Genomic DNA, 56,833 nt, shown 5'->3' on the forward strand with positions numbered 1-56,833 from the left:
CTAAGACCGAATTATGTGGCCGGGGTTCGACGGTTCAATGTCTTTGCATGGATTTAATGTTTGTCATCGGCAAAGAACGTCGCCTGCACAACCTGGCTGATACGTCCGGAATGACCGGTTTTTAGGGCCTTGCGAATCAGGTGAATGTGGGTCGAAAGATCTTCCTGCACCGACGGAGGAAGATGGTCACCGGCGTGCGCCTGGTCCTGGTTAAGGCGCCGGTTGAGCTCAACCGGCGCCGGAGCGCTCAGGCGAACGAACGCCGCATGGCTCAGAACTGCCTGGTCCAGCGCTTCCTGACGAATGGTATCGACATAGCGAAGCAGGCCTTCCTCTTCCAGCCAGAGGAGGGCGCCAAAGCAGGCCATATGACGCTTGCTGTGAAGCCCGAATTCATCGGGCTCGTCCGGGCCGGCGATATCCTCCACGAACAGATTGACGCGGCGAGGGAAGGCGCCATAGAGCTGGACAAGGGCGATCGCAACGTCCTTGTAGAATTCCTCTACATGAATGTCAGCCATGGATGCTCCGTTACTGCTGATAGTTACCAAGGAAGCGGCCGAGCCGCGACATGGCGTCTTCAAGGGCGTCTTCCCTGGGCAGGAAAACCACGCGCAAGTGCTGTTTGTCGTCAATGTTGAAGGCTGAGCCCTGCACCAGAAGAATTCTTTCCTGGAGCAGCAGGTCGAGCACCAGCTTTTCATCATTGACGATGGGAAAATGCTTCGGGTCCAGCTTCGGAAACAGGTAGAGAGCCCCCTGTGGTTTGACGCAGCTGACGCCGGGAATATCGTTCAGCATTCGCCAGGCGGTTTCCCTTTGCTCATACAAACGTCCGTCCGGAACGACCAGGTCATTGATGGACTGGTAGCCGCCCAGGGCAGTCTGGATAGCCAACTGCGCGGGCACGTTAGCGCACAGGCGCATATTTGAGAGCATCTCAATGCCTTCAATAAGATCCATTGCCCGGTGTTTGGCTCCGCTGATGATCATCCAGCCGGAGCGGTAGCCCGCGGCCCGGTAATTCTTGGAAAGCCCGTTGTAGGTGAAGAAGAGCACATCGTCAGCAAGCGCGGCGGTCGAGACGTGCTCTGTGCCGTCGTAGAGAATTTTGTCGTAGATTTCATCCGAGAGCACGATCAGGTTGTGCTTGCGAGCCAGTTCGATGACCTGTTCCAGGAGTTCTCTGGAGTAGACGGCGCCGGTCGGGTTGTTGGGGTTGATCAGAACGATCGCCCGGGTACGACGGGTGATTTTCTTCCGGATGTCGTCGATGTCGGGGAACCAGTTCTGCTGTTCATCACAACGGTAATGCACGGGTTTGCCACTCGAAAGGGTGACAGCCGCGGTCCAGAGCGGGTAATCCGGCGCGGGGATCAGTACCTCGTCACCGGTGTTCAACATGGCCTGCATCGACATGACGATCAGTTCACTGACGCCGTTGCCGAGAAAAATGTCGTCGATATCGACCTTGTCGATGCCCCGTTGCTGACAGTAATGCATGACCGCCTTGCGGGCCGAAAAGAGTCCCTTGGACTCGACGTACCCCTGGGCCAGATGCATGTTGTAGATGACGTCCTGCTGGATCTCCTCGGGTACGTCCAGTTCAAAGGCGGCCGGATTCCCGATGTTGAGTTTAAGTACCCGGTGACCTTCCTCTTCCAGTCGACGCGCTTCCCGCAGAACTACGCCACGTATTTCATAGCACACGTTATCCAGCTTGGCGGATTTGTAGTAGTTCTGCATAAGGCCGAGGCTTCCTTGGTCTGAATTCGGAAAATAAAACTGATGTGAGACAGCCCTTTATTCTAGCGGAGCGAGGGGCGGCGGCAACAGGGGAATTATGATGAATTGTGGCGTGGTGAGACAGATTTAGCGCCCAAAGCTGAAGCCTTTTTTAAGATGAGGTTTATGCCGACCCTGAAAGCCTTGGTTTTCCATTAAACATTGTGCACAATTCAATTTCGAAAAATATAAGCAAGTCCAAGGAGAGTAGTGTGTCCGAATCCAGCGTTTATGACTTTACTGTCAACGATATCAAGGGCAATGAGAAAAGCCTGGCCGACTATCGGGGCAAAGTTCTGCTGATCGTAAATACGGCCAGCAAGTGCGGCTTCACCCCGCAATTCGAGGGCCTTCAGACCCTGTACAAGGATCTGGGCGAGCGCGGCCTGGAGGTACTGGGATTCCCCTGCAATCAGTTCATGAACCAGGATCCGGGCAATGACGACGCCATCAGTGAGTTCTGCAGTCTCAATTACGGGGTGGATTTCCCCATGTTTTCAAAGATTGAGGTGAACGGCTCGGGCGCCCATCCGCTTTATCAGTTCCTGAAGCGTGAAGCCAAGGGTCTGATGGGGTCGGAAAAGGTCAAATGGAACTTCACCAAGTTCCTGGTGGGAAGGGACGGGCAGGTGGTCCGGCGCTATCCGCCGACCGCTAAGCCTCAGGATATTCGAAAAGATATCGAGAAACTGCTGTAGCCATGGCAACACCTGAAGAGGCCTTGTCTCTGGATAATCAGGTCTGTTTTGCCCTCTATGCGGCCAATCGGGCGGTCACGGCCCGCTACCGGCCGCTGCTGGCAGACCTGGAGCTGACCTACCCGCAATACCTCACCATGCTGGTGCTGTGGGAGCAGGAGCAGGCGGGGGGTGTCACCCGGGTGTCTGATCTGGGCCGTCGGTTGCGACTGGATTCCGGTACCCTGACGCCCTTGCTTAAACGGCTGGCCGACCGGGGGCTGCTGGAACGTCGCCGAAGTGCTCTGGATGAGCGGGTGGTCACACTGACTCTGACCGAAGCCGGTTGGGCGTTGCGGGAGAAAGCGGGCTCGATACCGGAACGCCTGCTTTGCGGCATTGGTGTTGAACCAGAGCGTTTGAAGGCGTTGCGCCGTGAGCTAAAAGCAGTGCTCACGGCTCTTGAGGGGGAGGCGGTGCCCAGCGACTGATCGCGGCCCGCAATTCGTCCCGGTTGTAGGGTTTGGTGACGTAGTCGTTCATTCCCGCCGCGATACAGTCCTCTCGGTCGCCCTGCATGACATTGGCCGTCACCGCGATAATTGACAGGTCTTTCCATTCCGGGTTCTTCCGGATGCGCCGGGTCGCCTCATAGCCGTCCATGACCGGCATCTGGCAATCCATCAACACCAGGTCGTAATTCCGCGCGTACAGGGAATCGAGGGCCTGTTGCCCGTTCTCGGCATGATCCACATGGTGCCCGAGCTTCTTGAGCAAACTGCTGGCCACCATCTGGTTGACCTGATTGTCCTCGACCAGAAGAATTTTCAGTGGCGGCGTGTCGGCTTCCTTTCCGGCTGGCTGAGCCGGTTTGAGCGTAACCTCGTTACGGAGGATCCCGGCGGCGCGGCACAGGCAGCGGTATAATTCATCGCGGCGTACCGGCAGGGACAGAATCTGATGCTCTGGTTTGTCTCGTACTGCAGAACCGGATCTGTCGGCCAGAATGACTCCTTCACCCTGCCAGTTCGGGGCAACGCTGCCGGAATCTTCGGCCAGAGCGATCAGGATTCCCTGTTGGGAATGACCGATTTCCCGGGTCGGAATCTGCCAGGCACTGAGCTGGCGCTCGATTGGCCGGCGATGCGGGTTTTCGGCGGGTATGGCCAGCGTGATGCCAATGTCCTGGAGTTTGGCGGCAACCTGCGGCAGCCCGTTGGGGCTGCTGTCTTCATGCATTGGCAACGGCAGGGTCACCGTGAAATGGGTTCCTCGGCCCTCCCTCGAATCCACCAGAATCTGTCCGTGCATTCGCTCGACCAGCTGTCGGCAGAGGGTCAGTCCCAAACCTGTGCCGCCATACAGCCGGGTGGTGTCCGCATCGGCCTGGGAAAACGGTGAGAATATCCGATGCAATCCCTCCGTAGACATACCAATGCCGGTGTCGATGACATCCAGTCTCAGGCTTCCGGACGAGTAAGCTGCCTTCACATAAACCGAGCCCTCGTCGGTGAACTTGATGGCGTTGCTGAGCAGGTTGTTCAGTATCTGGCGAGCCCGGGTCGGATCGCCGAGGAAGCTTTCCGGGAGGGCGGGGTCAACCTCGCTCACCAGATCAATGCGTTTGCGCCGCGCTTGTTGTGCATGCAGGGTGGCTGATTCCTCGATCAGATTGCGCATGCTGAAAGGAATGTTCTCCAGGCTGAGCTTGCCGGCTTCGACCTTCGAAATATCGAGAATATCGTTAAGCAGGCCAAGCAGGCTTTCCCCCGCATTAAAGGCTATTTCCAGACGATTACGCTGGGTCGAATCCAGCTCACCCTCGAGAGCCAGGCCGAGCATGCCCAGAACCCCGTTGAGTGGCGTGCGGATCTCATGGCTCATGCTGGCGAGAAAGTTGGCGCGGGCCCTGGCCCGGCGGACCGCGTCTTCCTTCGCCTTGATCAGCGCACGGTTTCCTCGCTGGAGGGCGTCGTTTTTCTCCGAAATTTCGCGGGTCCGGTCTTCAACTTCGCGCTCGAGTTGGAACGAATAGTTCTTCATCGCGCTTTCGGCGATCCGGAGCTGGGCAAGACTGGAATCAATCGTCTCAAGGTGCTGATTGATGATGCCGACCATGGTGCCAATTTCGTCATCCTGATGATTGGTCGGCACCGGGAGTCGGACCTTTTCGGGCGAGCTCGCCTTGACCTGCGAAAGGGCACTGATCACGTTGAGCATTGGCCGGGTCAGCACCAGATAGAAGATCCCGAGCAGGGCTGCGGTCAGGGTCAGGCTTTTCAGAAGACCGCTAATCAACGTATACGTGGCACGCTCAAGAAACTGGAGTCCGTAGTGATAGGTGTCGATGGTGACGATCAATTGGCCCAGCGGCAGCTCCTCAAGCTGTGGTACGCGCAATTCCTGACTGAAAACCCGGCTGGAATCGAACAGCAGGTCACTTGCCCAGCGGTAAGGGGACACCGGGCTGCTCTGGCTCGCGGCAGCCATGGTTTGGCCATCGTTGTCGATGATCCTGGCATCGATGGTGGCCGGGTGGCGAAGCAGCCCGTCCAGCAGTTCTTCGGCAAGTCGGACATCGATGTTATAGGCAATCTGGGAGGCCGGGCTCACGCTGATGTCGATCAGGGCGTGAATTTCCTCCTCCATCGATTCCCGGGCATTAAAATAGTCCAGGGTGATCTGAATGAGGTTGAGAGCGAGCCCCAGCGCCATGGCGACCAGAACCGTGTCGCGGGTCAACCGAAAGGAGAGTCGCTTTCTGAAACCATTGATCACGAGAATTTACTGTCCCTGTTAACGGGGCCGTGTCAGCCGCCCGGTTTAACGCCGTCAATCGTCGTAGTCGGCCTTCTTCTTCCACTCGTCATCGTGCAGGAACGTATCCCATTCACGATCCAGTTTGGATTGCGACTCGGCGCTTGCGGTGTCCTGGCCTTCGTTACTCAATGCCTCCAGCTCCTTGATCCGGGTCCGGAAGCTCTTTACGGCCTTCATCGCCAGCGGATTATCGCGGGATTTCCCCATTTCGGTACTGGCCAGATGGTAGGCATGAATGGCCTTGCGTATCTGGTTCTGGCGAACGTAGTCTCGGGCCTGAAACACGTGCAGGTCGGCATGAGTCTTGTGAACAAGAAAGAGGACGTACTTCAGGTTTTTCTTGGCGGTGCCCGCATCAATCCGACCGCTCTTGTGCATGCCCTCAATCATCTTGAATAAATTCTGAAGCAACTCTTTGACGTAAGACGACTTTTCCGGAGAGTCAATCTTGACGGGGGGCCGGGAATCCTGCTTTTCAAGAATCTGGTTCTTGATCTGCAGCGTGGACTCCTGCCACTTCTTGACCGGAAGGTTCGCTTTCAGTGCGGCCAGTTTAGAGCATGCCTCTTCCATTCGTTTGATGAGAAGCAGCTTGAGGTCGGCAGTCAGGTACTGGCCGGGGATCTCGGAGAGCAGTCGTTGGGCCCGGTTGTAGGCGTCTTCCTGCGCCGTAACTTTGCGGGCGCGCTCTATCCGGGCTTTTTCGCGCATCTGGCTCAGAACAATAACCACGATTGAGATCGTTACAATGGCAGCCAGTACAATTACGATTGTTGTTGTATCCATTTTGTCAGTAATGACTCCGGCTTCGGGATCAATTGTTGGCAGGTGCGAATGCCGACCTCAAGGTGCCGATATTATTCACTAAGCCTGGCAAAGACTAGCAGAAATACCGGGTTGAAACCGTTGCAAAATGTGAAAGTCTCCGGCGTCTATTGATTTCGTGAATTTTTAATCTGATGTATATTGCTTTGATGAATGAGGGCAGGGAGGTCTCCTTTTCTGTCCACACATCTGCTTTGCCTTCCGGAGTTGTTCATGGATATTTCCCGCGTTGATCTGAATTTGCTCGTTTACCTTGATGTCCTGTTGCGGGAGCGAAATGTCACCAAGGCGGCCAACCACCTGGGGATTACCCAGCCGGCCATGAGCAACGGCCTCAGGCGGCTGCGGGACTTGTTTTGCGATCCGTTGCTGGTCCGGACCAGTGAGGGTATGACGGCCACCGAGCGGGGCCGGGAACTGCAGCCGCTAGTGCGCAGCATCCTGTCCAATATCGAGCAGGCAGTTCAGGAGAAAACCCCGTTTTCCGCGCTCGAAAGTCAGCGAGTGTTCCGGATCATGGCCAGTGACTACGCTGAATCCTGTCTTATGCCTCGGGTTCTGCGGAGGATTCGCCAGGAAGCGCCGCACGTTACACTGGATGTGCTCACACCCAGTGACGTGAGTTTTCTGGATGTTGAGCAGGGCCGGCTGGACATGGCCATCAACCGGTTCGATAAAATCCCCCAGTCCTTTCATCAGAAAACGCTCTGGACCGAGTATTTCTCCTGCCTGATGAATGCTCGCAATCCCATTCTGAAGGAGCCGTTTACCCTAGACACCTACCTCGATGCCAGTCATATCTGGGTCAGCAAAACCGGCTTTGGGGTTGGAGTGGGTGTGAATCCGAAGGATGTCCAGCGCCTCGGCTGGGTGGACGAAGCTTTGTCACGAATGGGGCGAAAACGACAAATATCGGTTTTTACCCGGCACTACCAGGTGGCAATGCTGCTGGCTGAACAGCACGACCTGATCGCAACCCTGCCGTCCCGGGCGGCATGGTTGCAGAAGGACAATCCGAACCTGGTGGTCAAGGTGCCGCCGTTTGAAATTCCTCCCTTCGAGCTGAAAATGGCCTGGAGCCCTCTGCTGCAGCACAACAGCGATCATCAGTGGCTGCGCAAACTGATTGCGGAAGTGGCTGAGGAAGTGGATACCGAGTTCGCGCCATTCGGGGCCCAGTTCGAATCAGCCGATGCGCCCCAGCTGCAGCATTCAGAGCGGTAATTCCCTCAGTTCCAGAGAACTTCGGCCGGCATCCCACATGCGCCGGAAGCTTTCCGCAAGCAGTTTTACCCGGCCGCCGTCGGAGAACTTGGCAAACCCTTCGGGTGTGTAAAAGTCGTGGCGATACAGGACGCCGGAGCGATCTGCCAGAAGGAACGGTTGATCCTCAACCGGATAATCGTCATTAACCAGTCGCAGTTCGATCCTGCTCGGCAATCGACGCATCAGCTCAACCAGTTGGTGACGGCGTTTGACCAGCGGTTTGTCATCGTGAATGAGCAGGCGGATTTCGCTGAGTCTGTGCCGTCTGGCGAGGGCAGAAATCAGTTCCCGTAAACGATGGCGGTCGTAGAGATCGTGATCCAGGATACGGTCATAGAGCCAGAGCCGTTGCCCTGCCTGACCCACGACTGAATCCATCAGGCTGACCAGGTCGTGTTCGCTTGAGAAAAGCCAGGTTCCTGCATCCCGGCCAAGAAGCATCGGCGCGGTGCGTTGTTCTATCACACTAGCCACCAGTGCCGGCGACAGGCAACGCATGTCCACGTGGGGAATTCCGGCATCGTCATAGGCGGCAGAGCAGACGTGGAAGCCAGAGCGCTGGTAGAAAGGAATGGCGTGTTCCTGGGCCGAGAGCCGGAGTTCGTCATAGTTGCCGGCGGCTTCGGAAATCAGGTGGTGCAGGAGTGCCTCGCCAATGCCTCGTCCCCGGAAGCCGGGCAAAATCGCCATCCGACCGATATGTCCGGTTTCGCCAAGTGTTGAGAACAGTCTTGCCACGCCGACGGGCGTGTTGTCCGGCAACACGGCCAGAAAATGATCGGCAATCTCGTCGGTGTCATCCCACTCCAGTTCGGGCGGAACTTTCTGTTCGTCAATGAAGACCCGTTGACGGATGTCACGGATATGACCCGGAGCCAGTTGCCAGCTGTACTTCCTGAATTTCACTCTCATGGCGACCAACTTATTCGAAGTAGACCGAGCCCTGATTATACAACGTGCAGAGCAGTCCCAGCAGGGCCTCGTCGTCGGCGAAGCGGGCGAGCTGCGCGGAATCGATGCGCGCGCCGGCGCACAGAAGTGCCGCCATCGGCCGGGCATCACCTTTCAGCAGGTATTGTTCACCATCCACGAACAGCGCGGTTTCGTCATCGAAGTCGTAGTAGGCGAAACGGGAACCTTCGTTCCAACGAAGTTGCTCTCCGGCACGGATTGCCCCGGCAAACTCCTCGGTGGACGCTGGCTCCTCGGCAGGAACAACGATGTCCATGTTCTTGGGGGCGGTGGCGTACTGGCCGAACCAGAGGGAGAGCTGTCGTCGATCACCGAGCTTCTCGCGCAGAATTGCATCCAGTTTGTCAATTACCGCCGGTTGAATGGTGCCGGGATTGTCCTGAACCTGCAGTTCCGGGTCGTTCAGGTGATCGCTGGCGTCAGACTGACCGCACAGAAAATCGGTGAATCCGGTCAGGATGTCGTCAATGGTGGGAGCTCGGAAGCCAACCGACAGAGTGATGCAGTCGTTTTCGGCAACGCCATGGTGGCCAATTCCCGGGGGCAGGTACAGCATGTCGCCGGGCGCCAGGGTGACCGTCTCCTCTCCGTCCCAACTGCTCAGAATGCGCAGTGGGGTTCCCTCCACGCGGGGCGAGGTGTGGTCGCAGTGTCCACCAAAGGTCCAACGGCGGTGTCCCTGGGCCTGCAACAGGAAAACATCGTACTGGTCATAGTGCGGCCCGACGCTGCCGCCTTTCGGGGCAAAGCTGGCCATGATGTCGTCCAGTCGCCAGTTGGGTACGAACCGGAAGTGTTCCAGCAGGTCGGCTATCTCCGGAACCCAGTGGTCCAGGCCCTGCACCAGCAATGTCCAGTTTTGCTCCGGCAGTTGGCTGAACCGCTCCGGGGTGAACGGACCGTTGTGCAGTTGCCAGGGCTTGCCGTCATCGTTTTCGATGACGATCCGGGACTCAACCGTTTCCTCGCAGGCGAGGCCAGCGAGTTCGTCCGGGCTGACTGGCGATTCCAGATCCGGAAAGGCCTGGCGGATAACCAGCGGTTTTTTCTGCCAGTAGTCCCGCAGAAACTCAGAGGCTGTTAGTCCGCCAAGCATGTCCATATATCCGCTCCCTGTATCAGATGTTGCGTGCCTGATCGATGGCGTTGCCGATGTAACTGCCCGGGGTTAAGGCCATCAACTCAGCCTTGGCCGCCTCGGGAATGTCCAATGTCTCGACGAAATTCTTGATCACTTCCGGCGTCATTGCCTTGCCACGGGTCAAGGCCTTGAGCTTTTCGTAGGGTTTTTCGATGTTGTATCGACGCATGACCGTCTGAATGGGCTCGGCGAGCACTTCCCAGGCATGATCGAGATCCTCATCGAGGCGCGCCGGGTTGATCTCCAGCTTGCCAAGGCCTTTCAGGGTGGCTTCGTAGGCGATCAGGCTGTGGGCAAAACCGACCCCAAGGTTACGCAGTACGGTGGAATCGGTCAGGTCTCGCTGCCAGCGGGAAATCGGAAGTTTGGCCGACAGGTGGCCAAGGAGCGCATTGGCGATTCCCAGGTTGCCTTCGGAGTTCTCGAAATCGATCGGGTTAACCTTGTGGGGCATGGTGGACGAGCCCACTTCGCCTTCCACAGTCTTCTGCTTGAAGTAGCCCAGCGAGATATAGCCCCAGATGTCGCGGTCCAGGTCGATCAGGATGGTGTTGAACCGGGCAACGGCATCGTAGAGTTCGGCGATGTAGTCGTGCGGTTCGATCTGGGTGGTGTAAGGGTTCCAGTCCAGCCCCAGATTCTCGATAAATTCACGGGCATTGGCAGCCCAGTCGATCTGGGGGTAAGCCGAGAGGTGGGCGTTGTAGTTGCCAACCGCGCCATTAATCTTGCCGAGCAACTCAGTGGCGCGAATCTGCTTCAGCTGGCGGCGCAGACGATGGACCACGTTCGCCAGTTCCTTGCCGACAGTGGTCGGGGAAGCCGTCTGGCCGTGGGTGCGCGACAGCATGGGCTGTTCCGCATGCTCCTGCGCCAGTTCGCCAAGCTTCGCGACCACTTTGTCCATTGCCGGCAACAGTCCATGGTCCAGACCCTCTCGCAACATCAGGGCGTGAGAGAGGTTGTTGATGTCCTCGGAGGTGCACGCGAAATGCACAAATTCAGTGACCGCATGCAGCTCCGGGAATTCTGCGATCTTTTCCTTGATAAAGTACTCGACCGCTTTAACGTCGTGATTGGTCGTGCGTTCAATGTCTTTGATGCGCTCCGCATCCGGCAGTCCGAAGTTACCGACCAGATTATCGAGGAAAGCGTTCGCTTCGGTTGAAAAGGCCGGAACCTCAGCAATGTCGGGGTGGGCTGCCAGCTTCTGGAGCCAGCGGATCTCGACGGTCACGCGGTTCCTGATCAGGCCATATTCACTGAATATGTCTCGGAAGACGCTGACTTTGTTGCCGTAACGTCCATCGACCGGGGAAATGGCGGTCAGGGCGGTGAGTTCCATCGAAAACCTCTCAAATCATCAAAGAAACGGGACAAAAGGAAATACGGGGCGCATATGATACACCAGCACTGCGCCCGAATCAGTCGTATCGGGTTTACAGGGGCCGATTGGCTTGGTCTGCCAGCTCCCGGGCATGCCGGATGACCTTTTTGCGGGCAAAGATCAGTTGCCACCGTCGGCCGCCAGTCTGGCGCCAGAGTACCGCTGAACGGATGCCCGCCAGGAGCAGGGCGCGAACCCTCGCGGCATTCTCCTCCTGCTGAAGGACGGTGGGGTTGCCACTGACCTGGATTCTCAGGCGGAAGGTGCTGATGGTGTCTGCATAGATCGAAGCAAGGTTGCTGATCAGGTTGCTGTGTGTGTAGCCAAAATGGCTGGCCGTGTGCCGGGCCTGGTCGATCCGGCTGCCGATGACGTCCAGCATGTCCGGCCGACGGTTGAGCTTTGATTCAAGGTGGATCAGGTTCAGCACGTAACGCAGGACTTCAATATCCTGTTGCTTGCTCTGCTCGCTCAGGACTGACGAGAGCGTGACCAGACCTTCGCGGATATCCGCCAGATCACCGCCGTATACGTCCAGTGTTGATGCCGGGTCCGTGGCAAACAGCGAGCGGATGCAGGTTTCCAGGCTGGCCTCCGTGCATTGGCCATTGTGTGCGATCTGCTGGACCAGGTTGGCGGCCTGAAATACGCCGGCCAGTGCGAGGGTTTGGTCGTTTAGGGTACGGCTCATGCACCGGCTTCCTGTTGTGGCAATGCGGCAATACGCGTGGGCAGTGCTTCGCCATCGCGCCAGGTTTCTTCAATCACGCCGCCGCCCAGGCAAACCTCGCCGTCGTAGAATACGACCGACTGGCCGGGCGTGACGGCTCTCTGGGCATCGTCAAAGATCACCTTGGCACCGTTTTCCAGAACCTGGACTTCGCAGGCCTGATCCGGCTGACGGTAGCGGGTCTTGGCTTTGCAGCGGAACTGCATGGCTGGCGCCTCACCCGCCACCCAGTCGACCGGTCCGGAGACCAGTCCGCGGGAGAACAGCAGGGGATGGTGTTTGCCTTGTACCGCAATCAGAACGTTACGGTCGAGGTCCTTTTCGGCCACATACCAGGGCTGGTCACCGAATTCGCTGAGGCCGCCAATGCCCAGCCCCTGGCGTTGACCGATGGTGTGGTACATCAGACCCTGATGTCGGCCTATAACTTTGCCCTCCGGCGTTTCGATGTCACCGGGCTGGGCGGGAAGATACTGCTTGAGGAAGTCCGTGAACTTGCGCTCGCCGATGAAACAGATACCGGTAGAATCCTTTTTGTCGTGGGTGACAAAACCCTGGGCTTCGGCAATCCGCCGGACCTCCGGCTTTTCCAGTTCCCCGACCGGAAACAGGGTTCGGGCGATGCGTTCGCCGGATACCGCGTGCAGGAAGTAGCTCTGGTCCTTGTTGGGGTCGAGCCCCTTGAGCAGTTGGGCTTTGCCGGAACCATCATTGAGCGGACGCTGGCGCGTGTAGTGCCCGGTGGCAATATAGTCCGCCCCCAAGGTAACGGCGTAGTCCAGAAACGCCCGGAACTTTACTTCCTTATTGCAGAGGATGTCCGGGTTGGGCGTGCGTCCAGCAGTGTACTCGGACAAAAAATGCTCAAATACCCGGTCCCAGTACTCCGCTGCGAAGCTGGCGGTGTGAAGTTTGATGCCGATGGCATCGGCAACCGCTTGAGCGTCCGCCAGGTCCGTCATGGCAGTGCAGTACTCGGTACCGTCGTCTTCGTCCCAGTTCTTCATGAACAGCCCTTCAACCTGGTAACCCCGATCTTTCAGCAGCCAGGCTGCGACAGAGGAGTCCACCCCGCCGGACATGCCGACGATCACTCGGGTGCTTGTTGCGGGACGTGTTTCGGTTGCGTGTGTCATGAATGCTTCAATCTGGCTGAAAAGCCGCCAAGTCTATCATTTGTCCGTCGTTACGTCTGCGTGTCGACAACGACATCCAGTGGATAGCGGCGGCCGTTTCGGTAATCTTCTATGCACGTCAGGACAAGGGGGCTTCGCAACTGGCTTCCCAGTTGGCGGATGTCCTCGAGGTCCATCCAGTGTGCGGCAATGATGCCGGTGTCCAGTTCGTCCGTAACGTGTTCCAGGGGCCTCGCGGAATAGCAGAACCGGTAGTAGGTGACACCGTTGGCAGGCGCCTTGTAGGTGTACACGCCGAGGAAGTGCTCGGGTTCGACGCGCCAGCCGGTCTCCTCAAGGGTCTCGCGCCTGACAGCGTCCAGGATGGCTTCGTTCTCCTCGACATGACCGGCAGGCTGATTGAAAACAACGTGACCGCCACTGAGCTCTTCTACAACCAGATAGCGACCCTGAGGGTCCTGTACGATAACGGCGACAGTCGCGTGAGGGGTCCAGGTCATTGTTTCTTGGCGCTCCTTGGTGTCTTGCCTGACTTTCGGGCGGCTGCTGTAGGTTTCCGCCGCGGCCTCGGCGCGGGAACGTGAACCGCAACGGTTCGGAAATCGCCGGGGTTCAATCCGTCCAGCGTCCAGTCCCCTATACGGTAGCGGATGAGTCTGAGCGTTGGAAAGCCAACGGCGGCCGTCATTCGACGGACCTGCCGGTTGCGGCCTTCTGTTATTGAGAGTTCCAGCCAGCTTGTCGGTACCGATTCCCGGTGACGCACTGGCGGCGTTCTGCTCCAGACGTTGGGCTCATTCATTCTGGTCGCTTTAGCGGGCCCCGTGACACCGTCCTTGAGTCGGACACCCTGTTCCAGTTGCGCCAGCGCCTCATCGGTAATCTGGCCTTCCACCTGCACCCAGTAGGTTTTTGCCATCTTCTGGGACGGCGAAGCGATTCGATGCTGGAGTATGCCGTCGCCGGTCAGAAGTAATAATCCTTCAGAATCGTAATCAAGCCGGCCTGCCGGATAAATGTTGGGTATCTGAATCCAGTTTGCCAGGGTCGCGCGCATCGGCTTGGAGGAATCCCTGCGGTCATCTGTGAACTGGCTCAGAACTCGAAAAGGTTTATTGAAAAGAATCAGGTCGGCCATTCCAGTCAGCGCATCCGGGGTGTTAGGTTGGTGGAGTGGAAGGGTACTGTAACCGTGGCGAATGGCAAAATCCGGGGGAGGCACCTTTAAACAGGTGCTTGCGAATGCACGAACAGGCCCGGCTCCGAGTTTGCTCCGAGCTAGTTGGATCAAAACCAGCTACGCCGCGCCTGCTTGAAGGGTCGCAGGCGCGTCGGGGCAGTCAGCGAAACTCAGTCAGGCGTTTGCTGCTCGGGGAGGGTAGTTACCCCGGCCAGATTCATCGGAATCAGATTTTTTTTCGGCCGTCGCCCCGGAACCATCCTGAGACTGTTTCTGGGGTTGTTCGTCCGGAACAATGTTGATTGCGTGAACGCCCTTGTCGCTGGGTTTTTTGTCAAAGGTGACGGTCTGGCCGGCCTTCAGAGTCTTGTAGCCGTCCATCTGTACCGATGAAAAGTGGGCAAACAGGTCATCGCTGCAGCCATCCTCAATAATGAAACCGTACCCTTTGGCATTGTTGAACCACTTGACCTTGCCTCTTGGCATGATGAACTCCCCTGTCCATGTGCTGTCACACTATATTATTGGTGCTGTGCGCATTCCGGTCGGTAAAGACTCGACGCGGGTCCTGTTACATAAAGCTCGCATGAATTTACATTGTTTAACAATGCCAGTTAACTTTCGACCAATCGAGGCGTTGAGTCAATAGTTTCTATTACCGGAATGTGTGGTTGAACCCGGTCCGGAACCGGTATCATGCTCGTATTGATAAATACCTCACGCCCGGTTTTTCGGCTGCGCTTGAAAACACGGGGACAGACAACCACATTTAGGCAAGGGCACCGATAAACCGGTAAAGAATGATGCGGACTATCGAAGATTCTCTACTAGTATTTAATCAAGGGGAGGACGAACAACCGGGACGACATGACGATCTCAGCGTTGCGCCCGAAAAAACCGCCCTGAAGCATCCGGCGAGGTATCGCGTGGTGCTACTGAACGATGATTACACGCCCATGGATTTTGTAGTGGACGTTTTGATGAAGTTCTTCGCTATGAACGAAGAGAAGGCGACGCAGGTGATGCTGCTCGTCCATACGCAGGGAAAAGCCGTATGTGGGGTGTATACCCGAGACATCGCAGAAACAAAGGCGGCACAGGTGAACCAGTATTCTTCGGAATGCGAACATCCGCTCCTTTGCGAGATTGAACGTGCGGACTGACAGACGTTGGGGTGGCCCATGCTGAGCAAAGATCTTGAAATTACGCTGAATACGGCCTTCAAAAGTGCCCGGGACAAACGTCATGAATTCATGACCGTCGAGCATCTGCTGTTGGCCCTGCTAGACAATGAATCGGCTGTGGGCGTTCTGAAAGCCTGTGGGGCGGATCTCCAGAGGCTTCAGGAGGAACTGGTGGAGTTTGTCGATTCCACTACGCCGTTGATCCCCAGTAACGACAGTGAGCGCGAAACCCAGCCGACTCTGGGCTTCCAGCGAGTGCTCCAGAGGGCTGTATTTCACGTCCAGTCCTCCGGCAAGAAAGAAGTGACCGGGGCGAATGTCCTGGTGGCGATCTTCAGTGAGCAAGAGAGCCAGGCGGTCTACGTCCTGAAAAAGCAGAGCATTGCCCGCATTGACGTGGTCAATTTTGTCTCTCACGGTATTTCCCGGGTTCAGGGCGCAGAAGATCAGGAGGGCCACGATCAGGCGGCCCCGGATGAGGCTGGCGAAGAGGGCGGTCACTCCAAGCCGCTGGAAAGCTACGCAACCAACCTGAATGAGCAGGCCCGTCAGGGACGGATCGATCCGCTGATCGGTCGGGAGCATGAGGTTGAGCGTGTTGTTCAGATTTTGGTCCGTCGGCGGAAGAACAATCCGCTGCTGGTTGGTGAGGCGGGCGTCGGCAAGACGGCTATCGCCGAAGGGCTTGCAAAACGGATCGTGGACGGCCAGGTTCCTGAAATCATCTCGGATGCGGTGGTGTACTCACTGGATCTGGGTGCCTTGTTGGCGGGAACCAAGTACCGTGGTGACTTCGAGAAGCGGCTTAAGGGCCTGTTGGCGGAGCTGAAGAAAGAAAAGCACGCCATTCTGTTCATTGATGAGATTCACACCATCATTGGGGCGGGCTCGGCATCCGGCGGAGTTATGGATGCGTCCAACCTGCTGAAACCCATGCTGAGCTCAGGCGAGATCCGTTGTATCGGCTCTACGACCTTCCAGGAATTCCGTGGAATTTTCGAGAAGGACAGTGCGTTGGCCCGACGGTTCCAGAAAATCGATGTCAACGAGCCGAGTGTCGAGGATACCTACCAGATTCTGAAGGGCCTCAAGCCGAACTTCGAGAAGCATCACGACCTGAAGTATACCGACAAGGCCCTGCGTGTGGCCGCCGAACTGGCGGACCGATACATTACGGATCGCCATCTGCCGGACAAGGCCATCGATGTGATTGATGAGGCAGGAGCGCGGCAGCGTCTGCAGCCGGAGAACAAGCGGAAGAAAGCGATTGACGTGTCAGACATCGAGGATGTGGTTGCAAATATTGCCCGCATTCCGCCCAAGAACGTCTCCACCAGTGACAAGGATCTGCTGCGTAATCTTGAGCGTGATCTCAAGATGGTGGTCTTTGGACAGGATCCGGCCATTGAATCGTTGTCCACGGCAATCAAGCTGGCCAGAGCTGGGTTGAAGGCCCCGGAAAAACCGGAAGGTGCGTTCCTGTTCGCAGGTCCCACCGGCGTGGGCAAGACCGAGGTCACCAAACAGTTGGCCAAGGTGCTGGGCATCGAGCTGGTTCGTTTCGACATGTCCGAGTACATGGAGCGGCACACCGTGTCCCGACTCATTGGCGCACCTCCGGGCTACGTGGGGTATGACCAGGGCGGACTGTTGACCGAAGCAGTGAACAAGCATCCGCATTGTGTGCTGCTTCTGGACGAGATCGAGAAGGCTCATCCGGAAGTGTTCAATCTGCTGCTGCAGGTCATGGACCACGGTACGCTGACCGACAACAATGGCCGGAAGGCGGATTTCCGCCACGTGATCCTTGTGATGACCACCAATGCCGGTGCTGAAAGCATGGCCCGCCGCTCAATTGGTTTCAACGAGCAGGACCACAGCACGGATGGCATGGAAATCATCACCAAGACCTTCACGCCGGAATTCCGCAACCGGCTCGATGGCATCATCCAGTTTGCCGATCTGCAGAAGGCAACCATCACCCATGTGGTCGACAAGTTCCTCACCGAGTTGCAGGCGCAACTTGACGAGAAACACGTTGTCTTGCACGTGGATGAGGATGCCAAGGTCTGGTTGGCTGACAAGGGTTACGATGTAACCATGGGTGCCCGCCCGATGTCGCGACTGATTCAGGACAAGATCAAGCGTCCGCTGGCAGAACAGATATTGTTCGGCCGGCTGTCCGAGAAGGGTGGGGATGTCTACATCCATCTGCGTGATGACGAGCTGGTGTTTGATTACGAGGACGAGCCCGCAGAAGCCGTCTAGTCTCCGGTATTTTCATAACCAACAGAAAAACCGCTGCGAATCCGGCAGCGGTTTTTTTTGGCCCGTTCTGATTCTGACCGGTAAAAACAAAAAAAGCCCCGATTTTCGGGGCTTTTCAGATGTCAGGCAGCCTTAACGGGCGCGGTACACAATGCGGCCCTTGCTCAGGTCGTAGGGAGTCAGCTCAACCTTGACCTTGTCGCCGGTCAGAATACGGATGTAGTTTTTACGCATCTTTCCGGAAATATGAGCAGTCACCACGTGGCCGTTGCTGAGTTCAACACGGAACATGGTATTTGGAAGGGTGTCGATAATAACGCCTTCCATTTCAATGACATCTGATTTCGCCATTCAGTAGAAACCTCTCTTGGAATGTACTTCTCGTGATTTTAAATTGCGCAATTCTGCCTGAATTATCGGCATTTGGCAAAAGTCAGTTCAAATCAATGATCCGCCAGTGCCCATCGCGCAGCGCCTCGATAGGTTTGAAGCGGGTCTTGTAGTTCATTTTCCGGCACTCGCGGATCCAGTACCCCAGGTACAGGTGGGGCAACCCCCTACGTTTTGCCTCGTCTATTTGCCAGAGGATAGCGTAAGTGCCGAGGCTCCGGTGCTGGAGTGCCGGCTTGAAAACGGTATAGATGGCGGAAAGGCCATCGTCGAGCATGTCGATGGCGGCGAGGCCGACCAGCTCGTTCTCCAGCCGAATTTCCAGAAACCACGAATCCGTGGCGCCATCCACAAGAAACGAGATGAACTGTTCCCTCGACGGCGGGTACATATCACCGTCCTTATGGCGTTGCTCAATGTATTCGCTATAAAGCCGGTAATGCTGTTCGCTAAAGCTGGCCGGCACCAGATTTAGTTCGAGGTCCTGATTCTTCCGTACCACACGTTTCTGGTTTCTGTCGGGTTCGAAGTCGTCCACCCTCAGGCGAACCGGAATACAGGCATTGCAGCTTTCGCAGTGGGGCCGATAGTAATGGGAACCACTACGGCGGAAGCCGAGGGCAGTCAGCTGGCTATAAAGCTTCTTGTCTATATGGGCCCTCGGATCGACAAACATCGTGGTCGCTTCCCGGTCCGGGAGGTAGCTGCAGTCATGAGGTGGCGTTGCGAAGAACACCAATGTTCTCAGATTGCTCATTCAAACCTCCGGACCAGACCATCGCCAGTTAAATGTCCAGTTGTGTCGGGCCGGCTCACTACCCACACATGCCCTGAGTATAGATAAAAACTCGCTTCTGGGAATACTACGGGCGCCCATCGTGAGCAGATGACGGCTCTCCACCTGGCAGTCCATCATTTTGTAGTCCCATTCCCTGAGCTGATTGGCAAGGTGAACCATCAGGACCTTTGACGCGTTGGTTTCGAGCGAAAACATGGATTCGCCGAAAAAACACTGGCCAATGGCCAGTCCGTACATGCCTCCGGCCAGCTCCCCGGCGCGGTTCCATACCTCGATCGAGTGGGCGTACCCCTGCCTGTGAAGCTCGGAGTAGCTGGCGATCATGTCCTCCGTGATCCATGTGCCTTCAGCCCGTGTTGTTGCGCACAATCGGATGATGCGACCAAACGCCTGGTCTGCCGTGACGCTGAACCGCCCTTGATTCAGCGTGCGCCGCAAACTGCGGGAGACATGGATGTCGTGAGGAACGAGGACGCAGCGGGGGTCCGGGGACCACCAGAGAATCGGTTGGTCATCGCTGTACCAGGGAAAGATGCCGTTTCTGTAGGCAAGAAGGAGTCGTTCAGTAGACAGGTCGCCGCCCAGCGCCAGCAAGCCGTCAGGATCGTCCAGTGCTTCATCCGCGGGCGGGAACCAGAGTTGTTCCGGGTCAAGCCAGGGTAGTGAGGTCATCCGGCTCCAATGTCGCAGTTTGCCTGCAGTGCTTCGCTTGGTGATATTGGCCGTCAGGTAGTGACTCCCGACGGCCGCCGCAAACTATTGAGTTGTCTGCGCCAGTTTAGTTCAGTCCTGTTGGTCCAGGAACTTTTCGGCGTCCAGGGCCGCCATGCAGCCAAAGCCCGCCGAGGTGACGGCTTGGCGATACACATGGTCCGCCACGTCGCCGGCCGCGAACACGCCCGGAATGCTGCTTTGGGTCGCCATGCCTTCAAGACCGGAGCGGATGCGGATGTAGCCGTTCTCCATGTCGAGCTGGCCCTGGAACAGGTCGGTGTTCGGCTTGTGGCCGATGGCAATGAAGACGCCTGCAAGGTCGAATTCCTGGGTCGAATCGTCTTTGGTGCTCTTGATGCGCATGCCGGTCACGCCGGTGCCGTCGCCCAGAACTTCGTCCAGGGTATGATCCCAGACGATTTTAACGTTACCGTTCTTGGCTTTTTCGAATAACTTGTCCTGCAGGATCTTCTCTGCCCGGAGGCTGTCGCGGCGGTGTACCAGTGTGACTTCATCGGCAATGTTGGAGAGGTACAGCGCCTCTTCCACGGCGGTGTTGCCGCCGCCAATCACAGCCACTTTCTGTTTCTTGTAGAAGAAACCGTCGCAGGTCGCGCAGGCCGACACGCCCTGGCCTTTGAACTTTTCCTCGGAGTCAAGACCCAGGTACATGGCAGATGCGCCGGTTGCGATAATCAGTGCATCGCAGGTGTACTCGCCACCGTCGCCCTTAAGCCGGAACGGGCGTTCGCGCAGGTCGGCCTCATTGATGGTGTCGTAAACGATACTGGTCTCGAAGCGTTCTGCGTGCTTGAGCATCCGCTGCATCAGTTCGGGGCCCTGGACGCCGTCGTTGTCGCCCGGCCAGTTGTCTACATCGGTGGTGGTCGTGAGCTGGCCACCGACCTCGATACCGGTGATCAGGGTCGGATTGAGGTTGGCCCGGGCTGCATAAACCGCGGCGGTGTAGCCGGCGGGGCCGGAGCCAAGAATGATCAGTCGGGAGTGTTTGGTTTCGCTCATTTGTGTGTGTCTCTCGCTAAAACGGTACGACGATGATGCCCGTGGCGGGCTCAAATCTGTTGAGGAAGGGCAGAAGGCTAACACGAATGAGATCGCCTGCCATTCGATTTGCCCAATTCCGCTTATAAAACTTCGCTATTTATTCAAGGACGGAAACCGTCGCGAGGAGCTGCCGGACCCGCTCCGTGCTCTTGCCGGACTCTCCCTGCTCAAGGCGATGCTCAGCCACCGCAGGAAACACGGTCTGGATGTCATCGGGCAGCACATGATGACGCCCTTCCATGAGAGCCCAGGCCTTCGCGGCCCTCAGCAGGCCCAGCCCGGCCCGGGGTGACAGGCCATAGAGCAGTCCTGGCATGCGGCGGCTCTGTTCCAGCAGACGCTGAACATAGTCGAGCAGGGCAGGGCTGGCCTTCACGCGGTTGACAGCCTCCTGGAGTGTGGTCAATTCCTCGTGGGGCAGGAGTGCCTGCAGTCGTTCCGTCATGGCTCGTCGGTCTTCGCCCTCGAGCAGCTCCCGTTCCGCTCTTGGATCCGGATATCCGAGGCGCAGTCGCATCAGGAAACGGTCAAGCTGGGATTCCGGTAAGGGAAAGGTGCCGCCCTGTTCTATGGGGTTTTGCGTCGCGATGACGAAAAACGGATGTGGCAGAGGTCGGGTCTGTCCCTCGATGGACACCTGTCTTTCTTCCATGGCCTCAAGCAGCGCGCTCTGGGTCCGGGGCGAGGCCCGGTTTATCTCGTCAGCAAGGACAATCTGCGCGAAAATCGGGCCCGGATGAAAAACCAGGCTGCCCGCTTCCTTGTCGTACATGGAGTAACCGAGTACATCGGCCGGCAACAGGTCGTTCGTAAATTGGATGCGCTGATAGGACAATCCCATGATTTTGGCAAGCGCGTGGGAGAGGGTGGTCTTGCCCATGCCGGGAATGTCTTCGATCAGTAGGTGACCTCTTGCCAACAGGCCGCAGAGAGCCAGGCGCACCTGTTGTTCCTTGCCTAACAGTATCTGGTTCAGTTCACTGACAACGGAGTCGACCAGTTTTTTCATTATGGGGTCAGTCCCTCACGCGTTTGAGAATGTCGCCGTAGGCGTCGATACGACGGTCTCTCAGATACGGCCAGATACGGCGAATCGATTCACTGCGGGTTCGGTCGAGCGTGGTGGACAGAATGCACTCGCTTTCTTCGTCGGCGCGGGCAAGGAATTCGCCCTGTGGGCCACAGATGAAGCTGTTGCCCCAGAAACGGATGCCGTCTGATTGTTTGGAGGGGTCCGGTTCTGTTCCGACGCGGTTCGGGGCAACCACCGGGAGGTTGTTAGCGACGGCGTGTCCCCGCTGAACGGTTACCCAGGCCTCTAACTGTCGCGCCTGTTCTTCCGGGTCGTCTGTCACATCCCAGCCAATGGCCGTTGGATAAATGAGGATCTCGGCACCGGCCAGCGCCATCAGTCGAGCGGCTTCGGGATACCACTGATCCCAGCACACCAGTACCCCCAACTTGCCAACGGACGTGTTAATTGGTGTAAAACCACTGCGCCCGTCGTTGAACTGGGCATCGCCCGGCGTGAAGTAAAACTTTTCGTAGAACCCCGGGTCGTCCGGGATGTGCATTTTACGGTAAAGGCCGGCGAGGGATCCGTCCTTCTCAAAGACGACCGCGGTGTTGTGATAAACACCGTTCATCCGACGCTCGAAAATGGAACCAACCAGGACGATGCCCAGTTCCCGCGCGAGATCGGAAAGCCTCTGGCTGGTTGGCCCGGGAATGGGTTCGGCCAGTTCGAAAACTTCGGTGTCTTCGGTCTGGCAGAAATACAGGGTGGCGTGAAGTTCCTGCAGGACAACCAGTTCCGCACCGTTGGTAGCTGCCTCCCTCACAAGCTTTTCGGTTGTGGCGAGGCTGGCGGTCTTATCGTCAGTGCAGGCCTGCTGGACCGCAGCCAGGTTAAGGAATCGGGGGGTGGCGATGCTGCTCATGGAGAGACTACTCCTGCCGGAATCTGCATGGTGACGCAATGGAGGCTCCCGTGCTGGAGAATCAGTGGCCGGCAGTCGATGGGGACGATTTCACGATCCGGAAACACCTGTTTGAGGACGTTGATGGCCTCGGCATCCTGACCGACCCCGTAGGTGGGCACCAGTACCGCGCCGTTAATAATCAGGAAATTGGCGTAGGTCGCGGGGAGGCGATTGCCATCCTCGTCGTAGATCGGATCAGGCCACGGCAGGGCTGTCAGTCTGTAGGCGCTGCCATCACGCTGGTGGAATTCCTGCAACTCCTCTTCCATGGCGGCCAGGGCGCTGTAGTGTTCATCCGCAGCATCGGAACAGGCGACGTAACAGATATGGTCCGGCGCACAGAAGCGGGCCAGCGTGTCTATATGACTGTCGGTGTCGTCTCCGGCAAGATAGCCATGATTCAGCCAGAGAACGCGATCTGCCCCAAGCATCTCGGCCAAGAGGCGTTCGATGGCTGTCCGGTCCTGGGAGGGGTTACGGGTTGGAGTCAGCAGGCATTCGCTCGTGGTGAGAATGGTGCCTTGGCCATCGGATTCAATCGAACCGCCTTCCAGTACGAAGTCGACCGGCTGGAGAGGCGTTGCTCCAAAGGCGCCGGCGTTGGCCAGGTGCCGGTTGAGGGCATCGTCCTTTTCCCACTGGAACTTGCCGCCCCAGGCATTGAAGCGAAAGTCGAGGAGCGCGAGGCCGTCTTCGGTCTGCACCGTCAGGGGGCCATGATCCCTTGCCCAGGTGTCATTTGCCGGCGCTGGAACGGCGATAACCCGGCCGGGGAATCCGTGTTCCTCAGCATAGCTGTTAAGAAACCGCTCCAGTTCCTGGACCCGGACAACGTGTTCGCAGCTGATGAGCAAGTGCTCGAAGCGCAGGACGGCCTTGGCAATGTCTGTAAAAACCGGCTCCACCTGGTCCAGGACGTCGGCCCAGTCGGTTCCCGGGTGGGGCCAGGTCAGCATTACTGCACTTTGCGGAGCCCATTCACCGGGCAACACACGTCTGGATGTCACTTTACAGTCACCTTGAGTCGTAAAAGCCGCCATTCTAACTAACGGTGGGGCGCAGCGTCAGGGTCTGTGCCGGGAATTTGCTAGTTGCCAGGTGTTGTTTTTTGTTACCGCTCAGCGATTGGGCTTGAGCACGGCATGGAGCACCCGGTCGTGCTCAAAGTAAACGATGAAGTTCCGGTAATGCCATTGAGTGATGGGTGGCTCGCCCACGGGGCCCATCACCTCAAGCGGTTCACCCCAGGTCGCCCGGACGGCATCCTGGCTCATACCGGTTTCCGGGGTGCTGACGAATTCGCGATCGGCCTGCGAACCCACCGGAATACTGAGCTGTTCGGCTAACAGGCCGCTCGCCGGCGCGAGGGTAAGTGCTGCTGCCAGAGCCAGGGTGCCGAGTATTATTCTGTTTTTTCTCATTGCGTGATCTCCATTAATGCCTGGTACCTCCCGGGGTTCGTTCGGAAGGACATGGATAAAGCGTAATATCTTAAAAGAACAGGCAAAAGTCACCTGTTTTTCCAAAGCTTACTCTTTTTGCCGCTGCCGAATCTGCCAGCGCATCACATGCCGCACAATCTGCTGGCGGTCACTGTCCTGAATGCGTTCGAACTCGGTATGGACCCTTGTGCCGCCAGTGTTGTCGGGCTGCACGTCAATCACCTGGGCGATCGCCTGTGGCTGGAATAGCTCCGGGGGCAAAGTCATGCGAATGGCAAGGCGATCACCGATCGCCCAAAGCGGAGGGGCGCAGGAAAAGGCCAGCCCGCCCTCACTCAGGGTTACCTCCTGCCAGTCTTCCGGTTGCAACGGATTTTGCTCAAAGGCCATAATGCGCGCAAGCGTATCCAGCTTGCCATTCAGGGACTTGATCAATCCTGTCAAAAGGCGGTCTCGTTCAGCGAGGCTGGCAAGCTGGGTCCTTATGTCCTGATCCAGTCGACGGAACTCGGCTTTCAGACTTTCAAGGTGGTCGCCGTCAAAGGCGCCTTCCTCGGGCGATGCTTGCGATGGAAGCCTTCGGATTTCCAGGCCGATTCGATCTTCGATACGGAAGAAATCCCGGCGTTCGGAGGTATACTCCACCGGTTCGCTGGGCGTATTGTGTGACGGCATCCTGGCTCCGGAAACAGAAATTTCATTGATATAGAACAGTTTAGCAGTTTCCCCCGTCGCTGGAAGACGGTTGGGAAAACCAGACCACGACAGACCTGAAGGTAGCGACAGGCGCCTCCCCATGTTCAGACCCTTATCGTTTTACATCGGCTTGCGGTACACCGCGGCCAAACGTCGTAATCACTTTATCTCCTTTATATCACTAACTTCCATGATTGGCCTGATGCTGGGTGTCGCGGTGTTGATCATCGTGCTTTCGGTCATGAACGGATTCGATCGGGAACTCAAACAGCGGATCCTCGGCATGGTTCCCCACGCAGTCATTGAGGGCTCCGGACCGCTCCAGGACTGGGAATCAGTCGATCAGCAGGTTCAGGAGCATCCGCGTGTGCTGGCTGCTGCCCCGTTTATTCAGGGGCAGGGCATGGTCACCGGCGGTGGCAATGTTCGTGGTGTCATGCTCAATGGCGTGTTGCCTGAGGAGGAGAAGACGGTTTCGATCATTGAGAAACACATGATCGAGGGCAGTCTGGACAATCTCCGGTCGGGTGAGTTCGGCATCATCATCGGCCGCCTGATGGCAGCCAGTCTTCGGCTCAAGATGGGCGACAAAGTAACCGTGGTCCTGCCGGAAGCCTCGGTAACGCCGGCAGGCGTGTTGCCCAGGCTCAAGCGATTCACCGTCAAAGGCATTTTCAGTGTGGGCGCCGAACTGGATGGCAACTACACGCTCGTGCACATGGATGATGCCTCCAAGCTGATGCGTACAGGGGGCAAGGCCCTCGGAGTGAGGCTGCTGGTGGACGACCTGTTTGCCGCTCCCAAGGTAGCAGAGCAGGCGGCGCGAATGCTGGAGGGACGTTATTACATCTCCGACTGGACGCGGACCCATGGCAATCTATTCCAGGCCATCCGGATGGAAAAGACCATGATCGGCTTGCTGTTGATGTTTATCGTCGCAGTGGCTGCGTTCAACATTGTCTCGACGTTGGTGATGGTAGTGACTGACAAAACCGCAGATATCGCGATTCTGCGAACCATGGGCGCCACGCCCGGGCGAATCATGCGAATCTTCATTGTTCAGGGCGCGGTTATCGGAGTGTTCGGAACATTGATCGGCACAACGCTCGGGGTGGTTGGCGCCTTGAACATCAGCGGCTTCATCTCCTGGCTGGAAGACGCTTTGGGACACCAGTTCCTGAGCGCCGATGTGTATTTCATCAGTTATCTGCCCTCCCAGTTGCAGTGGCAGGATGTCTATATCATCAGTGGAGCCGGTCTTGCCATGAGCCTGCTGGCCACTGTCTATCCTGCGTGGCGAGCATCGAGAGTCGATCCGGCGGAGGCACTGCGATATGAATAAGGAAAGCGTGATGTCAGAGGAGTCGGGGCCGGTGATCGATTGTCGTCAGGTCACACGGACCTACACCGAGGGGCCGGAGAAACTGACCATCTTCTCCGATATCTCCCTGGAGGTTGCGGCGGGAGAGACAGTTGCCATCGTCGGTAGCAGTGGTGCCGGCAAAACGACCCTGCTGAATCTGCTCGGGGGGCTGGATCGCCCTTCATCCGGACAGATCACCATCTGCGGAGAAGACATTCACCGGCTTTCCGAGGCAGGTAGGGCGCGTTTCCGCAATCGCCATCTGGGTTTTGTTTACCAGTTTCATCATCTGTTGCCGGAATTCTCCGCGTTGGAGAACGTCATGATGCCCTGTGCACTTGGTGGCATGGCAGTCAGTAATGCCAGGGAAAAGGCGAAAGAACTGCTGTCCCGGGTCGGGCTGGCGGAGCGCCTGGCCCACAAGCCGGGTGAGCTCTCCGGGGGGGAGCGTCAGCGTGTTGCCATTGCCCGGGCGCTGGTCAACGAGCCGCAATGCGTCCTGATGGATGAGCCGACTGGTAATCTGGACGAGCACACCGGTGAAGGCGTGCGTGAACTGATCGAATCTCTTCGCGATCAATTGGGTATCTCATTCGTTATGGTGACCCACGATATGAGGATGGCCCGAAGCCTCGGCCGGGTTTTGCGACTGGAGCAGGGGCGGCTGATTCAGGAAGGTTGATCCGCGGTCCCGCGGCGCCTGATCCGCTCCAGGCGCCGTACCTGCCAATCCGAGCGAATCTTCCGACGCCAGAGAAACTGGATCACGAGGTAAGCCACGCAGGCTGATACGGTGGCGATGATCAGTGATCCGAGGTAGAGCGGAATACCAATGTCCAGTAGCCGTTCGCTGATCCAGGCCCAGGAAAGCTCGAATTCGAAGTTCAGTACGGGGCGGTTAAGGATCCAGGCGCCGATTTTGTAGTTGAAGTAGAAAATCGGCGGCATGGTAACCGGGTTGCTGATCCACACCAGCACTACGGAAAGCGGCAGATTGGCATTGAACCAGATGGCGAAGAGGGTAGCGCCGAGCATCTGGAAGGGCATCGGAATGAAACAGAACCAGATGCCGACCAGGAAGGCGCGGGCGACGCTGTGTCGGTTTATGTGCCACAAGTTTGGTTCATGAAGGATATCGCCAAGGAAGCGCAGCGATTTCATCGCTTGCACCTTCTCTGGTGTTGGCAGATAGCGTTTCATGAACTTCTTTGGCATTGGAAGCTCTGCCTGTCGAAAGAGTGTAAAACCCGGTAGCAAGGATGCTGCCGGTGATATCTCAAACCGGGAGGACAAGGATTGTCCGGAAGTTCAAACATTCAAGGCCGGCCCCTTGGTGGGCACGGTCTAGCAGTTGCGGGCGTTTTCGCCTTCTCTTGCGGCGTTATCTTACTGTATCGGTTGTCGATGTTGCCACCACCAGAATGGTTCCTGGTGGGCTTTATCACTTCTTTTTGCATTGCACTGCTATCCCGCTCCGGCATCGTCCGGCGCGGCGCCTTTGTGATTCTTGCACTGAGTGCTGGCACAGGCTGGGCAGGTTGGCACGCGAGCCAACGCTTAAGCGAGCATTTGCCGTCGGAGTTCGAGGGCCGAAAGGTCTCGGTGTCCGGTTACGTGTGTGACGTGCCCTCGCCCGGGAACTTTCACAGCCTGCGTTTCAGTCTTTGTGTCACGGGTTGGCATGGCCTGCCAAAGCAAAAGGCTGCGGCGCGTCCAATGCCCCGAATGGTTCGGCTCGCCTGGTACGGGGCGAAGGTGTCAAAGCTGCCCGCTCATCGGCTCATGCTCGACGTTGTCCTGAAACGGCCCCACGGAACCCTCAATGACCAGGGGTTTCGTTACGAGGACTGGCTGTTCCGCAAAGGCTACCGTGCCACAGGTACGGTGCGCGCTGCCGAACCGGACGACTCAGTCCTTTGTGGTCTCCATTGTCACTACAGTCGGGCCCACACTGAACTGGCCCGCTGGGTTGAGAGACGGTTTGCCGATGCCGAACACCTGCCGCTGATTGCCTCGCTGCTGGTGGGCTATCGGGGCAATATGACGGATGCCCACTGGCAGATTCTTCAGGCAACCGGAACGGTGCACCTCGTTGCCATCTCAGGCCTTCATCTGGGGCTGATTGCGCTCGGCGCGGGATTGGTTTTCCAGCGGTTATTGCTGGTCCTGCCAGTGTCGCACCTGGGGGAAGCGGCTCGGCGTCGACTTTTATTCGGGGCAGTGATGCTGTGTTGTCTGGTGTACGCGCTGGCTGCAGGCTTCACGGTCCCGACCCGCCGAGCCTTGCTGATGGTGATGGTTGGTGGCTGGTCATTGCTGTTCGCCCGGCAGAGACCGGCATGGCATTCGCTGGTCCTTGCACTGGCCACGATTCTGTTTCTGGACCCATTTGCCCCCCTGGATCAAGGCTTTTGGCTCTCGTTCGGTGCTGTGTCGGTGTTGATCTGCGCCTTTGCCGGTTCCCTTGGCGTATCCGGGTGGTTCCGGGCACTGCTGGTTGCTCAGTGTGCAGTGTTCGCGGGGCTCTGGCCGGTGCTTCAGGTGTTTGGGCAGGGGCAGCCCCTGATTGGCGGGTTGGCAAACCTGATTGCCATTCCGCTGGTTTCCACAGTGGTAATGCCTGTCCTGGTTATAGGCGGACTGCTGACGGCAGCTGTGCCCATTGTTTCCGGCGTCGTGACTGTTGCATTCGATGCGGTACTGGACGTGCTCTGGTACTTGCTCTCTGCATTGGCGCAGTTGCCGTCACCGGATCTCCGCGCAGGGTCGCTGGAGGTCGTTGTGTTGGCGTTCCTTGTTCTCGCAATGATCTGTATGCCATTGCGTGGTTATCGTGTGGCCGGGATCATCGCCATCCTCTCATGGCTGGGATTATCCTGGTTGCCGGCGCCGTCGACCAACATCCCCGTGTCCAAGCCCGAAGTACGGATCTGGGATGTGGGGCAGGGATTGGCGGTACTGGTGCGCTCGGGGGATAAGGTGCTCCTCTACGATACGGGGCCTGCGGTTCCCGGCGTGTTTTCATCGGTAGAATCCACGCTTTTGCCTGAGCTGAGAGCCTTGGGGGTACATCGTATCGACACGCTTGTGGTCAGCCACGCGGACAGCGATCATGCCGGCGGTCTGGCATTGCTGGCAGATTCGCTGGTGATCGGGCAGGTGGTGACGGGTGAAGTGGCGGAGGTCTGGGCGAAGCTCGGAGCCTCGTCCGGTTTTCCGGTGGTTCCATGTTTGAGCCGCAGTGAGTTTCTCGGAGAGCTTGAGGTCAGCTATTGGCAGGCACCGGTCGCAAATCAGGGCAATGATGCGTCCTGTGTGATGAGGCTTCAGCACCGGGCCTCAGGCATCGAGTGGGTTTTTCCGGGAGATATCAGTGCGGCTGTAGAGTCCCGCTACCTGACTCACCTGAACAAGGCTGCCCGGGCGCAGCCCAGAACGACCCGGGTATTGCTCGCTCCCCACCACGGCAGCAAAACATCTTCGTCGTTGGCCTGGGTGGATACGCTGAGCCCGGATGTGGTCATTTACTCGGCGGGGTACCGCCATCGATTCGGGCATCCCCATCCAACGGTGACAGCCCGCTACCGGGCCCTGGGTAGTCGATCCTTCAGTACTGCCTGTTCCGGCATGCTGGTTCTGGCCATTGCCCATAACAGCCTGACCATCAAAGAAAAGCGACACGATGCGCCATTCTGGATCAGCGGTGCCGACCAGGCGCGGGCCGCATGCAAAATACCGTGACATAACGGGTGTGGCCTCCAACGGCAGCTATGCTAAAGTAGCGCGGCTTGTAAATTATCAGGGAGACCGAGCGTGTTCGAGCTGTTGAAAGCCGGTGGCATTTTGATGGTGCCAATTGTTGCGTGTTCCATTCTGGCGCTAGCCATCATCATGGAGCGTTTCTGGACCCTTCGCGCATCCAGGGTCGCTCCACCCCAGACCGTCAACGAGTTGTGGCGCTGGATCAAGAAGAAAGAGCTCAACGGTCGCAAGCTGAAGGCGCTCCAGGGGTCCTCACCCATGGGCCGGATCCTGGCGGGTGGTCTGCTAAATGCCAAGCACGGCCGTGAGATCATGAAAGAGAGCATTGAGCATGAGGCGAGTCAGGTTATTCACGACCTGGAACGGTTCCTGAATCCGCTGGGTACTGTGGCGACAATCACACCGCTTCTGGGTCTCTTGGGCACCGTTATAGGCATGATCAAGGTCTTCGCCGAGATTCAGCTGGCCGGCGTAGGCAACGCCGGTAATCTGGCCGGTGGTATTTCCGAGGCGCTTATCACAACCGCCGCCGGGCTCAGCGTTGCGATTCCGGCCCTCATTGCTCACCGGTACTTTATCCGCCGGGTAGACGAACTGGTGGTCAGTATGGAGCAGGAAGCCATCAAGCTGGTTGAGGTAGTGCACGGAGACCGCGAAATCGACGTGGAAGGAGCCTGAACATCGTGAAGTTCAAGCGCCAGAGAAGTCAGGAGGTTGCGGTAGATCTGACACCACTGATCGATGTGGTTTTCCTGCTGCTGATTTTCTTTATGGTTTCGACCACCTTTACCCGTGAAAGCCACCTACAGGTCGAGCTTCCGGAAGCCAGCGGTGAGCCCGCGTCGCCCGCAGAGGTGAAACAGATTGACGTGGTGATCAACGCGGAAGGCCAATACATCCTGAACGACCGGACGCTGGTGAACAATCGCCGTGAGACTCTGGAACGGGGCATTCGGGAGCTGGCCGAAGGCGATAATTCGCTGCCATTCATCATCACTGCGGATGCCCGCACGCCCCACGAATTTGTGGTACGTGCCATGGACGTTGCCGGCAGGCTCGGATTTGCCAAACTGAGCATTACCACCGAGCGGGAGGCTGAGAGCCCGTGAGTAGTACTGAACCGCTTCCCGCGCCGGTCCTGGAAACACCGTCCGGCAGTTGGGAAACGTATAAGCGCTTGTTGGCGTATGTGAAACCTTTCTGGCTGGCGTTCTCGCTGGCCGTGGTTGGTAATGTTATCTATGCGGCTGCATCCACCGGCATGGCTGCGGCTATGGAGTACGTGATCGCCGCCATTGAGAATCCGACCGAGGGGAACCGGCTGCTGCTGACATTGGTGATTGTCGGGGTATTTGCCTTCCGGGGGCTGGGCACGTTCATGAGCCAGTACTTCATCAACTACGTTGGTCGGCAAGTAATCAATGCCCTGCGCAATGATGTCTTCGATCGTCTGCTGACCCTTCCATCTCGCTATTTTGACGACAACGCAGCCGGTAGGCTGGTTTCCAAGCTCACGTTCAACGTGGAGCAGGTCGCCGAAGCGACCACCAATGCGGTGACCATCACTCTTCGGGAAGGCCTGACGATTGTGGGGCTGATGGGTTTTATGTTGTACACCAACTGGAAGCTCACACTGATTTTCCTGGCTGTCGGTCCCATTATCGGCGCCGTCGTCAGTTATGCCAGCAAGCGTTTCCGCAAGATCAGCAAACGTATCCAGGGCTCCATGGGGGACATAACTCATGTGGCGTCAGAATCCATTGCCGGCTACCGGGTGGTTAGGACATTTGGTGGCGAGGACTACGAGCAGCAACGTTTCCGCGAAGTCAATGATCGCAACCTCAAGCAAAGTCTGAAGATGGCATCGACCCAGGCGATCAGCGTTCCTATTATCCAGGTACTGGTGGCGATCGCCATCGCCGCGCTGGTCTGGACCATGCTTGCACCGGAGATTCGCGGTGAAATGACCACGGGTCAACTGGTCGCCTTTATTACTGCAGCGACTACCATGGCCAAGCCCATCCGGCAGGTTACGTCGGTTCATGCCAAGATCCAGAAGGGCGTTGCCGCGGCATACGACGTGTTCGAAACCATCGATGAGCGCCCGGAACAGGATCCAGGCACCTTTGCGCCGACCAGAGTCGAGGGCACTATCCGGTTTGAGGATGTCTCTTTCCGGTACCGCGATCAGCTCGACAACGTGCTGGAGGGCATTTCACTAACCATCCCCGCAGGGCAGAGCGTGGCGCTTGTTGGCCGGTCCGGGAGTGGAAAATCGACTCTGGTCAGTCTGTTGCCGCGCTTCTACGAGTACACCGGCGGCGACATCCTGATTGATGACCATTCTCTTCGAGACTATTCTCTGAAGGCGTTGCGGGCCCAGATTGCCCTGGTGACGCAGAATGTTGTGCTGTTCAATGACACCATCGCCGCCAACATCGCCTACGGTGCGCTTCGGAATTGTACCCGCGAGGACATTCGCGAGGCGGCCGCCAAGGCCCACGCTCTGGAATTCATTGACCGCATGCCCGACGGACTGGACACGATGATTGGTGATAATGGCGTCATGCTATCCGGTGGTCAGCGCCAGCGTCTTGCGATTGCCCGCGCACTGCTGAAAGATGCGCCGCTGTTGATTCTTGACGAGGCAACGTCGGCTCTGGATACAGAATCCGAGCGTCACATTCAGGACGCTCTCGAGACGGTGATGAAAGGCCGGACCACGCTCGTGATTGCACATCGACTGTCCACGATCGAGAAAGCGGACCGGATTCTGGTCATGGACAATGGACGAATTATTGAGTCAGGCCGCCACGAAGAGTTGCTTGCAGCGGGCGGTGCCTACGCCCAGTTGCATCAGATGCAGTTCAGCGAATCGGCATGAGTTCCCTGATCGACCGGCTGTGGTATGGCACGGGGCGTCCCCTGGGGTTTCTCGCCCCGTTGAGCTGGATCTTTCAGGCGATCACTGCCTCTCGCCGCCGCAAGGCCTGGGATGCCAGGGACGAGGTGTTGCCGGTACCGGTAGTGGTTGTTGGCAACATCACTGCCGGCGGCACCGGGAAGTCTCCACTGACGGCACGGCTGGTGGCCGAGTTCCGGGCGGCCGGATGGCGTCCTGTGGTGCTCAGCCGCGGGTATGGAGGTAAAGCCGCCCAATATCCGTTGCTTGTGCAGGGTGACAGCGAACCGTCGCAGGCGGGGGATGAACCGGTAATGCTGGCCCGCGCTACCAACACACCGGTGGTAGTGGACCCCCAGCGTCGGCGGGGTGCCGCCTGGGCCCTCGAGCAGGGCCTCGGAGACATTCTGATCAGTGACGACGGCCTGCAGCACTACGCGCTCCCAAGGGACATAGAAATCGCCGTGTTTGATGGCGTCCGTGGGACGGGCAATGGAGCCCTCATTCCAGTCGGACCACTTCGCGAGCCCGTCTCCCGTCTTGCCTCCGTGGACTTTGTCGTCGTTAATGGCGGTGATTTCGAGGAAGGAGGGCACATTGAGTCATTCCAGGGTATTGAGCACCCGCAAATTTTTACCATGGCACTCGAACCGTCTTCGCTGACCAATCTGAAAACCGGAGAATCCCGTCCGTTAAGCGACCTCACAGGGCGGCACGTGCGGGCTGTGGCTGGAATCGGAAATCCTGAACGGTTTTTCGATACACTGCGAAGCCTCGGCGCGGTTGTCGAAGGAACGGCTTTCCCGGATCATCATGATTTCAGGGCGAGTGACCTGGACGCCGAGAGCGGTCGGTGGGTTGTCATCACGGCCAAGGATGCGGTGAAATGCCAAGGCTTCGCTAAAGACAATGTCTGGGTGTTTTCAGTCCAGGCGCGTTTGGATCCGGAGTTCATTGGGGCCGTGCTCTCCAGAATCCGGCAAGATTCCGAGCAGATACTCTCTTAATCGTTGGTGAGAAAACATCATGGATAAAAAACTGTTGGCAATGCTGGCTTGCCCGGTCTGCAAGGGCGATCTGAAGCTGAATGATGCTCGCACCGAGCTTGTCTGCTATCAGGACGCCATGGCCTTTCCGATTCGGGAGGGAATTCCGGTAATGCTGGCGGGCGAAGCCCGGACACTCACGACGGACGAGCGTCTCGATAAGCGCTAAGTCACCAGCTCAGGATTCTACGCCCATGTCTTTTACCGTCGTCATCCCGGCCCGATACGCGTCCAGTCGATTGCCCGGGAAACCCCTGGCAGAAATTGCCGGCAAACCCATGGTGCAGCATGTTTACGAACGGGCGCTAGAAAGCCGTGCCTCCCGGGTGGTCGTAGCGACAGATGATGAACGCATTCGGTCGGCCTGCGAACGTTTCGGTGCCAACGTGGTCCTGACGTCACCGGATCATGCCAGTGGTACCGATCGACTGGAAGAGGTTGCGCGAAAGTTGGGGTTTGAGGCAGATCACCGTATGGTCAATGTTCAGGGGGATGAACCACTTATTCCACCGGCCCTGATCAATCAGGTCGCAGACAATCTCGAGCGTTATCCCGATGCCGCAATAGCCACCCTCTGTGAGCGTATTCATGACGTTGATCACGTCTTCAATCCCAACGTGGTCAAGGTCGTCTTTGATCACCAGGGTATGGCCCACTATTTCAGCCGCGCCCCGATTCCCTGGGCCCGGGATCGTTGGCAGGACAGCAACCCGCTGGCCGGAGCAGACATCTCGCTGCCGGATGGTGTCGGTTACTTCCGCCACATCGGGATCTATGGTTACCGCGCCAGTGTGCTGGGGCAATTTGTAAACTGGGCTCCGGCCCCCACCGAAAAGGTCGAGTCTCTGGAGCAGCTTCGGGCGCTGTACAACGGAGCGCTTATTCACGTGGATGTGGCCACCGAGAAGCCCCCAGCCGGCGTTGATACCGAGGCAGACCTGGAGCGGATCAGGGCGTGGCTGGATTCGGGGAGAGGATGATGACAGAGCGGGTGAGGGTTCTTTTTGTCTGTCTGGGAAATATCTGTCGATCTCCCAGCGCTGAAGGCGTGTTCCGTGCCCTGGTCGAAGAATCGGGGCTGGAAGACCGGATCGAAATCGACTCGTGCGGAACGGGGCATTGGCATATCGGCAAGGCTCCGGATGCCCGGGCGACGCAGGCCGCCCGCAAGCGAGGTATCGACATCAGCACGCTGAGGGCCCGTCAGTTTGTTGCTGACGATCTGGAAGTCTTTGATTATGTTCTGGTGATGGACCAACAGAACCTGTCGGACGTGACCGACGTCTGGCATCGCATTGGTGGTACCCGTCCCGCCCTGTTTCTGAGCTACGGTCAGTCCTCTCATCAGGAGGTGCCCGATCCCTACTATGGTGGTGCAGAGGGGTTCGAGTTCGTTCTGGATCTGATTCATGAGGCTGGAGAAGGGTTGCTGGCCGAGATCCGGGAGCGTCTGGCTTGAGTCTGACAGCGGAACCCAGGGAGCATGTGCAGCTTGGCGATCTCAACACCCTGCATGTACCTGCGGTTGCCCGCTTTTACTGGGAAGTGGAGGACGCCGACGGGTTGAAAGAGGCGTTGGCCTGGGCCGCGAACCACAGTGCCAGCGTTCTGATTCTCGGCGGCGGCAGCAACCTTGTCTTTAACGGCGACTTCAACGGGCTGGTCATCCGGATCTGTGTTCGTGGCCGCTATTGGGAGCACGCCAGGAACCACGAGGCGACGCTGGTTCTGGGCGGCGGTGAAAACTGGCATGAAGCGGTACTCTATGCTGCCGGAGCCGGGTATCGGGGGATCGAGAACCTGGCCCTGATTCCGGGAACCGCAGGTGCGGCTCCGGTTCAGAATATTGGTGCGTACGGTGTGGAGTTGTGCGATACCCTGGAGTCAGTCACGGCGCTGGACCGCAGGACCGGTGAAGTGGTCAGGTTATCCAATAACGAATGCCGTTTTGCGTACCGGGACAGTCTGTTCAAACAGTCGCCCGGTCGGTATGCGATCATCGAGGTTCGCCTCAGGCTCTCCCGGGACAAGCCATTGCAATTGGGTTACCGGGATCTGGAGGAGTACCTTGGTGAGCGCCCCCGGTCGGAGCTGAGCGCCACGGATGTCGCTGAGGCTGTCATGGCCATTCGGCGTCGCAAACTGCCCGACCCGGACCTCATCCCCAATGCCGGCAGTTTTTTCAAGAATCCCGTGGTGCCGTCGGCCGAGTACAAAAGTCTTCAGTCTACCTATCCGGATATCGTTGGTTACAAGCAACCCCAAGGCGTCAAGCTTGCGGCTGCCTGGCTGATTGACCAGTGCGGCTGGAAAGGGTTCCGGAACGGTCGAGTCGGTGTTCATAATCGCCAGGCGCTGGTGCTCATTAACCATTCAGGCGGTACTGGACGCGACATTCTGGAGTTGGCAGGAAAAATACGGGAAACGGTTAGGGCCAAGTTCGGAGTGGAGCTCGAAATGGAACCCGGTGTCGTGGGATAGCGATCCTGGGTTCGTGCAGGCGGCAAGCGCCCGCACGAACCCCGTCAGCCCCGGCTTCAGAGACCCTTGCGCGGTGACGCGTTGATCAGGAAGGGCAGGGCTTCGGCAACCGGAATATCCTGTTTGTCCGCATCGCGGCGTCCTTTGTATTCCAGCGTTCCGGCCGCGAGACCGCGATCGGAAACCACAATCCGGTGGGGAATGCCAATCAATTCCATGTCGGCGAACTTCACGCCGGGGCGCTCGTTGCGGTCATCCAGCAGTACGTCATATCCCGCCTGACGGAGTTGTTCGTAGAGCTTTTCGCCAGCCTCTGCAACGGGGGCCGACTTGTGGGCGTTCAGGGTGACGATCGCCACCTGGAAAGGAGCAATCGCATCTGGCCAGATAATGCCCTTGTCATCGTGGTTCTGTTCGATGGACGCGGCGACGATGCGGGAAACCCCGATACCATAGCACCCCATCTCCATAACAACGCTTTTACCATTTTCATCGAGCACGGTGGCATTCATGGCCTGGCTGTACTTGTTGCCGAGCTTGAAGATGTGGCCGACCTCAATGCCCCGGCGGATTTCCAGGGTGCCTTTACCATCCGGACTCGGGTCACCCTCGACAACATTGCGGATGTCCTCGACCCGGGTAGCTGCAACATCGCGATCCCAATTCACTCCGGTCAGGTGGAAGTCCTCCTTGTTCGCGCCGCAGACGAAATCCGCGAGATGAGCCGCACTGCGATCCACTACAATCGGCACATTCAGATTCACCGGACCAATCGAGCCGGCCTTGCAGCCTACTACCTTCTCGATTTCCTCATCCGTGGCCATGGTCAGTGGTTCCGCAACGCCGGCAAGGTTTTCGGCCTTGATTTCATTCAGGCTGTGATCGCCGCGCAGGATCAGGGCGATGAGGCCGGCGTCTTCGCCTTCGTCCGCCTCGGCTTTAACCAACAGCGTTTTGACGGTGCGGGTAGCATCCACGCCTAGGAATTCGGAAATGGCTTCAATCGTCCGCTGCCCCGGCGTGGAGACTTCCTTCAGTTCTTCGGACGGAGCTGCCCGTTCGCCAGTCGGTGTCACCGCCTCGGCTTTCTCAATATTGGCGGCATAGCTACTGTCGGTGCTGAACACGATGTCGTCCTCGCCGGAGGAAGCCAGTACGTGGAATTCGTGGGACGCGCTGCCGCCAATGGCTCCGGAATCGGCCTGGACCGGACGGTAATCCAGCCCCAAGCGGTCAAAAATGGCGCAGTAGGTGCGGTGCATGACCTGGTAGGTTTCATCCAGCGATTCGCCGTTTAGGTGAAACGAATAGGCATCCTTCATGATGAATTCCCGGGCCCGCATGACACCGAAACGGGGCCTGCGCTCATCCCGGAACTTGGTCTGGATCTGGTAGAAGTTGGCCGGCAGCTCCTTGTAGCTGTTCAGCTCGTTACGGATCAGGTCGGTAATCACTTCTTCGTGGGTCGGGCCAAAACAGAAATCCCGCCCGTGGCGGTCCTGCATGCGCAGCAGTTCGCCACCGTATTGGGTCCAGCGCCCGGACTCTTCCCACAGTTCCGCGGGCTGGACCGCCGGCATCAGCACTTCTTGGCCTCCGCTCTTGTCCATCTCTTCACGAACAATTCGCTCAACCTTGCGTAGCGTCCGCAAGCCCATTGGCAGCCAGGTGTAGAGTCCGGCCGCAAGTTTGCGGATCATGCCGGCACGCAGCATGAGCTGGTGGCTGATAATCTCGGCGTCTGCCGGTGTCTCTTTCTGGGTTGCAATCAGGTAGCGGCTTGCTCGCATCGTGTCTTCCGTTTGGTTCAAATCAGGGGGTTGTCAGCCTAATCGACAGGCGGTGAATGGTCCGCCGAAGCCTGCGCAGGCTCTGTTTATCATAAAGAGGTCGTTATTGTACGGAGCCAGCCTGCCAAGGTACAGACGGGGAGCGACGAAACGGCGATGTTGGCTGCCTGCCCTGCGATGCCGGCAGCCAGAGTGACTTGTTCGTGCTCTCAGGTCAGGTAGCCCAGAGGAAGCGAGGTGCTGTCTATGACCCTTCTCAGAACGAAGCTGGAATGTACGCCACTGACACCCTGAATCCGCGTAATCCGGTTCAACAGGAAGTGGTGGTAGTGATCCATGTCAGGCACCACAACCTTCAGCATGTAATCGGCGTCCTGACCGGTGATGAGGTAACACTCCTGCACCTCCGGGTATTGGGCGACCTGCTCTTCGAAAGCGGAGAACCGCTCCGGTGTATGCCGGTCCATACCGATCAGGATAATGGCGGTAAGGGACAGGCCAAGCTTCTTGTGGTCCAGAATGGTGACCGTACGGACGATGATGCCCGCGTCCTCCAGAGCCCTGACGCGACGCAGGCAGGGGGAGGGCGAAAGTCCCACCTTGTCAGCGAGCTCCTGGTTGGTCAGCGAGCCGTTCTGCTGTACCTGCTCAAGGATTCGGCGGTCGGTTTTATCGATTTTAATAAGTCTTTCTTGTTTTCCGGCCATATAATGTCAATTTCCGTGAGGTAATAAGCATGATATAGCTAAAAATAGTCCTGAGGGGCTGAAATAGCAATCATATGCTCGCGTTTTAACGTTAACCTATTAAAACTATTGCAAGACTCTCCATTGGTAACCGCAAGGACTGACTCAAATGGCTTTTGATTACCGTAAATACGTTGCTTTCAAGCCCGTAGGAAAAACCGATCGCCGCTGGCCTGACAAAGTCATCGAAACCGCTCCGACCTGGTGCGCGGTTGATCTTCGGGATGGTAATCAGGCGCTGGTCAAGCCGATGACGGTGGCCCAAAAACAACGGTTGTTTGACCTGCTGGTCAAGCTTGGTTTCAAGGAAATCGAGATTGGGTTTCCGGCCGCCAGTCAGCCCGACTTTGATTTCTGTCGCAAACTCATCGAGGAAAACCGAATCCCCGAGGATGTGAAAATCCAGGTTCTGACCCAGGCCCGGCCAGAGTTGATCGAACGCACCTACGAGGCGCTGCAAGGCGCCAGGCGGGCCATCGTCCATGTCTATAACTCAACCTCCACGGTTCAGCGGGAGCAGGTGTTTGGCCTTGATCGGGCGGGTATCCGGGACATTGCCGTGAAGGGTGCCAGATTGGTGCGCGACATTGCGGCCCGACACCCGGAGACCGAATGGACATTCCAGTATTCTCCGGAGAGTTTCACCGGAACGGAACTGGACTTTGCGGCCGAAGTGGTGGATGCGGTAACCGAGGTCTGGCGTCCGGATCAGGGGCAGCCGGTCATTATCAACCTGCCTGCGACCGTGGAAATGGCAACGCCGAATGTGTTTGCCGACCAGATTGAATGGATTTGCGACAATATCCAGCGCCGCGAACACCTGAGCATCAGTGTGCACACCCACAATGACCGTGGGTGTGCGGTGGCTGCCGCCGAACTGGCGGTCATGGCGGGTGCTGACCGAGTGGAAGGTACCCTGATGGGCAACGGTGAGCGCACCGGAAACATGGACCTGGTTACCATGGCCATGAATCTGTATTCCCAGGGTATCGATCCGACTCTTGATCTGTCGGGAATGGCCGAGATCACCGAAGTGGTTGAAGCCTGCACCGAGATTTCAACCCATCCCCGTCACCCCTATGCAGGAGAGCTGGTCTTCACAGCATTTTCCGGTAGCCATCAGGATGCTATTCGCAAGTGCCTGGCCCGACGCGAACCAGGTGAACTCTGGAACGTTGCCTACCTGCCGATTGACCCGTTCGATGTGGGGCGTCGCTACGAGGAAGTAGTGCGAATCAACAGCCAGTCCGGCAAGGGTGGAGTCGCCTACGTGTTGGAGAGGGATTACAACATCAGCCTGCCGCGCTGGTTGCAGATCGAGTTCAGCAAGATGGTGCAACGGGAAGCCGAAACCAATGGTGGCGAGATCGATTCCCTTACGATTCACCGGTTGTTCGAGGATCGCTACCTGAAGGTTCATGATGATTGGGCGTTGCGTGCCTATGACCTGCATCGTGATTCGGAAGGCGTTCAAGCCGATGTCACCGTCGGTTCCGGTTCGACACCCTTGTCATTGAAGGGGCGTGGCTTGGGTGCTGTTGAAGCGGTATCCGACGCAATGGAGCGCGAGTTCGGGGTTTCAATTGCTGTAGAGGCTTATGACGAGTTCGCACTCGGTGAGGGCACCAATGCGAATGCCTTGGCGTGTATTCGCCTGATGGCGGGCGGACGGCATTGCAGTGCGGCGGCTCTGGCGGAAGACACCACCTCAGCGACGTTGCAGGCTCTTTTCTCGGCGGTTGCGCAAGTGGTCGGTGCCGAGATGCCGGCTCCGCGGACCACTACGGACACCGTCGGTGCGTGATCAATCACAGGTTCCAGACGTAATCAGCCGGCACGAGTGCCGGCTGATTGATTTTCCCATGCCCGTGAGGGGCAAAGGACGGAAGCAGTAACCTCAAACCGGGGTTACGTTTTCCGCCTGCGGGCCTTTCGGTCCCTGCGTCACGGTGAACTGCACCTGCTGACCTTCGGTCAGGGTACGGAAACCGCTTGCATTGATTGCACTGTAGTGAACAAAGACGTCACTTCCACCGTCTTGAGCGATGAAGCCAAAGCCTTTGGACTCGTTAAACCACTTCACGTGGCCGGTTTTTGTATCGGACATTGATCTTTCCTGTCTTTCTGAAATTTGCCCTCACGGGACCTTCATATTCCTTATGGAATCCATGCTGAGAAATCCAGAGAGTACTGAGGAAGGAGCAACGAAGAGCACTTCGGCAGGACGTTATAGCGCTTTCACCAAATACCGCTGTATTTTCACAGCAATTTCAGTATAGACCGAGATTGGGGGTCGTCAACGCTTTTTTTGCTTGTTTCAAGAGGGTTTTTAGTGTTTCAAAAACAATCATTTGAACAAATGGGCATGCAAAACCTCCCGAGCCTCCTGAAGGAGGTCGGGAGGTTTTCTGTTGGACGGGATTCAGCCTCGGAAGTGCTCGCTGATCTCGTCCAGAATCGCGGGATCGTCAATAGTGCTGGGGACCGTGTACCGCTCTCCGTCGGCAATCTGGCGAATGACCCGTCGGAGAATCTTGCCCGACCGGGTCTTGGGTAACCGATCAACCACTATAGCCCTGCGAAAACAGGCAATGGCACCGATCTTTTCCCGAACCATTTCGACCAGTTCATCCTCGAGCTCGTCGTGGTCGATGGTCGCTCCGTCTTTGATAAGCACCAATCCAACCGGCACCTGGCCCTTGAGGTCGTCGTGGGCACCCACAACACAGCATTCGGCAATGGCTGGATGCGAGGCAACCACTTCCTCCATTTCACCAGTCGAAAGCCGGTGTCCGGCCACGTTAATGACATCGTCTGTCCGCCCCATGATGAAGACGTAGCCATCGTCGTCGATGAAGCCGCCATCACCCGAGCTGTAATAACCCGGAATGGGTTCGAGATAGCTTTTCTGGAAACGGGCATCGTCGCCCCATACGGTTAGCAGGCACCCTGGCGGTAGCGGCAGTTTGACCGCGATCTGTCCCTGCTCGCCGGCTGGCATCTGGCGCCCGTTCATACCCACGACCTGCACGTTAAAGCCGGGCGAGGGCACGGTCGCCGAACCCGGTTTGGTTTTCATCATCTCGATGCCAACGGGGTTGCAGCAGATGGCCCAACCGGTTTCGGTCTGCCACCAGTGGTCGAGAATCGGCAGATTGGTGTGCTCGTTCAGCCAGTCGTAGGTCGGTGGATCGAGGCGTTCGCCGGCAAGAAAGATTCGTTTCAGTGAACTTACGTCATAACGGGACAGGTGGTCGGCCTCCGGATCTTCCTTGCGAACGGCACGAAAAGCGGTAGGAGCCGTAAACAGAAGATTCACACCATGGTCCTGAACCACGCGCCAGAACGCTCCGGCGTCGGGGGTTTTCACCGGCTTGCCTTCGTACAGGATGGTTGTGCAGCCAGCGAACAGCGGCCCATATACGATGTAGCTGTGGCCAACCACCCAGCCTACGTCGGAGGCGGCCCAGTATACGTCGCCGGGATTGGCGTCATAAACCAGCTTCATGCTGTAGGTCAGTGCGACCGCATGCCCGCCATTGTCTCGAACCACTCCTTTGGGTTTTCCGGTTGTGCCGGAGGTGTACAGGATGTACAGCGGGTCTGTGGACTTGACGGGCACAGGGTCTGCGGGCGTCGCAGCGGCGACGGACTCATTCCAGTCAAAATCCCGGCCGGGGTGCAATTCGGCGTTGGCTTGAGGGCGCTGATACACAATGCAGCTATCCGGCTTGTGGTCGGCCTGTTCAATTGCCTTGTCCACCAAAGGCTTGTATTCGATCACCCGGTTTATCTCGATGCCGCAGGAGGCGGTAATCAGGGCCTTGGGCTTGGCATCGTCAATCCGTACCGCCAGTTCGTGAGAGGCGAAGCCGCCGAAAACCACGGAATGGATTGCGCCGATGCGCGCGCAGCCGAGCATTGCGATGACTGCTTCCGGAATCATCGGCATGTAGATTATGACCCGGTCACCCTTGGAGATGCCCCTGGCGGTCAGTGCGCCAGCGAACAGGGCTACCGCATCGGTCAGTTCCTGATAGGTGTAGGCGCGCTTGGTGCTGGTGACCGGAGAATCGTAGATGAGTGCCGTCTGGTCGCCACGTCCGGCAAGAATGTTCGCGTCCAGGGCGACATAGGAGCTGTTCAGAACGCCGTCTGGAAACCATTGTCCGTGACCATTGTCAGTCGGTGTCCAGATGGTTTTAGGCGGTTCGATCCATTCGATTTGCTCTGCCTGTTCACGCCAGAAGTCGGTCGGTTGAGCAATCGAACGCCGAAACTCGGAGTGGTAGTCCATACATTCCACCTCATTCTGCCTAATTGTTGTTTTGTTGTCTTTCTGAACAACTCTAGGCCGTTTGAAATCATGGACTAGTAGACCATTGGCTTAGTTGCGCCATTTTTGTGCATTAATCCCCGGAGGAATTGACGGAGGTCACTCTGGCGGATATTTCGCCCTGGGCGATTCGGGCTGTAATTCCGTCGCCGGGACGGACTTCAGCAGCGTCGCGGATTATGCGGCCCTCGTCGTCACGAACAATGGCATAGCCACGCCCTAGCGTGGCCAGGGGGCTAACGACATGGAGGGTCTGGGCCATGTGCTCCAGTCGTTCCCGCCTTTGTCTGAGCCGAAGTCGCATGGCTGAGCCCAGGCGCTCACTGGTGCGGGCAACTGACTCCTGGCCGTTGACCAGTTGACGGCGGGGGGATTGCAGGGCGAGCCGTTGGCCAAGATGCTCGCTCCGTACCCTGAGTCGCTCGGTGCGCTGGACCATCGCTTTGTTCAGGCGAAGCTCCAGATCATCCATCCTTTGTGCCTTTTCCAGCAAATCCCGTCTCGGATCCCGGAGGCGGGCTCCCAGGTGTTCCAGCTGGGTTCCGAATCGCTTGAAGGCGCGCCGCGCTGCATTGGCGAGCCGGTGCTCCCATTCCTGAATCTGTCTCAGCCAATCCTGTTGGTCGGGCGAAATTTTTTCAGCGGCTGCCGAGGGTGTGGGTGCGCGGAGATCGGCAACAAAATCCGCAATGGTTACGTCCACTTCGTGTCCGACGGCACTTACCGTAGGTATTCGGCAATTGGCCATGGCGCGGGCCACGGCTTCCTCATTGAAGCACCAGAGGTCCTCCAGCGAGCCGCCTCCGCGACCGATGATCAGAACATCGGCAACGCCGTGGGTTTGTGCGCGTTCAATGGCCTGGACGATGTCCTTTGTAGCCGCCTTGCCCTGCACCGCGGTGGGGTAGAGGGTGACCGGGATGGCCGGACATCTTCGGGCAAGCACCGTAAGGATGTCATGGATAGCGGCACCGGTTGGCGAGGTGATTACGCCGATGTGGCCTGGCGTTTTAGGCAAGGATTTCTTTCTTGCGGCATCGAACAGCCCCTCGGTTTGTAGCTTGCGCTTGAGTTCCTCGAAGGCCTGCTGCAGCTCCCCCAGTCCGGCGGGCTCAATGTGTTCGACTATGATCTGGAAATCGCCGCGATTCTCGTACAGCGTTACTTTGCCGCGAATCCGGACCTGGTCGCCTTCTTTGGGTAGATTGCGAATGCGCTGATTGAAACCCCGGAACATGGCACATCGTACCTGGCATTTCCGGTCTTTCAGCGAGAAGTACCAGTGGCCGGAGGATGGCCTTGAAAATCCTGATAATTCGCCCTCGACCCAGACCTGCATAAAACTCGATTCCAGCAGGTGGCGTGCCTGGTGGTTGAGTTCACTTACGCTCAGAGCTCTTGGCCTTGTGTCCTGAAGCAGAGGGTTCGTCCGCGGTGTACCGTAGTCATCCATACGCAATAGCCGAAAAGTGGGAGGGTAAAAATAGCCAAATTTCAAAAAGATGCAATCGAACCCTCAAAAAGGCGCGGTTTACTGAAAACCAGCACCCCTTTATAATAGATCGATTAAGGATTTTGCTTTGCTGTGCCGCCGCGGGTGCAGCAGGGAAACTCCCAACTTAGCACGTTCAAAAGGCGGATCCCAATGCTGCGAATTGCCGAAGAAGCCCTCACATTTGATGATGTTCTGCTGGTCCCCGGATATTCCGAAGTTCTCCCTCATGAGGTCAGTCTGCAGACCCAGTTGACCAAGGAGATTACCCTCAATATCCCTCTGCTGTCCTCTGCGATGGATACGGTTACTGATGCCGAGCTGGCGATCGCCATGGCTCAGGAAGGCGGTATCGGTATCATGCATAAGAACATGACGGTCGAGCAACAGGCAGCAGCGGTTCGCAAGGTCAAGAAATTCGAAAGTGGCGTAGTCAAGGACCCCATCACCGTTTCCCCGGACACCACCGTGCGGGAACTGGTTGATATCACCATGGCAAACAGTATTTCCGGTCTGCCGGTGGTTGATGGCAATGACCTGATTGGTATTGTTACCGGTCGCGATATTCGTTTTGAGAGCCGCATGGATACACCGGTGCGGGATATCATGACGCCGAAGCACAAACTGGTAACCGTGCAAGAGGGTGCCAGCCTCGATGACGTGAAGGAACTGCTGCACCGTCATCGCATCGAGAAAGTGTTAGTCGTCAACGACAACTTCCAGTTGCGCGGCCTGATTACCGTCAAGGATATTCAGAAGGCCAAGGACTACCCGCTCGCCTGCAAGGATGACCAGGGTCGACTGCGTGTTGGGGCTGCAGTGAGCACTGGCGGTGACACCGAGGCGCGCATTTCGGCGCTTGCGGAGGCCGGCGTGGATGTGATCGTGATCGATACCGCCCACGGTCATTCCAGAGGCGTTATTGATCGGGTTCGCTGGGCGAAGCAGAACTTCCCGGAAGTTCAGGTAATCGGCGGTAACATTGCCACTTCTGACGCCGCGATTGCCTTGGCTGAGGCTGGTGCGGATGCGGTTAAGGTCGGCATCGGGCCCGGTTCCATTTGCACCACTCGTATCGTGGCGGGCATCGGTGTCCCGCAAATTTCAGCCGTTTCCAATGTTGCAGCGGCACTGAAAGACCGGGGGGTTCCGCTGATTGCTGACGGTGGTATTCGATTCTCCGGCGATATTGCCAAGGCCATCGCTGCTGGCGCCCACAGTGTCATGATTGGCAGCCTGCTGGCCGGCACCGACGAAGCTCCGGGCGAGGTTGAGCTGTTCCAGGGGCGCAGCTACAAGGCATACCGCGGCATGGGTTCCATCGGCGCGATGGGGCAGGGCTCCAGCGACCGCTACTTCCAGGACGCGAGTAAGGGAATCGAGAAGCTGGTTCCCGAGGGTATTGAAGGACGTGTCGCCTGCAAGGGCCCCATGCGGAACATCGTTCACCAGCTTATTGGTGGTTTGCGCGCTTCCATGGGCTACACCGGTAGCGCCACCATGGAAGAAATGCGCACCAAGCCGGAATTTGTGCGCATTACCAATGCTGGCATGCGTGAGAGTCACGTGCACGATGTGACCATCACCAAGGAAGCCCCGAACTACCGTATCGGCTAACACTGGCTCTACCCCAACGCGGCTCCCATGGAGCCGCGTTATTTATTTCTGACCCGAGGACTCCATGGCCCAGAACATTCATGACCACCGCATCCTGATTCTCGATTTCGGTTCCCAGTACACCCAGTTGATCGCGCGCCGGGTACGGGAAATCGGCGTTTATTGTGAAATCAAGGCGTTCGATATCACCGATGAAGAGCTTGATGAGTTCAACCCAAAGGGCATTATCCTTGCCGGCGGTCCCGAATCAGTTACCCAACTGGGTGGGCCGCGAGCACCGGAAGGCCTCTTTGAGCGTGGAATTCCCATTCTGGGTATCTGTTATGGCATGCAGACCATGGCGGAGCAGCTCGGGGGGCGTGTAGCCAGTTCCGAGAAGCGCGAGTTCGGCTATGCACAGGTGAAAGTCCGCGCGGCCGGTCCGCTGCTGCAGGATATTACCGATCATCTGACCGGCACCGGGGATACTCTGCTGGATGTCTGGATGAGCCATGGTGACAAGGTCGTGGTCATGCCCGAAGGGTTTGAGCTGCTGGCTTCCACGGAAAGCGCTCCGATTGCTGCGATGCAGGATCTCAGCCGAAATCTCTTCGGCGTGCAGTTCCATCCGGAGGTTACCCATACCTTGCAGGGCAAACGCATTCTCGAACATTTCATCCTCAATATCTGCCAGTGTGAGGCGCTCTGGACGCCGGCCAAGATCGTGGATGATGCAGTACGTCAGATTCGTGAGCAGGTCGGCTCCGACAAGGTTCTTCTGGGGCTGTCAGGCGGTGTGGATTCCTCCGTGACTGCAGCACTGCTCCACAAGGCTATCGGCGAACAACTGACCTGTGTCTTTGTGGATAACGGACTGTTGCGCCTGCATGAAGGTGATCAGGTCATGGACATGTTTGCCAGCAACATGGGCGTCAAGGTTATCCGGGTGGATGCTGAGGATCTGTTCCTGTCCAAGCTCAAGGGCGTGAGCGATCCCGAGCAGAAGCGCAAGATCATAGGTAACACCTTTATCGACGTGTTCGATGAAGAGGCCACGACCATCAAGGATGTGAACTGGCTGGCGCAGGGCACCATCTACCCGGACGTCATCGAGTCCGCCGCGTCGAAAACCGGCAAGGCGCACGTGATCAAGTCGCACCACAACGTTGGTGGTCTGCCTGAAACCATGAAGCTCAAGCTCGTCGAGCCATTGCGTGAGTTGTTCAAGGATGAAGTTCGCCGAATCGGCCTTGAGTTGGGCTTGCCCTATGACATGGTCTACCGCCACCCGTTCCCGGGACCGGGGCTGGGAGTGCGTATTCTGGGCGAGGTCAAGAAGGAGTACGCGGATATCCTGCGCCGGGCCGATGCAATTTTCCTCGAGGAGTTGCACAGGGCCGACCTTTATCACAAGACGAGTCAGGCTTTTGCCGTCTTCCTGCCGGTGAAATCCGTTGGTGTGGTTGGCGATGCCCGTCGGTACGAGTACGTCGTTGCCCTGCGTGCCGTCGAAACCATCGACTTCATGACCGCGCGGTGGGCCCACTTGCCCTATGATCTGCTGGAAACCGTCTCCAATCGCATCATCAACGAAATTACCGGTGTTTCCCGGGTGACCTACGACGTCTCGTCCAAGCCGCCTGCAACCATTGAGTGGGAGTGATCGCCGGGCATGCATCCGCTAGCAGAGCCTGATGCGACAGACGAACACTGGATGGGACGAGCGCTTGAATTGGCGGCTCAGGCTGCCAGCGTTGGCGAGGTTCCGGTTGGCGCCGTGGTGGTGCTGGACGGTCAAGAGGTGGGGGCAGGCTTCAATGCCCCGATTTCCCAGTGCGATCCCACTGCTCATGCTGAAATACGGGCCCTGCGTGATGCTGCCGCCCGACTGGGAAATTACCGTTTGTCGGGCGCGGTGCTTTATGTAACGCTGGAACCTTGCACAATGTGTGTCGGTGCGATTGTGCACAGCCGCATCAGTCGGCTGGTCTATGGAGCTCCGGAGCCCAAGGCCGGGGCTGTAGAGTCGGCGCGTCGGACGCTGGAAGAACCCCATTTCAACTGGGAAGTGGCGGTAGTGTCCGGAGTGCTTGAGCGTCGCTGCAGCGAGATTATCAGCGGCTTTTTTAGCGCGCGGCGGAAAGAGATCCGGCAAAAGCGTAATCAGTCTTCAGGGAAGGAGTAAATCTACGTCATGAAAGTGCTAGTTACCGGTGGAGCAGGTTATATCGGCAGCCATGTTGTACGTCAGCTGGGGCAGGCTGGGCACGACATCGTCGTCCTCGACAATCTCTCGACCGGGTATCGCTGGGCGGTGACAGCCGGGGAGCTCATCGTTGGCGACTTGGCCGACGAGGCCGTGATCGAAGAAGTCTTTGCAAACCACAGGTTCGACGCGATACTGCACTTCGCCGCCAATATCGTGGTGCCCGAGTCGGTCGCCAATCCCCTCAAGTACTACAGCAATAACACCCGTAACACCCTGAACCTTCTGCAGGCCGTGGAAAGGCATCAGGTCCCCTACATGGTGTTTTCATCCACCGCAGCAGTTTATGGCATGCCGGACGAGACCGTCCTGACGGAAGATATGCCACTGGCGCCAATCAACCCCTACGGCGCTTCCAAGATGATGAGCGAGCGGATGATCATGGATCTGGCTGCCGCTTCCGACCTCAACTACGTGATTCTTCGCTACTTCAATGTGGCGGGTGCAAACCCCGATGGATTGCTGGGTCAGGCAACGCCTGAGGCAACCCATTTGATCAAGGTTGCCTGTGAGTGCGTGACCGGCCAGAGAGAGGGGATGAGTGTGTTCGGCACGGACTATGATACCCGTGACGGCACCTGTGTACGGGATTACATCCATGTGGAAGATCTGGCCAAGGCCCATGTCATGGCGCTCGACTATATGGCCCGGGGTGGAGAGTCCAGGGTGCTGAACTGTGGGTATGGTCGGGGATTCACGGTTAATGAGGTAATCGACGTCGTCAAGAGGCAGTCCGGCGTCGATTTCCCGGTTGCCGAGACCGGTCGTCGTACCGGCGATCCGGAGGCCTTGATGGCCGATAATGCGCGGATCAGGCAAACGCTTGGCTGGACTCCGAACTACGACAACCTCGAAACCATTGTCGGGACTGCGCTGGCCTGGGAAGCCATCTGGCAGAAGCGTAAAGATTCTCCAAGCTGAGAGCTGAAATTCTTGTCTTAACAGTATCAGGATTGAATGGATGAAAATTACGATTTTTGGTACCGGGTACGTTGGTTTGGTGACTGGCGCGTGCCTGGCGGATGTGGGGCATCATGTCCTGTGCATGGATGTCGATAAGGCCAAGATCGATAAACTTGAGAATGGTCAGATCCCGATCTACGAACCCGGCCTCAAGGCGATCGTCAATCATACGGTTGAAGCCGGGCGGCTGGCATTTACCACGGATACTGAAAAAGCGGTCAGGCACGGTACCCTGCAGTTTATCGCGGTGGGCACGCCTCCCGATGAAGACGGCTCGGCAGACCTGCAGTATGTTACCGCGGTTGCCCGTGCCATCGGGCAGTACATGGATGATTACAAGGTGGTGGTCGACAAATCCACCGTGCCCGTGGGAACCGCGGATAAAGTGCGGGCTGCCTTGCGTGCCGAACTGGATAGCCGAAATCTTGAGCTCGAATTTGATGTGGTTTCTAACCCCGAGTTCCTCAAGGAAGGGGCTGCCATCAATGATTTTATGAAGCCGGACCGGATTGTAGTGGGTACCGACAGTGACAGGGCTGCGGAGCTGCTGCGGGAAGTCTATTATCCGTTCAACCGGTCACGGGACCGGATGATCTTCATGGATGTCCGGTCGGCAGAGCTAACCAAGTACGCTGCGAACGCCATGCTTGCGACCAAGATCAGCTTCATGAACGAGGTTGCCAATCTGGCTGAACGTCTCGGTGCGGACATCGAGGCGGTGCGTCAGGGCATCGGATCGGACCCTCGCATCGGTTACCACTTCATCTATCCGGGTTGTGGCTACGGCGGCTCCTGTTTCCCCAAGGACGTACAGGCACTCTCCCGCACCGCCCGCGACTGCGATTACGACGCTCGTCTGCTGAATGCCGTCGAGTCGGTGAATTACGCGCAGAAACATGTTCTGTTCGACAAGGTTTCCCATTATTTCCGGGGAAACCTGAGCGGAAAGGTCGTAGCGTTGTGGGGCCTGGCATTCAAGCCCAACACCGATGACATGCGGGAAGCCTCTTCGCGGACCCTGATGGAAGATCTTTGGAAAGCGGGGGCCACAGTGCAGGCGTTCGATCCGGAGGCAATGGAAGAGACCCAGCGTATCTATGGTGATCGAGATGGGCTGACGCTGTGCGGAACCAAAGAGCAGGCCCTTAAAGGGGCGGATGTTCTTGCGATCTGTACTGAATGGAAGGAATTCCGCTCCCCGGACTTTGATGTGGTCGCGTCGGCTCTGCGAGAGCCTGCGGTGTTTGATGGACGGAATCTCTACGAACCCGAAATGCTGGAGCGCTATGGCCTGATCTACTACGCCATAGGGCGGGGCAGAAATCAGTTCCATACGGTGTGATTATGAGTCAGGTGCCGGAGTTTCAGCTTCACCAGCGTTTGGCGGCGGACACCATCGGACTGGGGTTCAGTCAACTGTGCGAGATTCGACTGATGAACGATCGCACCTGGCCCTGGTTGCTGTTGGTGCCGGCTGTTGGCGGTATCCGGGAGATCTTCGAGTTGAGTGATTCGCAGCAGCAACGCCTGATGCACGAGTCGTCAACCCTGAGTCGCGGCATGATGGAGCTGTTCTCGGGTGACAAGATGAACGTTGCCGCTCTTGGCAATATGGTGCCCCAGCTTCATCTGCATCACATTGTGCGTTTTGAGGGGGATCCGGCCTGGCCTGGTCCGGTTTGGGGTGTGCGGCCGCCAGTGCCCTATAATGACGAGGAGTCGGAAGTCGTCCGGGAGCAACTTGCCCCGGTTCTGGCGCGTTTGAGGTAGGCGGTTAAAAAAGCCCGCCATGATGGCGGGCGAAAAGCTACCTGGAAAGGTAACGACTCAACAATGGAAGGTGTATCGTCTTCCAGACCAGATCACGTAAGGATTCCCGAAAAGGTTCCAAAACCCTCAAGTTTTTTGTGGCGGCTTTCTGCGCGCCAGTGTCTGTGATCCGACCAGGATCATTCTCAGTTCTGTTTTGAGCTTAACCTTCAATTCGTCCCGTTCCCTGTTCGTCGCGTCCAGTGCTTCCGCGCCCTGATTGAAGACCAGGGTAACCATGGCTTCCGCCACCAGGCGCGAATCCGACAGGGGTTTGCCCTGTTCCTCGGCAACGCGATGAAGATCGTCCGCCAGTTCCGTCACGAAGTGGTCAATCTCCGCCTTGATCGCGGTCCGGAAGGGCTTGGATACTCCGGTGCGCTCCCGGAGCATCAGCCGGAAGAGGTTGGCGTTATTGCCGAGGTACTCCATAAAGGTTTCCACCGATGTGGATATGGCACTCCCGTCCCGGGCAATTCGCTTGCGGGCCTGGCGCATCAATTGGCGCAGGGCCACCCCGCCCTCGTCGACCAACGCAAGGCCCAGTTCGTCCAGCTCTGAAAAATGGCGGTAGAACGAGGTGGGCGCAATTCCCGCTTCCCGGGCAACTTCACGCAGGCTCAGGCTGCCAAAGCCTCGATCGGCGCTCAATTGGGCGAGGGCAGCATCCATCAGTGCGCGACGGGTACGAAGTTTCTGCTCGGCTCTGGACGACAAGTTAGGCTCCAATTACTGCGTGAACGGTGCATTCTAGCGATCTGTCGACGGTGAGTCATCCGGACGCGGAGTACGCCGAGAATGACGCCTGATTTTCAGCGTCATTGTGTTTATAATGGGCGGCTTTTCCAGTATGGTCGCCACGTCTTTTTTGCGGCCCAATTTTTTGCAGCAAAGTGAGCCAAGCCTGCTTGCTTGCCAGACATTAAGCACACATCAGATACAACGGGAACCGGTATGCGCAGTCATTATTGCGGTGGGATCAACGAATCCCACATCGATCAGGAAGTCACACTCTGCGGATGGGTACATCGCCGCCGTGATCACGGTGGTGTTATTTTCCTTGATCTGCGGGATCGGGATGGTATCTCCCAGGTGGTTGTAGACCCCGACACTCCAGAAAGCTTTGCCCTGGCGGAAAAAGTTCGCAGCGAGTTCGTTATCAAAGTGACTGGCCGGGTTCGCCGTCGCCCTGCGGGTACCGAAAACAGCAACATGCCTACGGGCCAGGTTGAGCTTCTTGGCAAGAAGTTGGACATCCTCAATGCGGCTGCCACACCGCCGTTCCCGCTGGACGAGCACGTGGATGTGGGCGAGGACGTGCGCCTGCGTTACCGTTTCGTAGACCTGCGACGCCCGGAAATGATCAACCGCATGCGGTTCCGGTCACGCGTGACCAGTTACATTCGAAACTATCTGGACGGCAACGGTTTCATGGACGTGGAAACTCCGATACTGACCCGCGCCACTCCCGAAGGTGCCCGTGACTACCTGGTTCCGAGCCGTACCCACGAAGGCTCCTTCTTCGCCTTGCCCCAGTCTCCTCAGCTGTTCAAGCAGTTGCTGATGGTGTCGGGCGTTGACCGGTACTACCAGATCGCCAAGTGCTTCCGTGACGAAGACCTCCGGGCAGATCGTCAGCCGGAATTCACCCAGGTGGATATTGAGGCCTCGTTCATCGACGAGGAAACCCTGATGGGGCTCAATGAGGACATGATCCGGTCCCTGTTCAAGGATGTGCTCGACGTCGAACTGCCAAGCTTCCCTCGCATGCCGCATTCCGAGGCTATGCAGCGGTATGGAAGCGACAAGCCGGACCTCCGTATCCCGCTGGAACTGATTGATGTGGCGGATCTGGTTGAAAACGTGGACTTCAAGGTTTTTGCCGGCCCTGCCAGGGACCCCAAAGGCCGTGTGGCCGCGCTGCGGGTGCCGAAAGGCGGCGATCTGACCCGTAAACAGATCGATGACTATACCAAGTTTGTTGGTATCTACGGGGCGAAGGGGCTGGCCTACATCAAGGTGAATGATCTGTCCAAGGGTGTTGAAGGCCTGCAGTCACCGATCATCAAGTTCCTGGGTGACGACGTCGCTCAGGCCGTAATGGAGCGCGTGGGTGCCGAGGACGGAGATATTGTCTTCTTCGGTGCAGACAAGACCACGGTTGTTAATGAGGCGCTGGGTGCACTGCGTATCAAGGTCGGCCATGACCTGGATATGCTCACGAGCGAGTGGGCGCCGCTCTGGGTTGTTGATTTCCCGATGTTCGAGGAAACTCCGGATGGCGGTCTGACCGCGATTCACCATCCCTTCACGGCACCATCCTGCAGTGCGGATGAACTTGCCGCCAACCCGGCAACTGCGCTTTCTCGGGCCTATGACATGGTGCTGAACGGTACCGAGCTGGGTGGCGGTTCCATCCGTATCCACGATGAAAAGATGCAGGAGACCGTCTTCCGCATCCTGGGTATCGAAGAGGAAGAGGCGCGCGCCAAGTTCGGGTTCCTTCTGGACGCTCTGAAGTTCGGTTGTCCGCCTCACGGTGGCCTGGCCTTTGGCCTGGACCGTCTGGTCATGCTGATGACCGGGGCTTCATCCATTCGTGATGTCATTGCGTTCCCGAAAACCCAGAGTGCCACCTGTCTGATGACTCAGGCTCCGGGCGAAGTGGATGACCAGCAGTTGCGCGAGCTGCACATTCGCCGGAGAAAGTCTGCCAAAGCGGTGGAAGGCAACAAGGCCGGAAGTGAGAACGCGGCAGGCGAGTAAATTCTGAGCGCCGGGGCGCGCCTGGCTTCGCGCCCCCGGTCAGAGCTGGAGTTGTTTTATGGCTGGTCACAGTAAATGGGCCAACATCAAACACCGCAAGGCAGCTCAAGATGCCAAGCGGGGTAAAATCTTCACCAAAATTATCCGTGAGCTGACCGTCGCCGCCCGCCAGGGCGGAGGCAATCCCGAAGACAATCCGCGGTTAAGGGCGGTGATCGACAAGGCGCTCACGGCCAACATGAAGAAGGACACCATCGAGCGTGCCGTCGAGCGGGGTGCTGGAGGTGGTGATGACAGCAACTACGAAGAGCTCACCTACGAGGGCTATGGTCCGGGCGGTGTGGCCATTTTCGTGGAAGCAATGACCGACAACAAGAACCGCACCGTGGCGGAAATCCGGCACGCCTTCAGCAAGATGGGAGGCAATCTCGGTACCGACGGTTCGGTGGCCTATCTTTTCAGCAAGCAGGGTATCATCAGCTACGGGCCGGACGTGTCCGAGGAGACGCTGATGGAGGCCGCCTTGAAGGCCGGGGCTGAGGATCTGGCGGGGCAGGATGACGGCTCCTTCGAGATTGTCACCACCCCCGAACAGTTTCTGGACGTCAAGGAAGCGCTGGTGACCGCCGGGCTCAAACCTGACAGCGCGGCAGTGACTATGGTGCCGGCGACCTGGGTCGAACTGGACCGCGACGGCGCGGAAACCATTCTCAAGCTGATCGATATGCTGGAAGACCTTGATGACGTCCAGAACGTTTATCACAACGCCGATATTTCCGGTGACATCATGGATTCGCTCTGAAGCGACAGGGGTATCGATTTGCCGATCATTCTGGGTGTAGACCCCGGATCGAGGATCACCGGTTTCGGAATTATCCGCGCCGATGGCCGTAATATTGAGTATATTGATAGCGGCTGTATTCGTGTCGGCGAAAAGCCAATGGCGGAGCGCCTCCAGACGATTTTTCACAGTCTCGCGACCCTCATCGGTGAATATCGTCCTGAAGAGTTCGCCATCGAGCAGGTGTTCATGGCACGAAACCCGGATTCTGCACTGAAGCTGGGGCAGGCTCGAGGTGCGGCCATTGTCAGTGCCGCCAACAGTGGGCTGGCCGTTCACGAATACTCCGCCCGTCAGGTCAAGCAGGCAGTCGTCGGAAAGGGTGGCGCGGATAAGTCGCAGGTTCAGCATATGGTTCAGGCCTTGTTGGCCCTTTCCCGGAAACCCCAGGCGGATGCGGCCGATGCTCTTGCCATTGCGCTGTGTCACGCGCACATGAGCCAGAGCGTGCTCAGGGTCGCCGGCGCAGGAGGCAAGGTCCGAGGCGGTCGAATGCGACAAAAATAACCCGCTCTCAGGAGCGACAGGAGAGTCCCTTTGCTAGGTCGTATCCGAGGAATACTGGTTGAAAAAGCACCCGGTCAGGCATTGGTGGAGTGCGCCGGACTGGGCTATGAAGTTGATATCCCTTTCACCACTTTCTTTCATCTCCCCGAAACCGGTCAGGAAGTGACCCTCCATACCCATTTTGCGGTCCGCGAGGACGCCCATAGCTTATATGGCTTTGCATCACGCCTTGATCGCGATCTTTTCCGTTTGCTTATCAAGGTTAATGGCGTGGGGCCCAAGCTGGCGGTTGGTATTCTCTCCGGCCTGGATGCCGAGCAGTTTATCCGGTGTGTAGAGGCGCGTGATGCCAATGCGCTGGTCAAGTTGCCGGGCGTCGGGAAGAAAACAGCAGAGCGCCTGCTTATTGAAATGACCGATCGGATAGGGCAACTTGAAGGACAATTCGTGCCCACGTCGCAAGATGCGACAGGATCGGGTATGGCAGGTCAGAAGTTGCCGATGCGGGGTCAGGATCCCAGAGACGAGGCGGAGGCGGCTCTCATTGCGCTGGGGTACAAGCCTCAGGAGGCAGCCAAAGCGATCAGCAAGGTCGCCGAGGATGGCATGTCGAGCGAAGCGCTGATCAGGCTCGCCTTGCGCAATATGATTCCGGCTTGATCAACCCGAGCCTGATATGTCGCCGGTATGGCACCAAACCTGTAGAGAGCGTAACGTGACACCCCTTGGACTGTTTGTACAATTGGGGCAACGATTTAACTCTGACGCAAGCGCTAAGGCACGATGTTGATTCCTAACAAACGGATGATGCCATGATCGAATCCGACCGACTGATCTCAGCCCGGGCCGGTGAATACGAAGAGGTGCAGGATCGGGCGATTCGTCCCACCTTGCTGACCGAGTATGTCGGACAGCCAGCGGTTCGTGAGCAGATGGATATTTTTATCTCTGCCGCCCGTGGCCGTCAGGAAGCGCTTGATCACGTTCTGATTTTCGGCCCGCCGGGCCTTGGCAAGACCACGTTGGCCAACATAATCGCCAACGAAATGGGCGTTTCGATCAAAACGACGTCCGGGCCAGTGCTGGAGAAAGCCGGCGATCTTGCTGCCATGCTTACCAATCTGGAAGAGGGCGACGTCCTCTTTATCGACGAAATTCATCGCCTCAGCGCCGCCGTGGAAGAAGTTCTGTATCCCGCAATGGAAGACTACCAGCTGGATATCATGATTGGTGAAGGGCCGGCGGCGCGCTCAATAAAACTGGATTTGCCGCCGTTTACCCTTGTGGGCGCAACGACGCGAGCGGGCCTGTTGACCTCACCGTTGCGGGATCGTTTTGGCATTGTCCAGCGTCTGGAGTTTTACAACACCGAGGACCTGACCAGCATCATTATACGGTCGGCCCGTCTGTCCTCGGTGCATATCGACGAAGCGGGTGCATTTGAGATCGCAAGACGCTCCCGGGGGACGCCGCGAATCGCGAATCGCTTGCTGCGCCGTGTTCGCGATTTCGCCGAGGTGCGTTCTGATGGTCACATCAACTCGGATATCGCAGATCAGGCACTGAATATGCTCAAAGTGGACGGCCAGGGCTTCGATCACATGGATCGTCGCCTGCTGCTCGCCATGATTGAAAAATTCGACGGTGGTCCGGTGGGAGTCGAGAGTCTCGCCGCGGCAATCAGTGAGGAGCGAGGCACCATTGAGGA

General features: G+C 57.6%; 56 protein-coding genes (1 of these 56 cut by a window edge). 28 read left to right on the plus strand and 28 right to left on the minus strand.

Annotated elements, in window-relative coordinates; genetic code table 11:
• Positions 1-53 precede the first annotated feature (53 nt).
• Positions 54-521: a hypothetical protein gene (locus QQF73_RS07985; protein ID WP_285367821.1), complete on the minus strand. Its 468-nt coding sequence runs from the start codon at positions 519-521 to the stop codon at positions 54-56.
• 10 nt (positions 522-531) lie between these two features.
• Entirely contained in the window at positions 532-1,746 is a 1,215-nt protein-coding gene (locus QQF73_RS07990) for a pyridoxal phosphate-dependent aminotransferase (RefSeq protein WP_219866019.1), read from the minus strand.
• A 251-nt stretch (positions 1,747-1,997) separates the two neighbouring features.
• Here QQF73_RS07990 and QQF73_RS07995 point away from each other — a divergent pair, with 251 nt between their 5' ends.
• Positions 1,998-2,483, plus strand: coding sequence for a glutathione peroxidase (locus tag QQF73_RS07995; RefSeq protein WP_285367823.1), 486 nt, complete (start codon positions 1,998-2,000; stop codon positions 2,481-2,483).
• A gap of 2 nt (positions 2,484-2,485) precedes the next feature.
• Positions 2,486-2,953, plus strand: coding sequence for a MarR family winged helix-turn-helix transcriptional regulator (locus tag QQF73_RS08000; RefSeq protein ID WP_219866017.1), 468 nt, complete (start codon positions 2,486-2,488; stop codon positions 2,951-2,953).
• On the opposite strand, the gene QQF73_RS08005 is transcribed toward QQF73_RS08000, so the two are convergent.
• Complete coding sequence (locus QQF73_RS08005; protein ID WP_228743391.1) at positions 2,916-5,177, minus strand: hybrid sensor histidine kinase/response regulator; 2,262 nt, start codon at positions 5,175-5,177, stop codon at positions 2,916-2,918. The two genes, QQF73_RS08000 and QQF73_RS08005, sit on opposite strands and share 38 nt — an antisense overlap.
• Positions 5,178-5,294: 117 nt before the next feature.
• Positions 5,295-6,068: a hypothetical protein gene (locus tag QQF73_RS08010; protein ID WP_285367825.1), complete on the minus strand. Its 774-nt coding sequence runs from the start codon at positions 6,066-6,068 to the stop codon at positions 5,295-5,297.
• A gap of 252 nt (positions 6,069-6,320) precedes the next feature.
• Here QQF73_RS08010 and QQF73_RS08015 point away from each other — a divergent pair, with 252 nt between their 5' ends.
• A complete protein-coding gene (locus tag QQF73_RS08015) occupies positions 6,321-7,331 on the plus strand; it encodes a LysR family transcriptional regulator (protein ID WP_219866014.1) in 1,011 nt (336 codons plus the stop codon).
• Here QQF73_RS08015 and QQF73_RS08020 read toward each other — a convergent pair.
• The 8 genes from QQF73_RS08020 to QQF73_RS08055 form a co-directional block, all read right to left on the minus strand.
• Positions 7,320-8,285, minus strand: a complete 966-nt coding sequence (locus QQF73_RS08020) for a GNAT family N-acetyltransferase (RefSeq protein ID WP_219866013.1) — start codon at positions 8,283-8,285, stop codon at positions 7,320-7,322. The genes QQF73_RS08015 and QQF73_RS08020 overlap by 12 nt on opposite strands.
• Positions 8,286-8,295: 10 nt before the next feature.
• Positions 8,296-9,447 (minus strand): cupin domain-containing protein, encoded by a 1,152-nt coding sequence (locus tag QQF73_RS08025; protein WP_285367826.1) that lies wholly within the window; start codon positions 9,445-9,447, stop codon positions 8,296-8,298.
• A gap of 16 nt (positions 9,448-9,463) precedes the next feature.
• Positions 9,464-10,831, minus strand: coding sequence for an adenylosuccinate lyase (gene purB / locus QQF73_RS08030; protein ID WP_219866011.1), 1,368 nt, complete (start codon positions 10,829-10,831; stop codon positions 9,464-9,466).
• 94 nt (positions 10,832-10,925) lie between these two features.
• Positions 10,926-11,564, minus strand: coding sequence for a high frequency lysogenization protein HflD (gene hflD / locus QQF73_RS08035; RefSeq protein ID WP_219866010.1), 639 nt, complete (start codon positions 11,562-11,564; stop codon positions 10,926-10,928).
• On the minus strand, positions 11,561-12,751 hold the full coding sequence (gene mnmA, locus QQF73_RS08040; RefSeq protein ID WP_285368287.1) for a tRNA 2-thiouridine(34) synthase MnmA: 1,191 nt from the start codon (positions 12,749-12,751) through the stop codon (positions 11,561-11,563). Before mnmA ends, hflD begins: the two co-directional genes overlap by 4 nt.
• A 38-nt stretch (positions 12,752-12,789) precedes the next feature.
• Positions 12,790-13,239: an NUDIX hydrolase gene (locus QQF73_RS08045; protein WP_219866008.1), complete on the minus strand. Its 450-nt coding sequence runs from the start codon at positions 13,237-13,239 to the stop codon at positions 12,790-12,792.
• Positions 13,236-13,877 (minus strand): pseudouridine synthase, encoded by a 642-nt coding sequence (locus QQF73_RS08050; protein ID WP_219866007.1) that lies wholly within the window; start codon positions 13,875-13,877, stop codon positions 13,236-13,238. Before QQF73_RS08050 ends, QQF73_RS08045 begins: the two co-directional genes overlap by 4 nt.
• Before the next feature lie 216 nt (positions 13,878-14,093).
• Entirely contained in the window at positions 14,094-14,405 is a 312-nt protein-coding gene (locus QQF73_RS08055; protein WP_219866006.1) for a cold shock domain-containing protein, read from the minus strand.
• A gap of 317 nt (positions 14,406-14,722) precedes the next feature.
• Between QQF73_RS08055 and clpS the strand changes: the two genes are divergently transcribed.
• Together clpS and clpA are read left to right on the plus strand one after the other, a co-directional pair.
• Positions 14,723-15,082: an ATP-dependent Clp protease adapter ClpS gene (gene clpS, locus QQF73_RS08060; RefSeq protein WP_219868024.1), complete on the plus strand. Its 360-nt coding sequence runs from the start codon at positions 14,723-14,725 to the stop codon at positions 15,080-15,082.
• An 18-nt stretch (positions 15,083-15,100) separates the two neighbouring features.
• Positions 15,101-17,371 (plus strand): ATP-dependent Clp protease ATP-binding subunit ClpA, encoded by a 2,271-nt coding sequence (gene clpA / locus QQF73_RS08065; RefSeq protein ID WP_219866005.1) that lies wholly within the window; start codon positions 15,101-15,103, stop codon positions 17,369-17,371.
• Positions 17,372-17,503: 132 nt separating this feature from the next.
• On the opposite strand, the gene infA is transcribed toward clpA, so the two are convergent.
• The 9 genes from infA to QQF73_RS08110 all read right to left on the minus strand — a co-directional run bounded on the left by infA (position 17,504) and on the right by QQF73_RS08110 (position 24,438).
• Positions 17,504-17,722, minus strand: a complete 219-nt coding sequence (gene infA / locus QQF73_RS08070; protein WP_014421226.1) for a translation initiation factor IF-1 — start codon at positions 17,720-17,722, stop codon at positions 17,504-17,506.
• 82 nt (positions 17,723-17,804) lie between these two features.
• Positions 17,805-18,518, minus strand: coding sequence for an arginyltransferase (locus QQF73_RS08075; protein WP_219866004.1), 714 nt, complete (start codon positions 18,516-18,518; stop codon positions 17,805-17,807).
• Positions 18,519-19,232 carry a leucyl/phenylalanyl-tRNA--protein transferase gene (gene aat, locus QQF73_RS08080; protein ID WP_219866003.1) on the minus strand — a complete coding sequence of 238 codons (714 nt, stop codon included), beginning with the start codon at positions 19,230-19,232 and terminating at the stop codon, positions 18,519-18,521. It abuts the gene before it with no gap.
• 111 nt (positions 19,233-19,343) lie between these two features.
• Positions 19,344-20,297 carry a thioredoxin-disulfide reductase gene (trxB, locus tag QQF73_RS08085; RefSeq protein WP_219866002.1) on the minus strand — a complete coding sequence of 318 codons (954 nt, stop codon included), beginning with the start codon at positions 20,295-20,297 and terminating at the stop codon, positions 19,344-19,346.
• Between the two features lie 139 nt (positions 20,298-20,436).
• Positions 20,437-21,348, minus strand: coding sequence for an AAA family ATPase (locus QQF73_RS08090; protein ID WP_219866001.1), 912 nt, complete (start codon positions 21,346-21,348; stop codon positions 20,437-20,439).
• Positions 21,349-21,355: 7 nt separating this feature from the next.
• Positions 21,356-22,279, minus strand: a complete 924-nt coding sequence (locus tag QQF73_RS08095; protein ID WP_285367827.1) for a carbon-nitrogen hydrolase — start codon at positions 22,277-22,279, stop codon at positions 21,356-21,358.
• Positions 22,276-23,328 carry an agmatine deiminase family protein gene (locus tag QQF73_RS08100; protein WP_285367828.1) on the minus strand — a complete coding sequence of 351 codons (1,053 nt, stop codon included), beginning with the start codon at positions 23,326-23,328 and terminating at the stop codon, positions 22,276-22,278. Before QQF73_RS08100 ends, QQF73_RS08095 begins: the two co-directional genes overlap by 4 nt.
• A 111-nt stretch (positions 23,329-23,439) precedes the next feature.
• The gene (locus QQF73_RS08105) at positions 23,440-23,742 is read right to left on the minus strand and encodes an outer membrane protein assembly factor BamE (protein ID WP_219865998.1); all 303 of its coding nucleotides are present in this window, start codon (positions 23,740-23,742) and stop codon (positions 23,440-23,442) included.
• 108 nt (positions 23,743-23,850) lie between these two features.
• Entirely contained in the window at positions 23,851-24,438 is a 588-nt protein-coding gene (locus QQF73_RS08110) for a PilZ domain-containing protein (protein WP_285367829.1), read from the minus strand.
• Positions 24,439-24,559: 121 nt separating this feature from the next.
• Between QQF73_RS08110 and QQF73_RS08115 the strand changes: the two genes are divergently transcribed.
• A complete protein-coding gene (locus QQF73_RS08115) occupies positions 24,560-25,801 on the plus strand; it encodes a lipoprotein-releasing ABC transporter permease subunit (protein WP_219865996.1) in 1,242 nt (413 codons plus the stop codon).
• Positions 25,794-26,504: a lipoprotein-releasing ABC transporter ATP-binding protein LolD gene (gene lolD / locus QQF73_RS08120; RefSeq protein WP_219865995.1), complete on the plus strand. Its 711-nt coding sequence runs from the start codon at positions 25,794-25,796 to the stop codon at positions 26,502-26,504. The genes QQF73_RS08115 and lolD overlap by 8 nt, the downstream gene beginning before the upstream one ends.
• Here the strand turns inward: lolD and QQF73_RS08125 are convergent.
• Positions 26,492-27,037, minus strand: coding sequence for a DUF2062 domain-containing protein (locus tag QQF73_RS08125; protein WP_219865994.1), 546 nt, complete (start codon positions 27,035-27,037; stop codon positions 26,492-26,494). The genes lolD and QQF73_RS08125 overlap by 13 nt on opposite strands.
• Before the next feature lie 189 nt (positions 27,038-27,226).
• Between QQF73_RS08125 and QQF73_RS08130 the strand changes: the two genes are divergently transcribed.
• The 9 genes from QQF73_RS08130 (at position 27,227) to murB (ending at position 36,013) form a co-directional block, all read left to right on the plus strand.
• The gene (locus QQF73_RS08130; RefSeq protein ID WP_285367830.1) at positions 27,227-29,563 is read left to right on the plus strand and encodes a DNA internalization-related competence protein ComEC/Rec2; all 2,337 of its coding nucleotides are present in this window, start codon (positions 27,227-27,229) and stop codon (positions 29,561-29,563) included.
• Positions 29,564-29,635: 72 nt separating this feature from the next.
• Positions 29,636-30,262 (plus strand): MotA/TolQ/ExbB proton channel family protein, encoded by a 627-nt coding sequence (locus QQF73_RS08135; protein WP_219865992.1) that lies wholly within the window; start codon positions 29,636-29,638, stop codon positions 30,260-30,262.
• A 5-nt stretch (positions 30,263-30,267) separates the two neighbouring features.
• Positions 30,268-30,693, plus strand: a complete 426-nt coding sequence (locus QQF73_RS08140) for an ExbD/TolR family protein (protein ID WP_219865991.1) — start codon at positions 30,268-30,270, stop codon at positions 30,691-30,693.
• Complete coding sequence (gene msbA, locus QQF73_RS08145; protein ID WP_285367831.1) at positions 30,690-32,468, plus strand: lipid A export permease/ATP-binding protein MsbA; 1,779 nt, start codon at positions 30,690-30,692, stop codon at positions 32,466-32,468. Before QQF73_RS08140 ends, msbA begins: the two co-directional genes overlap by 4 nt.
• Positions 32,465-33,493 (plus strand): tetraacyldisaccharide 4'-kinase, encoded by a 1,029-nt coding sequence (gene lpxK, locus QQF73_RS08150; protein WP_219865990.1) that lies wholly within the window; start codon positions 32,465-32,467, stop codon positions 33,491-33,493. The genes msbA and lpxK overlap by 4 nt, the downstream gene beginning before the upstream one ends.
• A gap of 19 nt (positions 33,494-33,512) precedes the next feature.
• Positions 33,513-33,701: a Trm112 family protein gene (locus tag QQF73_RS08155; RefSeq protein ID WP_219865989.1), complete on the plus strand. Its 189-nt coding sequence runs from the start codon at positions 33,513-33,515 to the stop codon at positions 33,699-33,701.
• Positions 33,702-33,726: 25 nt separating this feature from the next.
• A complete protein-coding gene (kdsB, locus tag QQF73_RS08160; protein ID WP_285367833.1) occupies positions 33,727-34,512 on the plus strand; it encodes a 3-deoxy-manno-octulosonate cytidylyltransferase in 786 nt (261 codons plus the stop codon).
• The gene (locus QQF73_RS08165; protein ID WP_219865987.1) at positions 34,512-34,991 is read left to right on the plus strand and encodes a low molecular weight protein-tyrosine-phosphatase; all 480 of its coding nucleotides are present in this window, start codon (positions 34,512-34,514) and stop codon (positions 34,989-34,991) included. Before kdsB ends, QQF73_RS08165 begins: the two co-directional genes overlap by 1 nt.
• Positions 34,988-36,013: a UDP-N-acetylmuramate dehydrogenase gene (gene murB / locus QQF73_RS08170; RefSeq protein WP_219865986.1), complete on the plus strand. Its 1,026-nt coding sequence runs from the start codon at positions 34,988-34,990 to the stop codon at positions 36,011-36,013. The genes QQF73_RS08165 and murB overlap by 4 nt, the downstream gene beginning before the upstream one ends.
• A gap of 56 nt (positions 36,014-36,069) precedes the next feature.
• Here the strand turns inward: murB and QQF73_RS08175 are convergent, their stop codons facing one another.
• Entirely contained in the window at positions 36,070-37,803 is a 1,734-nt protein-coding gene (locus tag QQF73_RS08175) for a proline--tRNA ligase (protein ID WP_219865985.1), read from the minus strand.
• A 209-nt stretch (positions 37,804-38,012) separates the two neighbouring features.
• Positions 38,013-38,510 carry an Lrp/AsnC family transcriptional regulator gene (locus tag QQF73_RS08180; protein WP_219865984.1) on the minus strand — a complete coding sequence of 166 codons (498 nt, stop codon included), beginning with the start codon at positions 38,508-38,510 and terminating at the stop codon, positions 38,013-38,015.
• Positions 38,511-38,658: 148 nt separating this feature from the next.
• Between QQF73_RS08180 and leuA the strand changes: the two genes are divergently transcribed.
• A complete protein-coding gene (leuA, locus tag QQF73_RS08185; protein ID WP_285367835.1) occupies positions 38,659-40,353 on the plus strand; it encodes a 2-isopropylmalate synthase in 1,695 nt (564 codons plus the stop codon).
• Between the two features lie 93 nt (positions 40,354-40,446).
• Here leuA and QQF73_RS08190 read toward each other — a convergent pair whose 3' ends face one another.
• The 3 genes from QQF73_RS08190 to xseA form a co-directional block, all read right to left on the minus strand.
• Positions 40,447-40,656, minus strand: a complete 210-nt coding sequence (locus QQF73_RS08190; RefSeq protein WP_008169155.1) for a cold-shock protein — start codon at positions 40,654-40,656, stop codon at positions 40,447-40,449.
• A gap of 315 nt (positions 40,657-40,971) precedes the next feature.
• Positions 40,972-42,846, minus strand: coding sequence for a propionyl-CoA synthetase (locus QQF73_RS08195; RefSeq protein ID WP_219865982.1), 1,875 nt, complete (start codon positions 42,844-42,846; stop codon positions 40,972-40,974).
• A gap of 112 nt (positions 42,847-42,958) precedes the next feature.
• Positions 42,959-44,338, minus strand: a complete 1,380-nt coding sequence (gene xseA, locus QQF73_RS08200; RefSeq protein ID WP_219865981.1) for an exodeoxyribonuclease VII large subunit — start codon at positions 44,336-44,338, stop codon at positions 42,959-42,961.
• Positions 44,339-44,530: 192 nt separating this feature from the next.
• Between xseA and guaB the strand changes: the two genes are divergently transcribed.
• From guaB to QQF73_RS08230, 6 genes are all read left to right on the plus strand, one after another.
• Complete coding sequence (gene guaB, locus QQF73_RS08205) at positions 44,531-45,994, plus strand: IMP dehydrogenase (RefSeq protein WP_219865980.1); 1,464 nt, start codon at positions 44,531-44,533, stop codon at positions 45,992-45,994.
• 64 nt (positions 45,995-46,058) lie between these two features.
• On the plus strand, positions 46,059-47,636 hold the full coding sequence (gene guaA / locus QQF73_RS08210) for a glutamine-hydrolyzing GMP synthase (protein WP_219865979.1): 1,578 nt from the start codon (positions 46,059-46,061) through the stop codon (positions 47,634-47,636).
• Positions 47,637-47,645: 9 nt separating this feature from the next.
• A complete protein-coding gene (gene tadA, locus QQF73_RS08215; protein ID WP_285367836.1) occupies positions 47,646-48,158 on the plus strand; it encodes a tRNA adenosine(34) deaminase TadA in 513 nt (170 codons plus the stop codon).
• A 9-nt stretch (positions 48,159-48,167) separates the two neighbouring features.
• Positions 48,168-49,160, plus strand: coding sequence for a UDP-glucose 4-epimerase GalE (gene galE, locus QQF73_RS08220; RefSeq protein WP_219865977.1), 993 nt, complete (start codon positions 48,168-48,170; stop codon positions 49,158-49,160).
• A 40-nt stretch (positions 49,161-49,200) separates the two neighbouring features.
• Entirely contained in the window at positions 49,201-50,544 is a 1,344-nt protein-coding gene (locus QQF73_RS08225; RefSeq protein ID WP_219865976.1) for a UDP-glucose dehydrogenase family protein, read from the plus strand.
• A 2-nt stretch (positions 50,545-50,546) separates the two neighbouring features.
• Positions 50,547-50,972, plus strand: coding sequence for an HIT domain-containing protein (locus QQF73_RS08230; RefSeq protein WP_285367837.1), 426 nt, complete (start codon positions 50,547-50,549; stop codon positions 50,970-50,972).
• A gap of 126 nt (positions 50,973-51,098) precedes the next feature.
• On the opposite strand, the gene fabR is transcribed toward QQF73_RS08230, so the two are convergent.
• Entirely contained in the window at positions 51,099-51,728 is a 630-nt protein-coding gene (fabR, locus tag QQF73_RS08235; RefSeq protein WP_219865974.1) for an HTH-type transcriptional repressor FabR, read from the minus strand.
• 237 nt (positions 51,729-51,965) lie between these two features.
• Between fabR and aspS the strand changes: the two genes are divergently transcribed.
• The 5 genes from aspS to ruvB all read left to right on the plus strand — a co-directional run.
• The gene (aspS, locus tag QQF73_RS08240) at positions 51,966-53,777 is read left to right on the plus strand and encodes an aspartate--tRNA ligase (protein ID WP_219865973.1); all 1,812 of its coding nucleotides are present in this window, start codon (positions 51,966-51,968) and stop codon (positions 53,775-53,777) included.
• A 58-nt stretch (positions 53,778-53,835) separates the two neighbouring features.
• The gene (locus QQF73_RS08245) at positions 53,836-54,579 is read left to right on the plus strand and encodes a YebC/PmpR family DNA-binding transcriptional regulator (RefSeq protein ID WP_285367839.1); all 744 of its coding nucleotides are present in this window, start codon (positions 53,836-53,838) and stop codon (positions 54,577-54,579) included.
• A gap of 18 nt (positions 54,580-54,597) precedes the next feature.
• Positions 54,598-55,125 carry a crossover junction endodeoxyribonuclease RuvC gene (gene ruvC, locus QQF73_RS08250; protein WP_219865971.1) on the plus strand — a complete coding sequence of 176 codons (528 nt, stop codon included), beginning with the start codon at positions 54,598-54,600 and terminating at the stop codon, positions 55,123-55,125.
• Positions 55,126-55,155: 30 nt separating this feature from the next.
• Positions 55,156-55,785, plus strand: coding sequence for a Holliday junction branch migration protein RuvA (gene ruvA, locus QQF73_RS08255; RefSeq protein WP_219865970.1), 630 nt, complete (start codon positions 55,156-55,158; stop codon positions 55,783-55,785).
• A gap of 152 nt (positions 55,786-55,937) precedes the next feature.
• Positions 55,938-56,833 carry the 5' portion of a Holliday junction branch migration DNA helicase RuvB gene (gene ruvB / locus QQF73_RS08260; RefSeq protein WP_285367841.1) on the plus strand. The gene runs 136 nt beyond the window's last position, so the window shows 896 of its 1,032 coding nt (coding positions 1-896); it begins with the start codon at positions 55,938-55,940; its stop codon lies beyond the right edge, outside the window.

This window comes from Marinobacter albus (genome assembly GCF_030238305.1).
Classification (GTDB): Bacteria; Pseudomonadota; Gammaproteobacteria; order Pseudomonadales; family Oleiphilaceae; genus Marinobacter; species Marinobacter albus.

Coding starts and splice junctions, on each gene's coding strand:
- QQF73_RS08025 (WP_285367826.1), bottom strand. CDS start 9,447: ATGGACATGCTTGGCGGACTAACAGCCTCTGAGTTTCTGCGGGACTAC.
- guaB (WP_219865980.1), top strand. CDS start 44,531: ATGCTGCGAATTGCCGAAGAAGCCCTCACATTTGATGATGTTCTGCTG.
- QQF73_RS08175 (WP_219865985.1), bottom strand. CDS start 37,803: ATGCGAGCAAGCCGCTACCTGATTGCAACCCAGAAAGAGACACCGGCA.
- QQF73_RS08155 (WP_219865989.1), top strand. CDS start 33,513: ATGGATAAAAAACTGTTGGCAATGCTGGCTTGCCCGGTCTGCAAGGGC.
- QQF73_RS08005 (WP_228743391.1), bottom strand. CDS start 5,177: ATGGCGCTGGGGCTCGCTCTCAACCTCATTCAGATCACCCTGGACTAT.
- galE (WP_219865977.1), top strand. CDS start 48,168: ATGAAAGTGCTAGTTACCGGTGGAGCAGGTTATATCGGCAGCCATGTT.
- QQF73_RS08105 (WP_219865998.1), bottom strand. CDS start 23,742: ATGAGAAAAAACAGAATAATACTCGGCACCCTGGCTCTGGCAGCAGCA.
- clpS (WP_219868024.1), top strand. CDS start 14,723: ATGCGGACTATCGAAGATTCTCTACTAGTATTTAATCAAGGGGAGGAC.
- QQF73_RS08180 (WP_219865984.1), bottom strand. CDS start 38,510: ATGGCCGGAAAACAAGAAAGACTTATTAAAATCGATAAAACCGACCGC.
- QQF73_RS08130 (WP_285367830.1), top strand. CDS start 27,227: ATGTTGCCACCACCAGAATGGTTCCTGGTGGGCTTTATCACTTCTTTT.
- lolD (WP_219865995.1), top strand. CDS start 25,794: ATGAATAAGGAAAGCGTGATGTCAGAGGAGTCGGGGCCGGTGATCGAT.
- QQF73_RS08010 (WP_285367825.1), bottom strand. CDS start 6,068: ATGGATACAACAACAATCGTAATTGTACTGGCTGCCATTGTAACGATC.
- lpxK (WP_219865990.1), top strand. CDS start 32,465: ATGAGTTCCCTGATCGACCGGCTGTGGTATGGCACGGGGCGTCCCCTG.
- QQF73_RS07985 (WP_285367821.1), bottom strand. CDS start 521: ATGGCTGACATTCATGTAGAGGAATTCTACAAGGACGTTGCGATCGCC.
- QQF73_RS08125 (WP_219865994.1), bottom strand. CDS start 27,037: ATGCCAAAGAAGTTCATGAAACGCTATCTGCCAACACCAGAGAAGGTG.
- QQF73_RS08230 (WP_285367837.1), top strand. CDS start 50,547: ATGAGTCAGGTGCCGGAGTTTCAGCTTCACCAGCGTTTGGCGGCGGAC.
- clpA (WP_219866005.1), top strand. CDS start 15,101: ATGCTGAGCAAAGATCTTGAAATTACGCTGAATACGGCCTTCAAAAGT.
- guaA (WP_219865979.1), top strand. CDS start 46,059: ATGGCCCAGAACATTCATGACCACCGCATCCTGATTCTCGATTTCGGT.
- QQF73_RS08225 (WP_219865976.1), top strand. CDS start 49,201: ATGAAAATTACGATTTTTGGTACCGGGTACGTTGGTTTGGTGACTGGC.
- infA (WP_014421226.1), bottom strand. CDS start 17,722: ATGGCGAAATCAGATGTCATTGAAATGGAAGGCGTTATTATCGACACC.
- QQF73_RS08090 (WP_219866001.1), bottom strand. CDS start 21,348: ATGAAAAAACTGGTCGACTCCGTTGTCAGTGAACTGAACCAGATACTG.
- aat (WP_219866003.1), bottom strand. CDS start 19,232: ATGACCTCACTACCCTGGCTTGACCCGGAACAACTCTGGTTCCCGCCC.
- QQF73_RS08115 (WP_219865996.1), top strand. CDS start 24,560: ATGTTCAGACCCTTATCGTTTTACATCGGCTTGCGGTACACCGCGGCC.
- QQF73_RS08165 (WP_219865987.1), top strand. CDS start 34,512: ATGACAGAGCGGGTGAGGGTTCTTTTTGTCTGTCTGGGAAATATCTGT.
- hflD (WP_219866010.1), bottom strand. CDS start 11,564: ATGAGCCGTACCCTAAACGACCAAACCCTCGCACTGGCCGGCGTATTT.
- purB (WP_219866011.1), bottom strand. CDS start 10,831: ATGGAACTCACCGCCCTGACCGCCATTTCCCCGGTCGATGGACGTTAC.
- QQF73_RS08050 (WP_219866007.1), bottom strand. CDS start 13,877: ATGGCCGACCTGATTCTTTTCAATAAACCTTTTCGAGTTCTGAGCCAG.
- QQF73_RS08015 (WP_219866014.1), top strand. CDS start 6,321: ATGGATATTTCCCGCGTTGATCTGAATTTGCTCGTTTACCTTGATGTC.
- trxB (WP_219866002.1), bottom strand. CDS start 20,297: ATGAGCGAAACCAAACACTCCCGACTGATCATTCTTGGCTCCGGCCCC.
- leuA (WP_285367835.1), top strand. CDS start 38,659: ATGGCTTTTGATTACCGTAAATACGTTGCTTTCAAGCCCGTAGGAAAA.
- tadA (WP_285367836.1), top strand. CDS start 47,646: ATGCATCCGCTAGCAGAGCCTGATGCGACAGACGAACACTGGATGGGA.
- QQF73_RS08245 (WP_285367839.1), top strand. CDS start 53,836: ATGGCTGGTCACAGTAAATGGGCCAACATCAAACACCGCAAGGCAGCT.
- QQF73_RS08190 (WP_008169155.1), bottom strand. CDS start 40,656: ATGTCCGATACAAAAACCGGCCACGTGAAGTGGTTTAACGAGTCCAAA.
- QQF73_RS08075 (WP_219866004.1), bottom strand. CDS start 18,518: ATGAGCAATCTGAGAACATTGGTGTTCTTCGCAACGCCACCTCATGAC.
- QQF73_RS08020 (WP_219866013.1), bottom strand. CDS start 8,285: ATGAGAGTGAAATTCAGGAAGTACAGCTGGCAACTGGCTCCGGGTCAT.
- QQF73_RS08110 (WP_285367829.1), bottom strand. CDS start 24,438: ATGCCGTCACACAATACGCCCAGCGAACCGGTGGAGTATACCTCCGAA.
- kdsB (WP_285367833.1), top strand. CDS start 33,727: ATGTCTTTTACCGTCGTCATCCCGGCCCGATACGCGTCCAGTCGATTG.
- QQF73_RS08095 (WP_285367827.1), bottom strand. CDS start 22,279: ATGAGCAGCATCGCCACCCCCCGATTCCTTAACCTGGCTGCGGTCCAG.
- QQF73_RS08195 (WP_219865982.1), bottom strand. CDS start 42,846: ATGGACTACCACTCCGAGTTTCGGCGTTCGATTGCTCAACCGACCGAC.
- aspS (WP_219865973.1), top strand. CDS start 51,966: ATGCGCAGTCATTATTGCGGTGGGATCAACGAATCCCACATCGATCAG.
- QQF73_RS08045 (WP_219866008.1), bottom strand. CDS start 13,239: ATGACCTGGACCCCTCACGCGACTGTCGCCGTTATCGTACAGGACCCT.
- QQF73_RS07990 (WP_219866019.1), bottom strand. CDS start 1,746: ATGCAGAACTACTACAAATCCGCCAAGCTGGATAACGTGTGCTATGAA.
- QQF73_RS08055 (WP_219866006.1), bottom strand. CDS start 14,405: ATGCCAAGAGGCAAGGTCAAGTGGTTCAACAATGCCAAAGGGTACGGT.
- QQF73_RS08000 (WP_219866017.1), top strand. CDS start 2,486: ATGGCAACACCTGAAGAGGCCTTGTCTCTGGATAATCAGGTCTGTTTT.
- xseA (WP_219865981.1), bottom strand. CDS start 44,338: ATGGATGACTACGGTACACCGCGGACGAACCCTCTGCTTCAGGACACA.